The 55,267-nt window shown below is 75.2% G+C and carries 49 protein-coding genes and 1 pseudogene (2 of these 50 running past the window's edge); 27 read left to right on the plus strand and 23 right to left on the minus strand.

What is annotated here, in order from left to right; genetic code table 11:
- The 3 genes from ACFWW8_RS04005 to ACFWW8_RS04015 form a co-directional block, all read left to right on the plus strand.
- Positions 1-699, plus strand: partial view of an STM4012 family radical SAM protein gene (locus tag ACFWW8_RS04005; RefSeq protein WP_386523260.1) — the 3' portion only. It extends 645 nt beyond the left edge of the window; the window shows 699 of its 1,344 coding nt (coding positions 646-1,344); the start codon falls outside the window, past its left edge; it ends in the stop codon at positions 697-699.
- A gap of 62 nt (positions 700-761) precedes the next feature.
- The gene (locus ACFWW8_RS04010; RefSeq protein WP_386523263.1) at positions 762-1,688 is read left to right on the plus strand and encodes an STM4011 family radical SAM protein; all 927 of its coding nucleotides are present in this window, start codon (positions 762-764) and stop codon (positions 1,686-1,688) included.
- 495 nt (positions 1,689-2,183) lie between these two features.
- A complete protein-coding gene (locus ACFWW8_RS04015; RefSeq protein WP_386523266.1) occupies positions 2,184-2,717 on the plus strand; it encodes a rhodanese-like domain-containing protein in 534 nt (177 codons plus the stop codon).
- Positions 2,718-2,903: 186 nt separating this feature from the next.
- Here ACFWW8_RS04015 and ACFWW8_RS04020 read toward each other — a convergent pair whose 3' ends face one another.
- Together ACFWW8_RS04020 and ACFWW8_RS04025 are read right to left on the minus strand one after the other, a co-directional pair.
- Complete coding sequence (locus ACFWW8_RS04020) at positions 2,904-4,706, minus strand: glycoside hydrolase family 15 protein (RefSeq protein ID WP_386523269.1); 1,803 nt, start codon at positions 4,704-4,706, stop codon at positions 2,904-2,906.
- A gap of 127 nt (positions 4,707-4,833) precedes the next feature.
- Positions 4,834-5,397 (minus strand): DoxX family protein, encoded by a 564-nt coding sequence (locus ACFWW8_RS04025; RefSeq protein WP_386523272.1) that lies wholly within the window; start codon positions 5,395-5,397, stop codon positions 4,834-4,836.
- A gap of 130 nt (positions 5,398-5,527) precedes the next feature.
- Between ACFWW8_RS04025 and ACFWW8_RS04030 the strand changes: the two genes are divergently transcribed.
- Together ACFWW8_RS04030 and ACFWW8_RS04035 are read left to right on the plus strand one after the other, a co-directional pair.
- A complete protein-coding gene (locus ACFWW8_RS04030) occupies positions 5,528-5,992 on the plus strand; it encodes a MarR family winged helix-turn-helix transcriptional regulator (protein ID WP_267841948.1) in 465 nt (154 codons plus the stop codon).
- 54 nt (positions 5,993-6,046) lie between these two features.
- The gene (locus ACFWW8_RS04035) at positions 6,047-6,343 is read left to right on the plus strand and encodes a YkvA family protein (protein WP_386523275.1); all 297 of its coding nucleotides are present in this window, start codon (positions 6,047-6,049) and stop codon (positions 6,341-6,343) included.
- Between the two features lie 143 nt (positions 6,344-6,486).
- On the opposite strand, the gene ACFWW8_RS04040 is transcribed toward ACFWW8_RS04035, so the two are convergent.
- From ACFWW8_RS04040 to ACFWW8_RS04050, 3 genes are all read right to left on the minus strand, one after another.
- Positions 6,487-7,131 (minus strand): fasciclin domain-containing protein, encoded by a 645-nt coding sequence (locus tag ACFWW8_RS04040; RefSeq protein ID WP_386523278.1) that lies wholly within the window; start codon positions 7,129-7,131, stop codon positions 6,487-6,489.
- 679 nt (positions 7,132-7,810) lie between these two features.
- The gene (locus ACFWW8_RS04045; protein ID WP_386523281.1) at positions 7,811-8,446 is read right to left on the minus strand and encodes an alpha-ketoglutarate-dependent dioxygenase AlkB; all 636 of its coding nucleotides are present in this window, start codon (positions 8,444-8,446) and stop codon (positions 7,811-7,813) included.
- A 92-nt stretch (positions 8,447-8,538) separates the two neighbouring features.
- The gene (locus tag ACFWW8_RS04050; protein ID WP_386523284.1) at positions 8,539-8,922 is read right to left on the minus strand and encodes an RNA-binding S4 domain-containing protein; all 384 of its coding nucleotides are present in this window, start codon (positions 8,920-8,922) and stop codon (positions 8,539-8,541) included.
- A 134-nt stretch (positions 8,923-9,056) separates the two neighbouring features.
- On the opposite strand from ACFWW8_RS04050, the gene ACFWW8_RS04055 reads away from it, so the two are divergent.
- From ACFWW8_RS04055 to ACFWW8_RS04065, 3 genes are all read left to right on the plus strand, one after another.
- Positions 9,057-9,452, plus strand: coding sequence for a molybdopterin-binding protein (locus ACFWW8_RS04055; RefSeq protein ID WP_386523285.1), 396 nt, complete (start codon positions 9,057-9,059; stop codon positions 9,450-9,452).
- Between the two features lie 123 nt (positions 9,453-9,575).
- Positions 9,576-10,400 (plus strand): molybdate ABC transporter substrate-binding protein, encoded by an 825-nt coding sequence (gene modA / locus ACFWW8_RS04060; RefSeq protein WP_386523287.1) that lies wholly within the window; start codon positions 9,576-9,578, stop codon positions 10,398-10,400.
- A gap of 274 nt (positions 10,401-10,674) precedes the next feature.
- Positions 10,675-12,612 carry an ABC transporter permease gene (locus ACFWW8_RS04065; RefSeq protein WP_386523289.1) on the plus strand — a complete coding sequence of 646 codons (1,938 nt, stop codon included), beginning with the start codon at positions 10,675-10,677 and terminating at the stop codon, positions 12,610-12,612.
- 87 nt (positions 12,613-12,699) lie between these two features.
- Here the strand turns inward: ACFWW8_RS04065 and ACFWW8_RS04070 are convergent, their stop codons facing one another.
- The 3 genes from ACFWW8_RS04070 to ACFWW8_RS04080 form a co-directional block, all read right to left on the minus strand.
- On the minus strand, positions 12,700-15,513 hold the full coding sequence (locus ACFWW8_RS04070) for a phosphodiester glycosidase family protein (RefSeq protein ID WP_386523291.1): 2,814 nt from the start codon (positions 15,511-15,513) through the stop codon (positions 12,700-12,702).
- 278 nt (positions 15,514-15,791) lie between these two features.
- Entirely contained in the window at positions 15,792-16,028 is a 237-nt protein-coding gene (locus tag ACFWW8_RS04075; protein WP_386523294.1) for a hypothetical protein, read from the minus strand.
- A 115-nt stretch (positions 16,029-16,143) separates the two neighbouring features.
- Positions 16,144-18,240: a SpoIIE family protein phosphatase gene (locus ACFWW8_RS04080; protein WP_386523296.1), complete on the minus strand. Its 2,097-nt coding sequence runs from the start codon at positions 18,238-18,240 to the stop codon at positions 16,144-16,146.
- 345 nt (positions 18,241-18,585) lie between these two features.
- Here ACFWW8_RS04080 and ACFWW8_RS04085 point away from each other — a divergent pair, with 345 nt between their 5' ends.
- The gene (locus ACFWW8_RS04085) at positions 18,586-19,158 is read left to right on the plus strand and encodes a hypothetical protein (protein ID WP_386523298.1); all 573 of its coding nucleotides are present in this window, start codon (positions 18,586-18,588) and stop codon (positions 19,156-19,158) included.
- Between the two features lie 6 nt (positions 19,159-19,164).
- Here ACFWW8_RS04085 and ACFWW8_RS04090 read toward each other — a convergent pair whose 3' ends face one another.
- Positions 19,165-20,571, minus strand: coding sequence for a DUF6777 domain-containing protein (locus ACFWW8_RS04090; RefSeq protein ID WP_386523701.1), 1,407 nt, complete (start codon positions 20,569-20,571; stop codon positions 19,165-19,167).
- A gap of 202 nt (positions 20,572-20,773) precedes the next feature.
- Between ACFWW8_RS04090 and ACFWW8_RS04095 the strand changes: the two genes are divergently transcribed.
- On the plus strand, positions 20,774-22,045 hold the full coding sequence (locus tag ACFWW8_RS04095; protein ID WP_386523704.1) for a streptophobe family protein: 1,272 nt from the start codon (positions 20,774-20,776) through the stop codon (positions 22,043-22,045).
- 30 nt (positions 22,046-22,075) lie between these two features.
- Here the strand turns inward: ACFWW8_RS04095 and ACFWW8_RS04100 are convergent, their stop codons facing one another.
- The 3 genes from ACFWW8_RS04100 to ACFWW8_RS04110 are packed head-to-tail and all read right to left on the minus strand — an operon-like array spanning position 22,076 to position 26,303.
- Complete coding sequence (locus ACFWW8_RS04100) at positions 22,076-23,062, minus strand: serine/threonine-protein kinase (protein ID WP_386523707.1); 987 nt, start codon at positions 23,060-23,062, stop codon at positions 22,076-22,078.
- Positions 23,063-23,106: 44 nt separating this feature from the next.
- Entirely contained in the window at positions 23,107-23,775 is a 669-nt protein-coding gene (locus ACFWW8_RS04105) for a hypothetical protein (protein WP_386523301.1), read from the minus strand.
- Positions 23,776-23,780: 5 nt separating this feature from the next.
- Positions 23,781-26,303 carry an FHA domain-containing protein gene (locus tag ACFWW8_RS04110; protein WP_386523304.1) on the minus strand — a complete coding sequence of 841 codons (2,523 nt, stop codon included), beginning with the start codon at positions 26,301-26,303 and terminating at the stop codon, positions 23,781-23,783.
- 175 nt (positions 26,304-26,478) lie between these two features.
- Between ACFWW8_RS04110 and ACFWW8_RS04115 the strand changes: the two genes are divergently transcribed.
- The 4 genes from ACFWW8_RS04115 (at position 26,479) to ACFWW8_RS04130 (ending at position 30,560) form a co-directional block, all read left to right on the plus strand.
- Positions 26,479-27,501 (plus strand): cation diffusion facilitator family transporter, encoded by a 1,023-nt coding sequence (locus tag ACFWW8_RS04115; RefSeq protein WP_386523307.1) that lies wholly within the window; start codon positions 26,479-26,481, stop codon positions 27,499-27,501.
- Between the two features lie 107 nt (positions 27,502-27,608).
- On the plus strand, positions 27,609-28,088 hold the full coding sequence (locus tag ACFWW8_RS04120; protein WP_386523309.1) for an NUDIX domain-containing protein: 480 nt from the start codon (positions 27,609-27,611) through the stop codon (positions 28,086-28,088).
- 229 nt (positions 28,089-28,317) lie between these two features.
- On the plus strand, positions 28,318-29,961 hold the full coding sequence (locus ACFWW8_RS04125; protein ID WP_386523311.1) for a serine/threonine-protein kinase: 1,644 nt from the start codon (positions 28,318-28,320) through the stop codon (positions 29,959-29,961).
- Complete coding sequence (locus ACFWW8_RS04130) at positions 29,958-30,560, plus strand: hypothetical protein (protein ID WP_386523313.1); 603 nt, start codon at positions 29,958-29,960, stop codon at positions 30,558-30,560. The genes ACFWW8_RS04125 and ACFWW8_RS04130 overlap by 4 nt, the downstream gene beginning before the upstream one ends.
- A gap of 316 nt (positions 30,561-30,876) precedes the next feature.
- On the opposite strand, the gene ACFWW8_RS04135 is transcribed toward ACFWW8_RS04130, so the two are convergent.
- Complete coding sequence (locus tag ACFWW8_RS04135) at positions 30,877-32,166, minus strand: ATP-binding protein (RefSeq protein ID WP_386523316.1); 1,290 nt, start codon at positions 32,164-32,166, stop codon at positions 30,877-30,879.
- Positions 32,167-32,478: 312 nt separating this feature from the next.
- On the opposite strand from ACFWW8_RS04135, the gene ACFWW8_RS04140 reads away from it, so the two are divergent.
- A complete protein-coding gene (locus ACFWW8_RS04140) occupies positions 32,479-33,255 on the plus strand; it encodes a trypsin-like serine peptidase (protein ID WP_386523319.1) in 777 nt (258 codons plus the stop codon).
- A gap of 82 nt (positions 33,256-33,337) precedes the next feature.
- On the opposite strand, the gene ACFWW8_RS04145 is transcribed toward ACFWW8_RS04140, so the two are convergent.
- The 3 genes from ACFWW8_RS04145 to ACFWW8_RS04155 all read right to left on the minus strand — a co-directional run bounded on the left by ACFWW8_RS04145 (position 33,338) and on the right by ACFWW8_RS04155 (position 36,195).
- Positions 33,338-33,844 carry an NUDIX domain-containing protein gene (locus ACFWW8_RS04145; RefSeq protein ID WP_386523322.1) on the minus strand — a complete coding sequence of 169 codons (507 nt, stop codon included), beginning with the start codon at positions 33,842-33,844 and terminating at the stop codon, positions 33,338-33,340.
- 37 nt (positions 33,845-33,881) lie between these two features.
- On the minus strand, positions 33,882-35,504 hold the full coding sequence (lnt, locus tag ACFWW8_RS04150; protein ID WP_386523324.1) for an apolipoprotein N-acyltransferase: 1,623 nt from the start codon (positions 35,502-35,504) through the stop codon (positions 33,882-33,884).
- Between the two features lie 175 nt (positions 35,505-35,679).
- Complete coding sequence (locus ACFWW8_RS04155) at positions 35,680-36,195, minus strand: hypothetical protein (RefSeq protein ID WP_386523327.1); 516 nt, start codon at positions 36,193-36,195, stop codon at positions 35,680-35,682.
- Between the two features lie 170 nt (positions 36,196-36,365).
- On the opposite strand from ACFWW8_RS04155, the gene ACFWW8_RS04160 reads away from it, so the two are divergent.
- A complete protein-coding gene (locus ACFWW8_RS04160; protein ID WP_386523330.1) occupies positions 36,366-36,848 on the plus strand; it encodes a VOC family protein in 483 nt (160 codons plus the stop codon).
- Between the two features lie 91 nt (positions 36,849-36,939).
- The gene (locus ACFWW8_RS04165; RefSeq protein ID WP_386523332.1) at positions 36,940-37,881 is read left to right on the plus strand and encodes an ADP-ribosylglycohydrolase family protein; all 942 of its coding nucleotides are present in this window, start codon (positions 36,940-36,942) and stop codon (positions 37,879-37,881) included.
- Positions 37,882-37,934: 53 nt separating this feature from the next.
- Here the strand turns inward: ACFWW8_RS04165 and ACFWW8_RS04170 are convergent, their stop codons facing one another.
- On the minus strand, positions 37,935-38,777 hold the full coding sequence (locus ACFWW8_RS04170; protein ID WP_386523335.1) for a hypothetical protein: 843 nt from the start codon (positions 38,775-38,777) through the stop codon (positions 37,935-37,937).
- Between the two features lie 228 nt (positions 38,778-39,005).
- Positions 39,006-39,812, minus strand: a complete 807-nt coding sequence (locus tag ACFWW8_RS04175) for a glutamate racemase (RefSeq protein WP_386523338.1) — start codon at positions 39,810-39,812, stop codon at positions 39,006-39,008.
- A gap of 377 nt (positions 39,813-40,189) precedes the next feature.
- Between ACFWW8_RS04175 and ACFWW8_RS04180 the strand changes: the two genes are divergently transcribed.
- The 6 genes from ACFWW8_RS04180 (at position 40,190) to ACFWW8_RS04205 (ending at position 47,335) form a co-directional block, all read left to right on the plus strand.
- Complete coding sequence (locus tag ACFWW8_RS04180) at positions 40,190-41,362, plus strand: glycosyltransferase (protein WP_386523341.1); 1,173 nt, start codon at positions 40,190-40,192, stop codon at positions 41,360-41,362.
- Positions 41,363-41,608: 246 nt separating this feature from the next.
- Positions 41,609-42,121 carry a DUF6643 family protein gene (locus ACFWW8_RS04185; RefSeq protein ID WP_386523344.1) on the plus strand — a complete coding sequence of 171 codons (513 nt, stop codon included), beginning with the start codon at positions 41,609-41,611 and terminating at the stop codon, positions 42,119-42,121.
- 55 nt (positions 42,122-42,176) lie between these two features.
- Positions 42,177-43,025: an MOSC domain-containing protein gene (locus ACFWW8_RS04190; protein ID WP_386523347.1), complete on the plus strand. Its 849-nt coding sequence runs from the start codon at positions 42,177-42,179 to the stop codon at positions 43,023-43,025.
- A 279-nt stretch (positions 43,026-43,304) separates the two neighbouring features.
- Positions 43,305-43,904 (plus strand): hypothetical protein, encoded by a 600-nt coding sequence (locus ACFWW8_RS04195; protein WP_386523350.1) that lies wholly within the window; start codon positions 43,305-43,307, stop codon positions 43,902-43,904.
- Positions 43,905-44,151: 247 nt separating this feature from the next.
- Positions 44,152-46,635 (plus strand): right-handed parallel beta-helix repeat-containing protein, encoded by a 2,484-nt coding sequence (locus ACFWW8_RS04200; protein ID WP_386523353.1) that lies wholly within the window; start codon positions 44,152-44,154, stop codon positions 46,633-46,635.
- 202 nt (positions 46,636-46,837) lie between these two features.
- Positions 46,838-47,335, plus strand: a complete 498-nt coding sequence (locus ACFWW8_RS04205) for an SRPBCC family protein (protein ID WP_386523356.1) — start codon at positions 46,838-46,840, stop codon at positions 47,333-47,335.
- Between the two features lie 109 nt (positions 47,336-47,444).
- Here ACFWW8_RS04205 and ACFWW8_RS04210 read toward each other — a convergent pair whose 3' ends face one another.
- Positions 47,445-48,572: a PLP-dependent cysteine synthase family protein gene (locus ACFWW8_RS04210; protein ID WP_386523359.1), complete on the minus strand. Its 1,128-nt coding sequence runs from the start codon at positions 48,570-48,572 to the stop codon at positions 47,445-47,447.
- A gap of 207 nt (positions 48,573-48,779) precedes the next feature.
- Between ACFWW8_RS04210 and ACFWW8_RS04215 the strand changes: the two are divergent.
- Positions 48,780-49,376 (plus strand): annotated as a pseudogene (locus ACFWW8_RS04215) (ATP-binding protein); the annotation flags it as partial.
- A 246-nt stretch (positions 49,377-49,622) separates the two neighbouring features.
- On the opposite strand, the gene ACFWW8_RS04220 reads toward ACFWW8_RS04215, so the two are convergent.
- Together ACFWW8_RS04220 and ACFWW8_RS04225 are read right to left on the minus strand one after the other, a co-directional pair.
- Positions 49,623-50,891: an ROK family protein gene (locus ACFWW8_RS04220; protein ID WP_386523362.1), complete on the minus strand. Its 1,269-nt coding sequence runs from the start codon at positions 50,889-50,891 to the stop codon at positions 49,623-49,625.
- 44 nt (positions 50,892-50,935) lie between these two features.
- Positions 50,936-51,589 (minus strand): alpha-ketoglutarate-dependent dioxygenase AlkB family protein, encoded by a 654-nt coding sequence (locus tag ACFWW8_RS04225; RefSeq protein WP_386523365.1) that lies wholly within the window; start codon positions 51,587-51,589, stop codon positions 50,936-50,938.
- A 38-nt stretch (positions 51,590-51,627) separates the two neighbouring features.
- On the opposite strand from ACFWW8_RS04225, the gene ACFWW8_RS04230 reads away from it, so the two are divergent.
- The 3 genes from ACFWW8_RS04230 (at position 51,628) to ACFWW8_RS04240 (ending at position 53,465) form a co-directional block, all read left to right on the plus strand.
- Positions 51,628-52,371: a maleylpyruvate isomerase family mycothiol-dependent enzyme gene (locus ACFWW8_RS04230; RefSeq protein WP_386523367.1), complete on the plus strand. Its 744-nt coding sequence runs from the start codon at positions 51,628-51,630 to the stop codon at positions 52,369-52,371.
- Positions 52,372-52,443: 72 nt separating this feature from the next.
- Entirely contained in the window at positions 52,444-52,695 is a 252-nt protein-coding gene (locus ACFWW8_RS04235; RefSeq protein ID WP_386523369.1) for a DUF6332 family protein, read from the plus strand.
- Between the two features lie 206 nt (positions 52,696-52,901).
- Positions 52,902-53,465: a hypothetical protein gene (locus tag ACFWW8_RS04240; RefSeq protein ID WP_386523372.1), complete on the plus strand. Its 564-nt coding sequence runs from the start codon at positions 52,902-52,904 to the stop codon at positions 53,463-53,465.
- Between the two features lie 270 nt (positions 53,466-53,735).
- Here ACFWW8_RS04240 and ACFWW8_RS04245 read toward each other — a convergent pair whose 3' ends face one another.
- On the minus strand, positions 53,736-54,719 hold the full coding sequence (locus ACFWW8_RS04245) for a spherulation-specific family 4 protein (protein WP_386523375.1): 984 nt from the start codon (positions 54,717-54,719) through the stop codon (positions 53,736-53,738).
- Between the two features lie 171 nt (positions 54,720-54,890).
- On the minus strand, positions 54,891-55,267 hold the 3' portion of the coding sequence (locus ACFWW8_RS04250; RefSeq protein WP_386523378.1) for a TetR/AcrR family transcriptional regulator. The gene runs 322 nt beyond the window's last position; only the last 377 of its 699 coding nucleotides appear in the window; the start codon falls outside the window, past its right edge — the gene reads right to left on this strand; it ends in the stop codon at positions 54,891-54,893.

Raw genomic sequence — 55,267 nt, forward strand, 5'->3', positions numbered from 1 at the left:
ACCGAGGACAGTTGGCGGTACTCCCTGGACGCCGCGCTCGCCTGGCGTCCGGAGGAGCTGTACCTGTACCCGCTGTACGTACGCCCCCTGACGGCGCTGGGCCGCAGGCCCGACGGGGCCGCCGAGACGTGGGACGACCGGCGGCTGCGCCTGTACCGGGCCGGCCGGGACCACCTGCTGGCCGCCGGGTACGAGCAGGTGTCGATGCGGATGTTCCGGCTCCCGGGCGCGCCGGCGGCGGCCGCCGACGACTACGCGTGCCAGACCGACGGCATGGTGGGGCTGGGCTGCGGAGCCCGGTCCTACACCTCCGAACTGCACTACTCCTTCGACTACGCCGTGGACATGCGGGAGATCCGCACGATCGTCGACGACTACGTGGCGCGGCCGCGTACGGACTTCGCGCGGGCGGAGTACGGCCGGTGGATCGACGACGACGAGGCGCGCCGGCGGCACCTGATGCAGTCGCTGCTCCAGGCGGCGGGCCTGCCGGTGGCGGAGTACCGGGAGCGGTTCGGCGGCGACCCCCGGGAGGACTTCCCGGCCGAGCTGGCGGCGTTCGCGGCGCGCGGCTGGCTGACGGACGACCCGGGCCTGCTCCGGCTGACCCCCGAGGGCCTCGCGCACTCGGACGCGGTCGGCCCGGCGCTGTTCTCGGCGGAGGTACGGGCCGCCATGGCCGCGTACGCGCGCAAGTGACGGGCCCGCGGGAGCCGGAGGGGGCTGCCGGGGGGATCACGGAACGGCCGCGGGAGCTCACCGTGCTCTACCGGGGGCCGCTGGCCTCCTGCGACTACGACTGCCCGTACTGCCCGTTCGCCAAGCGCCGGGACAGCCGCGCGACGCTGGCCGCCGACCGGGCCGCGCTGGAGCGGTTCGCCGCCTGGGCGGCCGGGAACACCGGCGACCGGCTCTCGGTGCTGTTCACCCCGTGGGGCGAGGGCCTGGTCCGGTCCTGGTACCGGCGCACCCTGGTGGAGCTGTCGCACCTGCCGCACGTCCGGCGGGTCGCCATCCAGACGAACCTGAGCGGCCGCACCGGGTGGACCGGCGCCGCCGATCCGGACACCCTCGCGCTCTGGTGCACCTACCACCCGGGGCAGACCCCGTACGCGCGCTTCCTCGGGCGGTGCCGGGAGCTGTCGGACGCCGGCGTCCGCTTCAGCGTGGGCGTCGTCGGCCTCCCCGAGCACCTGGAGGAGGCCCGGCGGCTGCGGGCGGCGCTCCCGGCGGAGGTCTACCTGTGGGTGAACGCCGCGGAGGGGCACACCTACACGGATCCGGAGGCGGCCCGCTGGACGGCCCTGGACCCGCTGTTCCCGTACAGCCGCCACCCCCACCGCTCGGCGGGCCTGCCCTGCCGGACCGGCCAGTCGGTGATCTCGGTGGACGGCGACGGCACGGTCCGCCGCTGCCACTTCGTGAAGACGGAGCTGGGCAACCTGTACGACGGCTCCTACCGGGCGGCGCTGCGCCCTCGGGCCTGCCCGCTGGCGGTCTGCGAGTGCCACATCGGCTACGTCCACCTGGAGACGCTGCCGCTCTACGACGTCTTCGCGGGCGGCGTGCTCGAACGCATCCCGGCGTCCGGCACGGCGCAGGGCCCTTCCCCGGCCGCCGGTACCGCGCAGGGCCCCTCCCCGGCCGCCGAACCGCGGTTCGCGCCCCTCCCCCTCGTCCAGCGCTGACCCCCGCCGCCCCGCCCGCCCCGGGGGGGCGGTGGCGTCCGGACCCTGCAGACCGGTGGCGCGCGGCGGGGCCGCCGGAGCCGCTGCCCGGGCGCCGGGGACGGCCCGTCACGGTGCGGCCGCTGGCCTGATCGTGCCGCCGGGGCCTATGATCCGCGGCATGGCCGTCACCGTCACCCAGCGCCTCCTGTCGCGCTCCTGTTGTCGCAGCTGACGCCTGCCCCGCTCCGGATTCCGCACCGCACCCCCGCGTGACGGGCCGTCCCCGGGCAGGCTCCGGACGGATTCCCGCCGGGCTCCCGGCCCCCGGGCGATCCGATCCCCTCCCGGAGCCCCTCCCCCGGTCGCGCGTCCCGCGGCCCCCGCTCTCCCCGAAGCCGGACCCCGGCCCCGCCACCGCGCCCGGGCCCCCGCGGCCCGTCGCCCGGGTCCGCTTCCGTCCCGCTTTCCGCGTCCCCCCACGTCCTTCAACGCCCCGCAAGGAGTCCGTCCACCATGACCCTTCCCAGCACCCTCACCGTCGGCCAGGTCCTCTCCCGCCCGGAGGAGTTCACCGTGGTCGACGTCCGCACGCCGGGCGAGTACGCCTCCGGCCACCTCCCCGGCGCGGTGAACGTCCCGCTCGACCGGATCACCCCGTCCCTGCCCGAGCTGCGGCGCGCTGCCGAGGAGAAGGGCCTGCTGCTGGTCTGCGCCACCGGCGCCCGCTCGGAGAACGCCGCCCGTACCCTCGCCTCGCACGGCATCCCGTCCACCAGCCTGACCGGCGGCACCCGCTCCTGGTCGGCGGCCGGACACGGCCTGGACTACCCCGCCGAGGGCCGCCGGTCGGTCTGGGCCATGGAGCGTCAGGTACGGGTCACCGCGGGCTCGCTCGTCCTGCTCGGCCTGGCCCTCGGCCTGCTGGTGCACCCGGCGTTCCAGCTGCTCTCCGCCGGCATCGGCGCCGGGCTCGTCTTCTCCGCGCTCACCGACACCTGCGGGATGGCGCTGGTCCTCGGCCGCCTCCCGTTCAACCGGCGCCGCTGAGCCAGGACCGTACCGGATTCCGGAACGGAACCGTCCAGCAACCGGACCCCGGTTGTCCCCGCCCGCACGACGGAGACAGGGTGCGGCCACGGCCCCCGTACTCGTGGCGCCTCGCCCCGTGGATCTGCGACTGACCGAGGCGGTGCGGCTTCCGCAGGGCGGGGCGGAGGCGGCTTCGGAGGCGCGCTACGGCGTCGCCACGGCCGCCTCCCCCCGGGCGAGGGTGAGCGCGGTGTTCACCAGGCCGACGTGGCTGAACGCCTGTGGGAAGTTACCGAGTTGGCGTCCTGCGACAGGGTCGTACTCCTCGGCGAGCAGTCCCACGTCGTTGCACACGGACAGCAGCCGCTCGAAGAGGTCGCGTGCCTCCTTGTCGCGGCCGATCAGGTGCAGGGCGTCCGCCAGCCAGAACGAGCAGGCCAGGAAGGCACCTTCGTCGCCGGGCAGTCCGTCGACGGAGGGCCCCTCGGTGCTGTAGCGGCGGACGAGGCCGCTCCGCCCGAGTTCCGCCTGGACCGCGGCGACCGTGCCGACGACCCGCGGGTCGTCGGGCGGCAGGAAGCCGACGCGCGGGATGAGCAGGGTCGCGGCGTCGAGCTCGCTGGAGCCGTAGTACTGGGTGAAGGTGTTGCGCTCCGGGTCGTAGCCGTTCTCGCAGACGTCGCGGTGCACCTCGTCCCTTATGGTCCGCCAGCGCTCGATGTCGCCGGGCAGCGAGGGGTCGCGCTCCAGGGTGCGCACGGCCCGGTCGGCGGCGACCCAGGCCATCACCTTGGAGTGGACGAAGTGGCGGCGCGGGCCGCGTACTTCCCACAGTCCCTCGTCGGGCCGGCGCCAGTTGCGCTCCAGGAAGTCGAGCAGGGCGAGCTGGAGTTTCCAGGCGTGCGGCTCCGCGTCGAGGCCGGTGGCGCGGGCCAGGTACAGCGAGTCGATGACCTCGCCGTACACGTCGAGCTGGAGCTGGTCGACGGCCGCGTTGCCGACACGGACGGGGGCGGAGGAGGCGTAGCCCCGCAGCCACGGCAGGTCCGTCTCGGGGATCCGGCGCTCGCCCGCGATCCCGTACATGATCTGGAGGTCGGCGGGATCGCCGGCGACGGCGCGCAGCAGCCAGGCCCGCCAGGCGCGCGCCTCGTCGAGGAAGCCGGTGGCGAGCAGGGATCCGAGGGTGAGGGTGGAGTCGCGCAGCCAGCAGTACCGGTAGTCCCAGTTGCGGACGCCTCCGAGCTCTTCGGGGAGGGAGGTGGTGGCCGCGGCGGCGATGCCTCCGGTGGGGGCGTAGGTGAGGGCCTTGAGGGTGATCAGGGAGCGGATGACGGCTTCCCGATGGGGCCCCTCGTAGGTGCACTGGGAGGTCCACTCGCGCCAGTCGGCGAGGCTGTTCTCCAGCGCGGCGTACGGGTCGATCGGGCTGGGGCGGGGTTCGTGCGAGGGGTGCCAGGTGAGGACGAAGGCGACGCGTTCCCCGGCGGCGACGGTGAACTCGGAGCGCGTGCTGTTCTCCTCGCCCCAGGTGTGCACGTGGGGTTCGCTGCGGAACCACGCGGAGTCGGGTCCGGCGACGGCGACGCGTTCGCCGTCGACGCGCCGGACCCAGGGCACGACGTGGCCGTAGTCGAAGCGAAGGCGCAGCATGCTGCGTACGGTGACCTCGCCGGTGAGGCCCTCGACGATCCGGACGACGTCGGGTGCGGTGTCGCGCTGCGGCATGAAGTCGATGACCTTGAACGTGCCGTCCCCGGTCTCCCAGTACGACTCCAGGACCAGCGTGCCGTCCGCGTAGGAGCGGCGGGTGCACCGCTCGTCGGGCGCGGCGCCCGCCGGGGCGATGCGCCAGTGGCCGTTGTCCTCTTCTCCGAGGAGCTTGGCGAAGCAGGCCGCCGAGTCGAAGCGCGGCAGGCACAGCCAGTCGATGGACCCGTCGCGGCCGACGAGCCCACTGGTCATCAGGTCGCCGATGAGTGCGTAGTCTTCGATGGGTTGTGTCATTTGTGCGCTCTTCCCGCGAATGCCGGGCGCCAATCAGCGCAGGCCCCGGACACCCTCGTGCGCGTGGCAGCGGCACTTTCGGATCGTGGCGGGCAGGGCGGACCCGGCACGATCCGAAGGAGACGGTCTAGTCGCGCACGAGCAGGAGCACGGCGGCGAGGACCGCGCCGAGGGCGACGGCGAGGGCGCCGTGCGCCAGCCGGTGGGCGCGCAGGACGGGCAGGAAGCGGTCGACGGCGTACCGGCCGGGACCGGTGAGGGCGAGGGCCGCGGCGCCGGCCGTCAGCAGGAGCTCGTACTCGATGCCCTCCGGGGCGAAGAACGAGCCGGCTCCGTGGACGGCGATGGCGTTGATCATCGTGCCGAAGAGGGCGGCTCCGGCGAGCGGGGTGAGCAGACCGGCGGCCAGGCCGAGGCCGCCGAGGGTCTCGGTCAGGCCGGCGAGGACGGCCATGGCGTCGCCGGCGGGGTAGCCGCTGGCGGTGAAGAACTGTCCGGTGCCGCTGATGCCACCGCCGCCGAACCAGCCGAAGAGCTTCTGGGCGCCGTGGGCGGCCATGGTGAGGCCGAGGACCAGGCGCAGGATCAGCAGTCCGGTGTCGTGGGCGGGGGTGGAGGGCGCGACCGTGTGCGGGGGTACGGCCGGTGCGGCGGCCTGCGGCTTCGTCGGGGTGACGGAGGGGCTGGTCATGGGGGGAATCCTTCCGGTCGGGCGGTCCGGATGGCGGGGACGGCACTGCTCAGGTTTGTTCAAATTCGAACCGCCGAGCCCCGACCCTAGCCATTGATTCAAATTGGAACAACCCGTGTAGGCTGGCCGCATGGCTGAGACGAGATGGCTGAACGACCGCGAGATGCGGGCCTGGGACGGCTTCCTGGCCGCTTCGGCCCTGGTGAACCGCCGCCTCGACCAGCAGCTCAAGGACGATTCCGGGCTCTCCCATCCCCAGTACGAGATCCTCGTACGGCTCGCCGCCGCCCCGGGGCGCGAGCTGCGGATGACCGAACTCGCCAATGGCCTGATCAATTCGAAGAGCGGGCTGACCTACCAGGTCACCCAGATGGAGAAGGCCGGGCTGGTCCGCCGCCGCAGCTGCCCCTCCGACGTGCGCGGCGTCTTCGCCGTCCTCACCGACGCCGGCAGCGCCCGGTTGGAGGAGGCCGCGCCCGGACACGTGGCCACGGTCCGGGAGGTGCTCGTCGACGTCCTCACCCCCGAACAGCTCGACGTGCTCGCCGAGGGCCTCGGCGAGGTCGGCCGCCGCCTGCGCGGCCGGACCGGATGAGCCGCCCCGGCGGCACCCCGGTAGAGCGGGCCGGGAACGGGGTATAGGCGCGCCATGGACGGAAAGGTCTGGATCACCCTGGCCGTGGTCGTCGCCGTCGCTCTGGCGATCGCCGCGGCCGTACTGCTCGTACGCGTCTTCGCGGCGCGGCGGTTGCTGCTCGACGCCGGCATCCCGCTGCGCGACAAGGCCTTGTTCTGGGTCGCGGTCGTGTACACGGTCTCCCCCGTGGACCTGATCCCGGACCCGGTGTACCTGGACGACGTCGGCGTCCTCCTGCTGGCCCTGCGCTCCCTGCACGCGGCCGCCGGACGCCTGCCCGGCGGCCTGAAGGGCTCCGACCCGGCCTGACACGGGCCCGGAACGCCGGGACGGCACGGTACGGTCCCGGCCCGACGGACCCCGGGGACAGCAGGATGCGGCCCCGGAATCAATCCGGGACCGCACCGTGCTCGCCCACTCGGTTCCCCGCGCGCGCCGCGCGCGCGGCTCCGCTACTTCGGCATCAGGACGGTGTCGACGATGTAGACGTTGGCGTTGGCCGTCTTGACGTTGCCGCAGACCACGCTCGACGTGCCGTTGACCTTGTACGCCTCGCCCGAGCCCGCGGTCGTCAGCTTGGTCTTCTCCAGCGTGTCGAAGGAACCGTTCTCAAGCTGCTGCGGCGTCAGCTTCTCGCCCACCACGTGGTAGGTGAGGATCTTCGTCAGCATGGCCTTGTCGGCGAGGACCTTGTCCAGGTCCGCCTTCGGGATCTTCGCGAAGGCCTCGTTCGTCGGCGCGAACACCGTGATGTCCTTCGCGTTGTTCAGCGTGTCGACCAGACCGGCCTGCTTCACCGCGGTGACCAGCGTGGAAAGCGCCGGGTTGTTCGAAGCCGCCGTCGCCACCGGGTCCTTGGCCATCCCGTCGAACGAACCCGCACCGTCGGCGGGGACGCCCGCACAGGCCGGGCCGAAGGGCTTGTCCATCGCCGGCGACGCGTCCGGGGTGGCGGACTGCGAGGCGGAGCTGTCCGCGCTCGCCGTGGAGCCGGCGGCGGAGTCCTTGCCCGACTCCGAGCAGGCCGCCAGGGTGAAGGGAAGGACGGCCGCGGCGGCCACGGCAACGGCGGTACGGCGGAAATGAAGAGCGTTCATGGTGGCTGTTCTCCTTGGGAGTTGCTTGCTCGGCAGAAAGGACACGGATGCGTAGACGTACGGGCGCACGGAGGCACGGACGTACGGAGGTCAGAGGGGAGAAGGGAAAGAAGTCCGGTTCAGCCGACGCCGGGCCGGGCCGGGTTCCGGCCGCTCGCGCCGCCGGTTATGGTCCGGGCTCGCGTCCCGGCCCGCACTGCACTGCGGGTGGGGGTCGCGGTGGGCGGAGCACCCGCATTGGGTGAAGCGCCCGCGGGGGGTGAAGCGCCCGTCGACGGCCGTTCCGCGTCGCGGGAGGCCGTCGCCTCCCGGCCGCCGCGGGTGTGCGGCCGCCGGCCGAGGCCCCCCGCCGCGATCGGGGCCGGCGCAGAGGCCCCGTCCGCGGAGGGGAAGCCCCGGCGGCTCCAGCCGGGCCCGATACCGGCTGTCGCGCCCTGACCGCCCGGTACGGCGGTCAGGCGCCCGATCAGTGCGCACAGCGGCCCCGTACCGGTCGGGGCGTCCACGGGCGCGGGCGACGGTGCGCCCTGCTCGACGGTGCTGTGGTTGATGCTCACGTCTGGTCTTCGGCGCCGCGGGCCGGGCGGATTGGCCGTTCAGCCGGACGGATGAAAAAATTCTCGGCCATTGACGTCCCGCGGTCGGCCGGGGCGGGCGTACGCACCGGTGGAACCGCAGGTCAGCGGATTCCGCGAGGGCGGAACTGCACGCTGATCCGGGGCCCCACGGCTCGCGCCGATTTGGGCACCGCGTGCTCCATCGTCCGCTGACACGAGCCGCCCATCACGACGAGGTCCCCGTGCCCGAGGGGCAGGCGCAGCAGGGTGGCCCCGCCGTCGCGGGGGCGCAGTACGAGGTCGCGCGGATCCCCGACGGAGACGATGGCGACCATGGTGTCCTCGGTGGAGGAGCGGCCGGTCCGGTCGCCGTGCCAGGAGACGCTGTCGCGTCCGTCCCGGTAGAGGCACAGCCCGGCGGTGGCGAAGGGCTCACCGAGCTCGGCCGCGTAGTGGAGGGTCAGCGCGTCGCGGGCGTCGGCGAGTGCGGGGTCCGGCAGCGCCTCGCCCTCGGCGTAGAAGGCGAGCAGCCGGGGCACGTCCACCTCCCGCTCGTACATCTGCCGCCGCTCGGCCCGCCAGGGCACGTCGGCGGCCAGCCGCTCGAACAGCGTGTCGGCGCCGGTCAGCCAGCCTGGCAGGTGGTCGACCCAGGCCCCGGCACAGAGCTCGGTCCGCCGGATGCCGTCGAGCGGCCCGAGCAGGACCTCGTCCCCCTGATCGAAGAGCGAGCCCTGAAGTCCCTGGACGGCGTGCATGTCTCCACCCTACCCCTCGATCCGAACACGTGCTCGAACAACGGGGGGCGGTGATCCCCGGCGCCGCCTCCCTGCGAGGCGGCCCGGGACCGTCAGCGGCCGCGCAGGTTCTCGATGTCCCGGCGCTCGCGTTTCGTGGGGCGGCCCGCACCGCGGTCGCGGATGCCGACGACCGCCGCCTCGACGCGGGTGGGCGGCGGCGGACTGTTGTCGACGAAGCACTCCGCCGCGACCGGCGGACCCACCCGCTTGGCCACGGGACGCCGGACCACGACGATCCGCTCGCGCCCCGCGTGGAACAGCCTGACCTCGTCACCCGCACGCACCGGCTGCGCCGGCTTGGCGCGCTCCCCGTTGACCTTCACGTGGCCCGCCCTGCACGCGGTCGCCGCGGTCGCGCGGGTCTTCGTCAAGCGCACGGACCAGATCCACGCGTCTACGCGCACCGTGCCCGTCGCCGTCACCTCTTCAGCCATGCCACGACTCTAGCGAGACGGGCGGCGGAATCCGGAACGACTTTTGGCCGATACGACAAAGGCCATGGCACTTACCATGGAGATCACCCCAAGAGAATTGCACATGCGGCATAACCACCCCTATCTTGTCGCACATGCAGTCCTACACGATCGGCCAGGCGGCTCGTCTGCTGGGCGTCAGCCCCGATACGGCACGCCGCTGGACCGACGCCGGCCGGATCGCGGTCCACCGCGGCGAGGGCGGTCGGCGCCTGATCGGCGGCCGGGCCCTGGCCGCCTTCTCCCTGGAGGTCGGACAGGGCGCCCCCACCGAGGACGGCGAGCCGTACACCTCCGCGCGCAACGCCTTCCCCGGCATCGTCACGGCCGTCACGCTCGGCGACGTCGCCGCCCAGGTCGAGATCCAGGCGGGTCCCCACCGGCTGGTCTCCCCGCTCACCCGGGAAGCCGTCGAGGAGCTCGGACTGGAGGTCGGCATGCGGGCCACCGCCCGCGTGAAGTCCACCAGCGTGCACATCGACCGCGTCTGACTCCCCATCCCGGTACCTCCCGTCCCGTACGTCCCCGCCCGCTCCGCCGTCCCCGGCGCGGGGTCACCACCGCGCGGTACCGGCACCCGGCCGGCCGCCGACCCGACCGAGGAGCGCCAGCTCATGTCCCCGACCCTGACCCCGGCCGGTCGCCGCGCCGCCGCCGCGCTCACCGCCGCCCTGCTCCTCCCGCTGACCGCCTGCGGAGGCGGCGGCGGGAAGCCGGCCGCCGACTCCTCCGCGAGCGCCTCGGACTCCGGCTCGGCCTCCGCCGAGCCCAAGGCGGCGAACCTCACGGTGCTCGCCGCGTCCTCCCTCACCGACGTGTTCAAGGCCGCGGGCGCGGCCTACGAGAAGGCCCACCCGGGCACGAGGGTCACCTTCTCGTTCGCCGGTTCGCAGGAACTCGCGGCGCAGGTGAAGCAGGGCGCCCCGGCCGACGCGCTGGTCACCGCCGACACCAAGACCATGGACGGCCTCAAGGCGGAGACCGACCACCGCACGGTCATCGCGAAGAACCGCCTCGTCATCGCGACGGGCAAGGGCAACCCCTTCAAGATCGACGAGCTGAAGGACCTGGCGGACTCCAAGCTCAAGGTCGTCCTGGCCGCGCCCGAGGTCCCGGTCGGCCGCTACAGCAAGGAGATCCTGGACAATCAGGCCGTCACGGTGAAGCCGGTCTCCCAGGAGCCCAACGTCCGCGCCGTGCTGAGCAAGGTCGAGCTCGGCGAGGCCGACGCCGGGCTCGTCTACAAGACGGACTCCGCCAAGTCCGGCGACAAGGTCGTCGCCGTGGACATCCCGGACGACCAGAACGCGGTCGCCTCCTACCCGGCCGCCGCCCTGAAGCAGTCCAAGAACGCGGCGGCCGCCGCCGCGTTCGTGACCTGGCTCGGCAGCCCGGAAGCGCAGAAGATCCTCCAGGACGCGGGCTTCCAGAAGCCGTAGCGGACACCGCGCCGTACGCCGGGTCAGGCACCACCACGGCGCCGACCCGGTGACCCGGTGACGCCGGCACCGGGGAGGGACCGCCCGGTCCGGGGCACGGGCGGTCCCTCCGGACCGGGCGGCGCCCGTCCGGGCGGCGCACGTCCCGGCGGCGCACGTCCCGGCGGCGCGCGTCAGGCAGTTGTACGCCGGGCAGCTGTACGTCGGGCACCGCGGGCGCGGGCGGCCGCCGTACGCTTCTCACGCCGCCCTCACCCCCAGCCAGGAACCCCTCATGAGCAGACTCCGCACCCGCACCCGACCCCCCGTGGCCCTCGCGCTGCCCGCGCTGCTCGCCGTCGCGTTCCTGCTGCTGCCCCTCATCGGCATCCTGACCCGCACGCAGTGGGGCGACCTGGACACCCACCTCTCCAGCCCCGGTGTCGTCGAAGCCCTGAAGCTGTCGCTGCTGGTGTCGCTGTGGGCCCTCGGCCTCTCGCTCCTCCTCGGCGTACCGCTCGCCTGGCTGCTGGCCCGGGTCGACTTCAGGGGCAAGCCCCTCGTCCGCTCGCTCGTGCTGCTCCCGATGGTGCTGCCGCCGACCGTCGGCGGCGTGGCGCTGCTGCTGGGCTTCGGTCGCCGTGGACTGCTGGGACCCTGGCTGGAGGACGCCTTCGGGGTCACCCTGCCCTTCCACACCTCGGGGGCCGTCGTCGCGGCCACGTTCGTCGCGATGCCGTTCCTCGTGATCAGCCTGGAGGGCGCGCTCGGCGGCCTGAAGCAGAGCTACGAGGAGACCGCCGCGTCCCTCGGCGCCCCGCCGGTCCGGGTGTTCTTCACGGTCACCCTGCCCATGGTGGCCCCGGGCCTGATCGCGGGCGCCGCACTCACCTGGGCCCGGGCACTGGGCGAGTTCGGCGCCACCATCACCTTCGCGGGGAACCTGCCGGGCACCACCCAGACGCTGCCGCTCCAGGTGTACCTGCTGCTCCAGGACGAGCCCGAGGCGGCGACCTCCGTCTCCCTCCTGCTCCTCGCCATCGCCATGGCCGTACTGATCGCGCTGCGCGGCCGCTGGACGGGCACCCCGGTCGCCCGCACCGCCGCCGAGGTGCCGAAACCGGTCGAGGAGACCCCGTCCCCGCTCCCTCCGGGCGAGCCCGTGGAGCCTGCCGGGAACTTCCACCGTGACGGCGGCCGCTGGCCCCTGCACGCCACGGTCACCGGCTTCACCCACCTCACCCTCGACGCCGCGCCGGGCACCACCATCGCCGTCGTCGGCGAGAACGGCGCCGGAAAGACCACCTTGCTGCGGGCCCTGCTGGGCCTGACTCCGCGTGCCCACGCCGACCTCGTCCTCGGCGGCACGGACGTCACCGCCCTGCCCCCGCACCGGCGGCAGGTGGCCTGGGTACCGCAGGACGGCGCGCTGTTCCCGCACCTGAGCGCCCTGGCCAACACCGCGTACGGGCTGCGCGCCCGCCGCGTGCCGCGCGCCGACGCCCGCCGCGAGGCCCAGGCCTGGCTGGACCGGCTCGGCGTCGGGCACCTCGCCCAGCGCAGGCCCGCGCAGCTGTCCGGGGGCCAGGCCCAGCGCGTCGCCCTCGCCCGGGCGCTCGCGGCCCGCCCCCGGCTGCTGCTCCTGGACGAGCCGCTCGCCGCCCTCGACCAGACGACGCGGGCCCGTGTCCGGCACACCCTGCGCACCCATCTGGCGGGCTTCGGCGGGGTCTGCCTCATCGTCACGCACGACCCCGTGGAGGCGGTGTCCCTGGCCGACCGGGTCCTCGTACTCGCCGACGGGCGGACCCTGCAGGACGCCCCGCCCGCCGAGGTGACCCGCCACCCGCGCTCCCCGTGGGTGGCCCGGATGCTGGGGCGCAACGCCTGGCCCGGCACCGCATCGGCCGACGGCCTCGCGCTGGCCGCCGGGGGCCGCCTCGTCGTTGCCGAGGCACTGCGGGAGGGGGCACGGGCACTGGCCATCATCGCCCCGGAGGCCGTGTCGGTGCACCGGGACCGCCCCGGCGGCAGCCCCCGCAACGTCTGGCGGGGCACCGTGCGCGAGGTCACCGCCGTCGGCAGCCGACTGCGCGTCCTGGTCTCCTCCCCCGAGGCGCCCGACCTGGTCGCGGAGATCACCCCGGAGGCCGCCGCCGAGCTGGGCATCGCCGACGGCGTCGAGGTGTGGACGAGCGTGAAGGCCACCGAGGTCACCCTCGTACCGCTCTAGCAGAGGGCCGGGAGCCGGCCCGGGTCCTCCTCGACACGGCCTGGGCCACCGGGTGGCTCCGGTGCCGCCCGCGCCCGGCCCGCCGGTTCAGCGCGGCGGCCCCGGCGACGCCGCGGTCCGGGGCAGTGGGCCGGTCGGCCGTGCGGAGAGCCAGTCGCGGCCGGGGTCCGGGAAGGCGTCGGCGCCCACCAGGGTCCAGCCGGTACGGGCCGCCTCGAGGGCGAGCACGCCCTCGGAGCGTCCTGCGGCGAACCGCGGGGCGCCGACGGTGAGCACCACGGCGCCCTTCCCCGTGGCCCGCCGGAACTCCGCGAGGCGGCGGGCCAGCAGGGCCTCCTCCTTGCGGTCCACGGTGCGCACGGTGTACCGGCGCACGACGGCCAGCGCGCCCGTACCGGGATCCCGGGCGGCGGCCGCCAGTGCGTCCCGCAGGGTCCGTAGGCGTTCCAGCCCGCCCCCGTCGAGGGTGCGGCGGGCGGTGTCGAGCGGCACGAACCGTACGCCGCGGTGCAGGAACGGCCGCCGCTCGGCGCCCGTCACCACGAGGTCGGCGCCCGTCACCGCGCGGTCCGCGGCGGCCGCCCGGACGTGCCCGGCGCCGGGGGCGACGGCGAACCGCCAGGGCCGGGCGCGGACTTCGTCTCCGGTGGCCACCACCGGGTCCGGCCGGGCGGGCTCGTGGGCCGCGGGTCCGGTGGGCGGGGTACGGGCGGCGAGGGTGTCCAGGAGCAGCCGGCCGGGACGGGACCCGCCGGTGGCGGAGAGCCGGGTGACGGTGAGCGGCCGCTGCGGTGCGGCGGGCAGCGGGAGGGAGATCTCCCGCCAGCCGGTCCAGTCCACGACGGGTCCGCGTACCGTGACGGCGGCCCCGTCCGCGTCGGCCAGTTCCACGGCGGGCCGGGCGCCGGAGCCGTCCCCGCCGACCCGGAGCGTCAGCGTCCGGGCCAGCTCCGGCACGGGCAGCGGCCGGGGCGGGACCGCCGAGGCCTCCGGGGCCGGGGCCTCGGCCGGGACCGCCGGCACGTCCGGAGGTGGCGGGAAGGGCGGGACCAACGGCAGTCCGGGCGGCCGCAGTTCCAGGGCGAGTCCGGGCCCGGGGTCGCCCCCGGCCGGGGCCACGCCCGGCCCGGTCCAGGCGGCCGCGTCCTCCATCCCGGCCAGCTCCCGGCTGGACAGACCGACTCCGAGGGCCAGTTCGGCGGTGAACCCGGTGCCCCGGAGCGTGGCCAGCAGCCGCCCGGCGGCCCGCGGGACGAGGGCGGTGACGGTGAAGCCGCCCGCGGCGTCGCCGGTGACGCGCCACCGCGAACGGTCGAACCGCAGGGTCACGTCCCGGGGTTCGACGGTGGTGGCCGCGCCCTGCGCGTCGTACCCGGTCAGCACGAACCCGGCGCTCTCGCCCGCCTCCGCGAGGCCGATGCGGGCCGGTACCGGGCGCAGCCGGGCCGGCGGGCCGAGCACGTCGAGGCGCAGCGTGCCGCGGGCGGTACCGAGCCGGGCGGACGCCGTGACGCTCCCGGCGCGCGGGGCGCGGAGCACCCCGTCCGCCCCGATCGAGCCCGCCGTGGCGGACCACCGGGGCCGGCCCGCGGCCGGTCCGAGCGCGGCGTCGTGGCCGGTGGCCGTGAGGCTGCGGGTCAGACCGGGGAAGACACGGGCGGCTCCGCCGAGCGCGTCGACCCGGAAGCCGGTGGGCCGGCCGGGGCCCTCGGGGGCGGTGAGGACGATGCCGTTGGGCACCGGGCGCGGGCGCCCGTCGGAGGGGGCGTTCTCCAGGAGCGGCGTCGCGACTCCGCTGATCGCCGCGAGGAGGGTCGAGGAGCCACCGCCGTCGAGGTTGAGGGCGTCGTGGGCACCGGCCCGGTGCATCAGCCGGCCCAGCGCGGTCAGGGTGAGGCCGCCGCTGTCGCGCTGGCGGCCGTCCACCGTCACGAGGCGCAGGCGGCGCCCGTCGCGGGAGAGGCCGACCGCGGTGCGCGGCGCGGCCGCGTTGTTCGGGGCTCCGTCGTGGTCCTGCGGTACTCCCGCCACGACGAGCGGCTCCCGGCCGCCGACAGCCGCGACCGGCGCCGGGCCCGGATCGGGCGCGGGCCGGGCCGCGACGGCGACGGGGTCCCCGGGGCGCAGGGCGGCGAGCTCGGCCGCGGCCGCGCCGAGGCCGAGCAGCAGGGTGGTGCCGGGGGCGGGACGCCGCCGCGGCCCGGCGGGGTCCAGGGGCGCCCGGACGGTGGTGACCAGGCCGTCGCGTACGTCGACGGCGACGGCGCCGTCCCGGCCCGGGATCCCGGTGCCCGCCCACGCGGCGGTGTAGGCGGCGATGCCGTCGGCGGGCGGCCGGGCGGTGTTGTAGCCGGTGAGCGGGCGGGCGCGGCCGCCCGGCAGGGTGACTCCTCCGGCGAGGCCGATCCGCAGGACGCGGCCGCCGCCGTCGGCGCCGAAGGCGACGGCGCGGTCCGCGCCGGGTGTCGCCGCGTGGAGCAGCCGCCCGGCGGTGAGGCCGGGGCCGAGCGGGGCGCCCGTACGGCCGATGTCGAAGAAGTCCCCGTTGACGGCGGCGACCACGCGCCGCCCGGGACCGGGCCGGTGCCGGGCGGCGGCCTCCGCGACGGTGGCCGCGCCCGCGCCGCCGAGGTACTCGGCCCGCACCCCGGCGCTCCCCCCGAGGTCGACGACGAGCTCGTCGATCCGCAGCCAGCGGTCGGCCTCCAGCCGGTCGTACGACTCCAGCCGGATGCCCGGGGCGACCTGACGGCCGGTCCGGCCGGTCTCGATGCCGTCCCCGGCCTTGCCCGCGGCGTACGCGGGAACGGAGAGGACCGCGGCGAGGACCACGGCGAGCAGCGGCGGGAGCACGGGCCGCGGCGGGCGGCGCACGGGCGTCAGCGGGCGCGGGTTCGACACCCGGGAAGGATGGTCCCCCGGTGACGTCCCGCGCGCCGCGAACCGGGCGCGGACCCGCACGTTCAGCCGTTCGGGCGCCCGCCGGACCGCCGGGACGCCGGCGCGGGGCAGGCACGGCGCCGACACGGGTTCACGGCCGCTGACCCGGCCGGCGAAGCAGGCCCGGGGGCCGGTTCGTCCTGCCGTCGGATCAGCGCGGCGTTCGTGGCGCGCGCGTGCGAGGTGACGGACCGCTCGCAGCAGTTCGCGCGTCGACGCACCGGTGCGCCCGACGGGGTTCACCACGGCCGGCCGGCGCCGCCGTGGAAGGGGTGCGCGCTCACGGTGTCGGTGGCGCCGGGATCGGCCTCGGCGGAGGCGGGTTCGCGCGGTGCGTGACCGGTCCACCGGAGGAAAGCCTCCCTGCGCCCGGTGGTCATGCTCGTGCCGCGGCTGCGGCGCACCTGCCGGGCGGAGTACGTAAATCCGGCGCCGGCCGCGAGGGACATCAGCTGAGGGGACATCAGCGTCACCACGCGTGCCGGAGCGATCGTCGACGGCGCTCCGGCACCCGGCGCCGAGCTCTGCCTGCGCGGCCGACCGGACCGACCCGGGTGGGCGGTGCTCCGGTCCCCGACCGCGGTCGCGGCCTCAGGCGGCGGTTTCCGGGGCCCCCTCCGGCCCGGCGAGGTCGAACTCGCACCACACCCGCTTCCCGCCGCCCCGCGGCTCCACGCCCCAGGCGTCGGCGAGCCGGTCCACCAGGAGCAGGCCGCGCCCCGACTCCTCCCAGTCCCCGGCGTCGCGCGGCCGGGGCAGGGCGCTGCTGGAGTCCTCGACCTCGAACCGCACCCGCCCCTGCGCCGTCAGCCGCAGTCCCACCTGGGCGCCGCCGTCGGTGTGGACCAGGGCGTTCGTCATCAGCTCGTCCGCCGCCAGCTCGATCTCGTCGGCCCGCTCCCCGGCGCCCCAGGCCGCCACCGCCGCCCGGATCAGGTGCCGGACCGCCGTCGGGGCGTCTGCGTCGCCCGGGTCCAGGCGGTGGCGCAGCGGGCCGCCGCCGCGCGCGTCGGGCGTGCCGCGCCGGCGCAGGACGAGCAGGGCCATGTCGTCGCCGCCGCCCGCGTCGCCGACCAGGTCGCAGAGCAGGTCGGCGAGTTCCTCCACGTCGGCGGGGCCGCCGTGGACGGCCTCCATGAACTCCCGCATGCCCGTGTCCGCGTCGCTGCCCGGCCGCTCGATCAAGCCGTCCGTACAGAGCAGCAGGGTGTCGCCGGGGTGGAGTTCGAGGCTGGTGACGGGGTATCCGGAGCCGCTCGGCGCCCCCTCGTGGGGGGCGCCGTCCCGCGCGGGCAGGCCGAGGGGGAGGCCGCCGGCCACCTGAACGCGGTGGCAGCTTCCGTCACCGCGCCGCACGACCGGGTCGAGGTGCCCGGCGCGAACCATGCCGATCATCCCGGTGGTCAGGTCCACCTCGGCGTACGTACAGGTGGCGAACCGTTCTGTCTCCAGTTCCCGGAGGAAGGCCGAGGCCCGTTCCATCGCCGCGCCGGGCGTGTGCCCCTCGGTGATGTAGGCGCGCAGGACGATCCGGAGCTGTCCCATGACCGCGGCCGCGTCCGTGTCGTGCCCCTCCACGTCGCCGATCATCACGCCGACCCGGCCCTCGCCGAGCGGGATCACGTCGTACCAGTCGCCGCCGACGTCCCGTCCCATCCGGGCGGACCGGTACCGTACGGCGATCCGCGCGCCCGGCACGTCCGGGATGCGGCGGGGCAGCATGGCGCGCTGGAGCCCTTCGGCGAGGTCGTGCTCCTGCTCGAACAGGATGGCGCGCTGGAGGCTCTGGGCGATGCCGCTGCCGAGGGCCATCAGCAGGTTCCGCTCCTCGGCGGTGAAGTCGCCGTCCCGTGTGTAGAGCAGCCCGAGCGCGCCGATGGGACGCCCCTGGGCGATCAGCGGCAGGTAGACCCCGCTGCGCACGGCCAGCGGCTCGATGTACGGCCAGAGCAGCGGGTAGCGCCGCTGGAACTCCTCCCGCGAGGCGAGGAACACCGGCTGCATGGTCCGTACGGCCTCGCTCATCGGGAACTGCGCGTCCGTCCGGGTGTACTCGATCTCCGGGACGTACGAGCCGAGCTGCCCCTCCGCGACCAGGTGGATGCGGCCGCCGTCGACGACGCCGAGCATCACGCTGACCGCGCCGAGGTGTCCGAGGGCCTCCGGGTCCTTCAGGGTGTCCGTCACGTCGTTGACGGTGCGGGCGTGGGCCAGGATCGCCGTGGTCCGTTCGACGACCCCCGTCATCCGCCGCCGTCCCTCGTCCCGCTCGCCGGCGGCGCCCGGTTCGCCCGGGTCGTGGGCCGCGTCGCGGAGTATCCCGATGATCCGGTACGGGCGGCCGTCGCGCTCCCGCAGGACGTGGCCCTGGAGGTGGGTCCAGGCGGGGGAGCCGTCCCGGCGGCGGCTGCGGACGTACGCGCCGTAGTGGCTGCGGCCGTCCTTCAGCGCCTGCGCGACGCGGGCGTCGAGCCGGGCCGCCTCGACGGGCGGGATGCGCAGGCCCAGCCCCGCGGGCGTACCGGGGAATTCGTCCGGCCGCAGGTCGAGCACCTCGAGGGCGGTCGGGTCCAGATGCATCCGACCGCTGTCGAGGTCCCAGTCGAACGTGCCCATGCGGTTGAGCGCGAGGCTCGTGTCCGGCCGCGCGGGCCAGTCGACTTCGGGGTTCTCTCCCCTTCGGCCCATGGAGCAAGGGTCTCACTCCAGCCCGCCGGTGTCCCAGCGGGGAGCGGGGCGGGCGGCGGGCGGGGGCCACGGCCCTGCCGGCTCCGGCGGTGCGCCGCGGTCCGCACCCCGTCTCCCGTCTCCCGTCTCCCGGCCAGGAGTGCGCTCCCGCGCCTCCGCGGTCGACGCCTCCGCCGCGGCGGAGGACGATGGACGGGACGGGGAGTCCGGTCCGTCACGCCCCGCGTGGTGGCCGGAGGAGCGCCGGACGGGGAGCCGGAGGGCTCGTCCGGCCGCGTCGGGCCGTGCACACGCACCCGCTGCCCTCGTCGTTCGCCGCAGGCCCGCGAGGGAGGAGCACACCCCATGACCCGGCACCGCCGCCGCACCACGGCCGGCTCCCTGATCGCCTGCTCGCTCTTCGCCGGAAGCCTCGTCGCCGGACATTCCGTCACCCTGGCCCCGGCGGCCGCCGCGGCCCCCGCCGTCGGCACGTGCACGGTGAAGCCCGCCGCCGACGGACTGAGCGTCACCGTCCGGGGCTCCGGCTGGGATCCGGAGGCGGATCTGCGGATCGACGGCGGTGAGGGCACCGGTACCGTGCCGGTCGAGGACGACGGGACGTTCTCGCTCGTGCGCTTCCAGCAGAGCACCGCCTTCACGGTGTTGCCCGCGACCGGCGGCACCCGGGCATGCCAGGTCCTCACGGCGGACGACGCGCGGCCGGAGACGGGCGGGAACGCCCTCCGCAAGGCCCGCCAGGAGGGCTTCAGCGCGGGCGTCAAAGCCGGCACGCAGGCGGCCCGGCAGGGCTGCGGCAGCGCGCCCGAGCCGCCGCCGAAGCCCGGACCCACCGCTCGGAACGCGGCCGCGGCGGCCGCCTTCGAACAGGGCTTCCTGGCCGGCGCACAGAGCGCCTTCGACCTGTTCTGCCGCTGAGCGCCCCTACCGCGCGGGGGGTACGGGCCCGCGACCGGACTGCGTGCCCGTGCCCGGGGAGGACGGGGGCGGCACGGTGGGCGGACCCGACGTCTCCGTCCCGCTCGGAGTGCCGCTCCGGTCCGTCAGCCCCGGCTTCTGCTGCGCACCGCTCGGTGCGCCGCTGTCCGTGGGGGTTCCCGCGTCGGACGGTGTGCCCGAGTCCGACGGCGTACCCGAATCGGTCGGCGTGCCCGGGTCGGTGGGCGTTCCCGCGTCCCGCTGCCGGTCGGTGTCCGTCTCCGTGGACGTGCCCGGGTCCGTCGGGGTGCCGGTGTCCGTGTCGGAGGACGGACCGGTCGGGGTGTCCGCGTCGGACGGCGTACCCGAGTCCACGTCCGTGGGTGTGCCCGTGGACGTGTCCGGGTCGGACGGCGAGCGGGAGGGCGGGGCCGTCGTCACCGGAGGCGTCGGGACCACCGGCGGGTCGATGCGCCGGTCGGGGTCCGGCTTCGTACCCCGGTCGCGCTGGTACCAGCGCTCGTCCTCGTGGTCGTAGATCACGATCTTGTTGACGATCTTCACCGAGGGTGCGATCACCACCACGTTCTGCGGGTGGTACGCGCTCCACGGCTGCCCGTACCGCTTCGAGTCGGGCTTCAGGGGCACCGGCTCCCCCAGCGGGTTCCCGCAGGCGCACCGCACCCGGGGCACTCCGCGGTCGTCCACCAGCACGGCCGTTCCGGCCTGGAGCACGGCTTGGTAGGGGGTGGCGCGGCCGTCCTTGTAGCCGTGGTTGGTGACCCTGGTGTCCAGCCGCAGCCGGACCGGTGCGAGGGAGCGCAGGTAGCCGGGTACGGCCGCGGGCCGGATGCCCAGGGCCTCGGCGAACGCGCTGTTCTTGGCGGGCTCCGCCACGAGCACCCGCACCTGCTTCTCGACGTCGCAGCTGGCCACGTCCTGGGTACCGCCGTACAGGCCGGGCTGGGCGCCGCTGACGGTGCGGGTGGCGGTGGTGCCGGTGGTGGGCGCGGGGCCCGTGGGCGTCGGCTGGGTTTCCGGGGTGCCCGGCGCCGTGGCGGTGGACTCGGTGAACGGGTCCTGCCCCGCGGACCCCGCCGGCTGGAGGAAGACCTCGCCGCCGGTGGCGGTCGGCGTACCGCTGGGCCGGGTCAGCACCACGACCAGCGCCACGGCCGCCGCCACCGCCACGAGCGCCGCCGCCAGCCGGGGCGCGGAGCGCCACCAGGGCCTTCCGGGAGGCCGCCCGCCGGGGGGCTGCCCGGAGGCCCCGGAACCGCCCGGCGGAACCGGGCCGGACGGACCGCCCGGACCTTCCGGCGGCGGGCCCTGACGGCCGCCCGAGAGCGGCCCGGACGGAGGACCGGCGGGGCGGTCGGACGGAGGGCCTCCAGGACGGTCGGAGGGCGGTATGCCCGAAGGTTGCGTGGTCACGGATGCCCTCCGTACGCAGAAGTTCCGGTCCCGGCTGGACGCTCCGTCCGTAGACCCACCCATACGGGTGCATTCCTTGCAGTATCCGGGCACCCGTCACTCCGCCGCGCGACCGACTGGGCCGTTCAGGTGGTGGCCGCACGCGGGCGGTGCCTACCGTTGCAGGGTGAGCCGTACGCCGATGGCACCGCCGACCGGGAGTTCCTCCACGGGGGCGTGGCGCGACGCGCTCGTCGCCGTCGTCGCGGGATTCGTGGTGATGGCGGTGGTCGGCGCGGCCGGGCTGGCCTGCGCCGGCGCCGGCGACCTGCCGGAGGGCGCGTTCCCCCGCGTGGTCGCCGCCGTCGTCGTCCTGGCCGCCGGCGGGTCGGTCGAGGTGTCGGGCGGGGCGGGCTTCCTCGCCGGCGCGGACGCGAGCCTGGCCGTCATGCCGCTCTCGGTGAGCCTGGCCGGAGCCCTCACCGCCGGCTTCTGCTTCCTGCGGCCCCTGCACAACCGGGCCGTGGCCCGCCCCCGCGAACTGGCCGGGCGTGCGCTGCCGTTGGTGGTGCTGTGGCTCGTCGCGCTCACCGGCGCCTCGCTCCTGGCCCGCCAGACGTTCGGGATCTCCACCGGTGACTCCCCCGTCGGCGAGATCGGCGAACTCCTCGACGCCGCGCCGACGGTGGGATTCCGCGCGGCCGTTCCCGCCACGCTCCTGTTCGGACTGCTGTGGATCGCGGGCGTGTTGCTGGTCTGTCTGCTGGTCTCCCGCCGCGCGCCGCTGCCGGCCGGGCTGGTCCGCTTCCACGCGGCGGTGCGGCCCGCCGCGTTCGCGACGGTGGCGCTGCTGCTCGCGTACGTCGTCCTCGGCATCGCCGTCGGGCTGGTCGTGGCCGTGACCCGCGGCCACGCCGGGCAGACCCTGGCCGTGGTCCTGCTCGGCTTGCCGAACCTGGTCTGGATCGCGTTCACCCTGGGTTTCGGCGGGGCCTGGCAGGGCCGTGCGGAGGGGCCGTTCGGGCTGCCGGTGCCGCAGGTGCTGGACCAGGGGCTGCGCGGCACCGACCTGTCCACGGTGGATGTCGCCTCGCTCGCGCAGCGGGACGCCCGGGCCTGGTGGCTGGTGGTGGTCGCCGCCGTCCTGCTGCTGGGTGCGGGCGTGCTGACGGCCGTACGGTCCCCCGCGCACGTCCGCCCCTGGCAGCACGCCCTGCACCTCGGCGTGGCCCTGGCACTGGCGACGCTCGCGGTGTGCCTGCTGGCCGGGGTGCGGGCCCGGTTCGGGCTGTCCCTGCTCGGCATCGGCGACGTGGACGGCCTCGGCGGCCGGGTCGAACTCACCGCCCTGCTGGGCCGCACGGTGGGCCTCGCCCTCCTCTGGGGCGCGGTGGCGGGCTTCCTCGGCGCCCAGCTGGCCCGCCCCCTGCACCGGCGGGGCCGCGTCGACGAACCGGCCGGCGCGCGAGGGTAGGGGGCGGCCCCGGGGGGCCCTGCCGCCCGGTCAGGACCGCTCGTGGAACACGGGACCCGCCCAGTGCGGCGGGGGCGGGGGCGGGCCCGTGGGGGAACCCGTACGGGTCAGCGGCGGCCGGGGGGCTCCGGCACCCGCCCGGCGCAGGGCGCCCGTGAACTCCAGGCAGCTGCCCCACCGGTCGTCCGGTGACTTGGCCAGCGCCTTCGCCAGGACCGCGTCCACCTCCGCGGGAAGGCCGGGACGGCGGGAGGTCGGCGGGGGCGGCGGGTCGTACTGGTGGGCCCAGAGCAGGGCCATGTCGTCGTCCCGCTGGAACGGCGGCCCTCCCGCCAGCATCTCGTAGACCACGCACCCCAGGCTGTAGACGTCGCACCGGCCGTCCACCGGCCTGCCCGAGATCTGCTCCGGCGCGACGTAGTCCAGCGTCCCCACGAACTGCCCGACGCTGGTGAAGCCGGTCAGGGACAGCGACTTCTTCGTCAGCCCGAAGTCGGTGAGGTAGACGTGCTCGGGGTGCTCGCTGTCCGTACCCGCCGCGACCAGGACGTTCCCCGGTTTGACGTCGCGGTGGACCAGGTCGTGCGCGTGCGCCGCGTCCAGCGCGGAGGCCACCTGGCCGGCGATCCGGGCCGCGGTCTCCACCGGCAGCGGCCCGGTCCGGTCGAGCAGGGCCCGCAGGTCCTGCCCGGCGACGTACCGCATCGCGATGTACAGCAGGCCGTCCGTCTCCCCCGCCTCGAAGACCGGCACGATGTGCGGGTGGTCGATGGCCGCGGCCACCTTCGACTCGTGGGCGAAACGCTGCCGGAAGGTGTCGTTCCGGGCCAGTTCGGGGGCGAGCAGCTTCAGCGCCACCGTCCGGTCCAGCCGCAGGTCACGCGCCCGGTAGACGACGGCCATCCCGCCGCGCCCGATCTCGTCCTCCACCCGGTACCCGGCGATCACCTGCCCGCGCAGGTCCGACGGGCGCCCGGCGACCGGCCCCGCGACCGGATCGAGGACCGGCCCCGCGATCGGCCCCGCGACCGGATCCGCGTCCCGGTCCCGCTCCGGGCCCGTCACCGCCCGCCGCCTTCGCGGGCAGCCCCGGGCCGGCCGTCGGGGGCGTCCACGACCCGGGTGGGCTCGTGCCCCTGCGCCCCTCCCGGAGCCGCCCCGGCATCCGGCCCCAGCTCCGGCTCCGGCTCCGGCTCCGGCTCCGGCTCCGGCTGAATGCCCGGTCCGGCCACGACCGCGTACGTCGCCAGCCGGGTGCCGTCCCCGTACAGCCAGCGCCCCGCGGCCTCGTCGTACAGCCAGACCGACTCCCCGTCGATCACGATGCCGGCGCGCAGCCCGCGTACGGACGCCCGGAATCCCTCCCCGTCCGCCCGCCCCGACGCGAGCCCGTCGACGGCCCGCCGGTAGCGGTCCAGTGCGTCGGCGCCGCGCGCGAGCAGCGGCCGCGGGTCCTCGGCCCGGCCCGGCGGCCGGCCCCCGGTCGTCGGCGGCGGCTGCGGTACGGCGACCAGCAGCCGCCCGTCCACCCAGGCGGACCAGCCGTTGGCGCACAGGATCTCCCCCCACTCCGCTCGCCGGGAGAGCAGCCGTACGGGAAGGAAGGGGTCCAGGGACGCCGTGGGCCGGGAGGCGCCGGGGGCCTCCCAGGCGGGCAGTCCGTCCGGCGGCACGACGTGCGTCGGCCGGAATTCCGCGGCGCCCCCGGGGTCCGTCGTCGGATTCGCCATCGGGCCTACTTCCGCATGATCGCGGGTTCGTGGCGCCGCAGCAGCCGGACGACCAGGACGCCGAACAGCACGGACAGGGCGGCGAGCATCCCCATGTTGAGCAGCCACACCCCGGCGCTGTGCGCGAACAGCGGGTCGTCGGTGAGGGTGCCGGGGACGATGGCGCCGAGGTCGATGGTGCCCGCCATGGCCCCGAGCGCCCACCGGGAGGGGACCAGCCAAGCCAGTTGCTCGATGACGGGGACGCCGTCGAGCTGGAGCAGCGCGCCGCAGAAGACCACCTGCACGATGGCGAGGAGGACCAGCAGCGGCATGGTCACCTCCTCCTTCCTGACCAGCGCGGAGACCAGCAGGCCGAGCATCATCGCGGTGAACGACAGCAGCGCCACGGCGAGGGTGATCTCGACGAGGGGGGGCAGGAACACCCCCCGGCCGGCCGGCGCCCGCAGCTCCACGCCGAAGAGGCCGACCAGGGTGAGCACCACCGCCTGGGCCACGGTGACGGCGCCGAGCACCACCACCTTGGACATCAGGTAGGCGGAGCGCGACAGTCCGACGGCTCTCTCGCGCTGGTAGATGGTCCGCTCCTTGACCAGTTCGCGCACCGCGTTGGCGGCGCCCGTGAGCACGCCGCCGACGCAGAGGATGAGCAGGGCGTTGATCGCGGTCTCGGCGGTGAGCGCGCTGCCCGCGAGGGCGCGGGCCATGGCGCCCATCACGAACGGCAGCGCGATCATGATGGCGAGGAAGGTCCGGTCGGCGCCGAGCGCGGCGGCGTACCGCCGGACCAGCGTGGACAGCTGGGAGCCCCAGCTCTGCGCCTTGGGCGGGGCGGAGACGAAGCCGGCGGTTCCCGCCGGGCCGCCGGCGCCGTCCCGGCGCGGTGGCCGGGAGGCTACGGACGCGTACTTGCGGTAGGGGACCGAGGCCGCGTACTCGCCCGCCCAGTCGCGGCCCTGGTGGCTCTCGAAGGCTTCGAAGGCCTCGGGCCACTCGGTGTAGCCGAAGTAGTCGAGGGTCTCCCCCGGAGGCCCGAAGTAGGCGATGCGCCCGCCCGGGGCGAGGACCAGGAGGCGGTCGCACACGTCCAGGCTGAGGACGCTGTGGGTGACCACGATGACGGTGCGGCCGTCGTCGGCGAGGCCGCGCAGCATGTGCATCACGGAGCGGTCCATGCCGGGGTCGAGTCCGGAGGTGGGCTCGTCCAGGAAGAGCAGGGAGGGCTTCGTCAGCAGCTCCAGGGCGACGGAGACCCGTTTGCGCTGGCCGCCGGAGAGACTGTGGATGGGCTGGTCGGCGCGCTCGCGCAGGCCGAGTTCGCCGATGACCTCGTCGACCCGGGCCTGTCGTTCGGCCCTGGCAGTGTCCTGGGGGAAGCGCAGTTCGGCGGCGTAGCCGAGGGCGCGGCGGACGGTGAGCTGGGCGTGCAGGATGTCGTCCTGCGGGACCAGGCCGATCCGGCTGCGCAGTTCGGCGTAGTCGCGGTAGAGGTCGCGGCCGTCGTAGAGGACGGTGCCGCGGTCGGCGGGGCGCAGGCCGGTCAGGGCGCCGAGGAGGGTGGACTTGCCGGCGCCGCTGGGGCCGACGACGGCGAGCAGGCACTTCGCACCGACGGGGAAGGAGACGTCGCCGAGGAGGGTCTTGCGGCCGCGGTCGACGGCCACGGTGAGGTGCTGGACGTCGAGGGACACCTCGCCCGTGTCCACGTACTCCTGGAGCTGGTCTCCGACGAGGCAGAACACCGAGTGGCCGATGCCGACGATGTCGCCTTCGCCGAGGCGCGAGGCCCCGTCGACGGGGGCGCCGTTGAGGTAGGTGCCGTTGTGGCTGCCGAGGTCGGCGATCTCGTACGTACCGTCCGCGCGGGCGCGCAGTTCGGCGTGCCGGCGGGAGACGACGAGGTCGTCGACGACGAGGTCGTTGTCGGGGGCGCGGCCGATCCGCACGGTGGTGCGGGCGGGCAGCGGACGGACGGCCGTGGGCTGCCGGAACGTGCCGGTCAGGGCCGGGTTCGAGACCCGGGACGGCCGGGCGGCGGCCGGTGCGGGCGGCGGCAGGACGGGCCACGCCGCGGCGGGCGGCGCAACGGGCGGCCCGGCCGCGGGCCGTGCGGCGGGCCGTGCGGCGGGCGGCCCGGCCGTACGGGAGGCCACGGGCGGCTCGGCCCCGGAGGGCGCGGCGGGCGGTGTCGGCTCGGACGGGGGCGGTGTCGGGCCGAGCAACAGCGCGCGCGGGCCGTCGGCCGCGTGGCCGAAGCGCAGCTCGCTGCCGGGCCCGACGCTCCACTCGTGCACGCGGCGGCCGTCGGCCCAGGTGCCGTTGGTGCTGTCCTCGTCCTCCACGGTCCAGTGGTCGCCGTCGGGCCGCAGGACGGCGTGGTGCCAGGACACGCGGGCGTCGTCGAGACAGATCTCGCAGCGGGGGTCCCGGCCGACGTGGTAGACCCGGCCGGGGCTCATCGCGGTGGAGCCGCGGTCGGTTTCCAGGACGAGCTCGGGCGCGGTCGGCACTCCGGGGCGCTGGACCATGAGCACATGTTCCCACGATCCGCCCGACCCGGCACCCGCACATCGCCGCAGGTCAGGGCCTCGTTATGGGTAATGACAACGGTCCCCGTTGCAGCCTTTGCCCATCGCGCCGGTGTGCGCTTCACTTCACGCGACGGAACCGGACACACGGGTGACGCGACGAGACGGGGGACCCATGAGCGGGCACGACCAGGATCACGGCGACGCGCACGGAGGGCACGGCCACGGACCCGGCGGACACAGCCACGGGGTGTCCGCGGACGCCGACCGGCGCTGGCTGGGGATCGCGCTCGGTCTGATCGGCGCGTTCATGGCAATCGAGGTGGTCATCGGCGTCATGGCCCACTCGCTGGCCCTGATCTCCGACGCCGCCCACATGCTGACGGACGCGGTCTCCATCGTCCTGGCCCTGATCGCGATGCGGCTGGCGGCCCGCCCGGCGCGCGGCGGCTTCACGTACGGTCTCAAGCGCGCGGAGATACTCTCCGCGCAGGCCAACGGGCTGACGCTGCTCCTGCTGGCGGTCTGGCTGGCGTACGAGGCGGTGCGGCGGCTGGCCGACCCGCCGCCGGTCGAGGGCGGGCTGGTCCTGGTGACGGCCCTGGCGGGCATCGTCGTCAACGTGGTCGCGGCCTGGTGCATATCCAGGGCGAACCGGTCCTCGCTCGCCGTCGAGGGCGCCTACCAGCACATCCTGAACGACCTGTTCGCCTTCATCGGAACGGCCGTGGCCGGTCTGATCGTGCTGACCACCGGCTTCCGGCAGGCCGACGCGATCGCCACCCTCGTGGTCGTGGTGCTGATGGTCAAGGCGGGCTACGGGCTGGTCCGCGAGTCCGGCCGGATCCTGCTGGAGGCCGCGCCGGCCCACGTCGACCCGGATGCGGTCGGCGACCGGCTGGCGGGACACCCGCCGGTCGCCGAGGTGCACGACCTGCACATCTGGACGATCACCTCCGGGCAGGCGGCGCTCTCGGCGCACGTACTGGTGGAGCCGGCGGGTGACTGCCACGCCGTGCGCCGCGATCTGGAGGGGCTGCTGGACAAGGAGTACGGGATCACGCACACCACCCTCCAGGTGGACCACACGCAGGAGTCCCTCCTCACGGTCGGCCGCGCCGGTGAGGACCCGTCCGGTGATCCGCACTGCGCGGACGCGCACGGCCCGGTGCACCGCCAGGGGCCGCACGAGCACTGACGTCCGGCCGCCGGGGGCCGCACGAGCGCTGACGTCCGGCCGCCGGTCCGCGGGAATCCCCCGTCGGGGGCCACTGGGACGGCCCGGTTCGGGGCATGGATGGACCCATGACGCACAAGCGCAGTGCCGGGCTGTTCCTGTTTCGCCGCACGGGTGGAGAGGACGCGCCCGGTGTCGAGGTCCTGCTCGGGCACATGGGCGGTCCGCTCTGGGCCGGGCGGGACGACGGGGGCTGGGCCATCCCGAAGGGCGAGTACGGGCCGGACGAGACGCCGCGGGACGCGGCCCGCCGGGAGTTCACCGAGGAGATCGGGCTGCCGCCGCCGGAGGGCCCGTACCTGCCGCTCGGCGAGGTGCGGCTGACGAGCGGCAAGCTGGTGACGATCTGGGCGGTGGAGGCGGACCTCGACCCCGCGCTGATGGTGCCCGGGACGTTCTCGATGCAATGGCCGCCCCACTCCGGGGAGGTGCGGGAGTTCCCCGAACTGGACCGGGTGGCCTGGTTCACCCCGGAGGTGGCCGAGAGGAAACTGATGCCCTCTCAGATTGCGTTTCTGGAGAGGCTGTTGGTGCTCGTGAAAAGTTGACCCGACCTCTGCTCGCCGGCAAACCCCGCCTGCAGTCAACGATCCGGCGTTCGCCCGGGCGGCGGCCGACCGGCTGCACGCGATGATCGGCGCGGTACCGGCCGCAGCCCACACCCCCCCGTACGGACGGGAACCGGCCGTGGCGGAATGCGTGTCCCAGGGGGTGGACGCCCGACGACCGGGCGGCCCGGGGGCAGGACGCCGTCACGGCGCGGAGGGGACGGGAACGATGAACGGTACGTGGACGGTCCCCGGCTACACCGAGGTCCGGGAACTGGGCTCGGGGGGCAGCGGCCGGGTGGTGCTCGCCGTCCACGACGGCACGGACACCGCGGTCGCGGTGAAGTACCTCGGCGACCGGCTCCGCGAGGACCCGGCCTTCGTCGGGGAGTTCCGGGCCGAGGCGCGGCTCATCGGCGGGCTGCGGACCCCGTACGTGGTGGGGCTGTACGAGTACGTGGAGGCGCCCGGCGGCGCGGCCATCGTGATGGAGCTGGTCGACGGCATCTCGCTGCGCGCGCTGCTCAAGCAGTCCGGGCGGACCGACGCCGAGGCCGCGCTGGTGGTGCTGAAGGGCTCCCTCCTCGGTCTGGCGGACGCGCACCGGGCGGGGGTCGTCCACCGGGACTACAAGCCGGAGAACGTACTGGTCGCGGCGGACGGCTCGTCGAAGCTGGTGGACTTCGGCATCGCGGCGGGCCGCGGCACCACGCCCGGCGTCGCCGGAACGCCCGCCTACATGGCCCCGGAACAGTGGCAGGGCCGCCCGGCCTCGCCCGCCGCCGACGTGTACGCGGCGACGGCGACCTTCTTCGAGTGCGTGACCGGGCGCAAGCCCTACGACGGGGAGAACTTCGCGGAGCTCGCGGTCCAGCACATCGAGGCCCCGGTCCCGGAGACCGAGGCCCCCGAGCCCGTGCGCCCGCTGATCCGGCGGGGCCTGGCCAAGCAGCCGGAGGAACGGCCGGAGAACGCCGAGGCGTTCGTGGCGGAACTGGAGGGCGTGGCGCTCGCCGCGTACGGGCCCGGGTGGGAGGAGCGCGGACAGCGCAAGCTCGCCGCCCTGGCCGCGCTGCTGCCGCTGCTGTTCCCCTCGGCGGGGGCCGCCGCCCACGGCACCACGGCGGTGGCCTCGACCACGCTGGGCGGCGCCTCCGGCTGGGCTCCCGGCCGCGGCGGCTGGCTCGCGACGGGCGTGGCGCTGGTCCTGGGCACGGTGCTGCTGTTCACGGCGGACGCGATCGGCAGCACCCCGGGCGGGGCGTCGGCGCTGAGCGCGTTCGCCACCACCAGCGCCGCCCCGCCGGGGCCGGGCTCGCCGACCGGGGCGGCCGGCCCGTCCGCGTCCCCGGCCCCCTCCGCGTCGGCGAGCCCCTCGCCGGCCCCGTCGCCGTCCTCCTCCCCGTCGCCGTCCGCGTCCCCGTCACCCGGAGCCACCGCGACGGCGCCGCCGACCCCCACGACGGGCGTCACGACCGAGCCGACGCCCACCCGCACGCCCACACCCACACCGACACCCACGCCGACACCCACACCCACACCCACGCTGAAGGTCACGAAGCTCGACGTGTCCCTGCGGCCCGGCATCTACCAGGGGCAGGCGACCGTCTCGCTCGCCACCCAGGGCACCGGCCCCGTCACCGTCGTCCTGCACTGGTACCTCGGCGACGCGGCCGGCGAGTTCTCCGTGCCCGACGGCACGGACACGGTCGTGGTCCCGTCCGGCTCCGTGGCCCCGGTGGTGCGGTCCCACGCCTTCACCCGCGGACGCGGCTGCCACGGCGGGGTCCGCGTCACGACCGAGCCCGCCGCGGCGAGCGGCTCCGCGTCGGACTCCCAGCCCCTGCCGCGCTGTCAGGGGCCCGCCCGATGAGCGGTCCCCACGCGCCCCGGGACGACGAGTACAGCGCCACCGTCCTCGGCAGCCACTGGATCTCCGGCCCGCCGGAGCCGGCCGGGGTCGCCCCCGACCGGGTCGAGGGCTCGGTGCTCCGGTTCGGGCCCGGGGTGACCGCTGCCCTGCCCGCGCCGTTCCCCGTCGGCGCGCCGACGGCCGCCGCGCCCCGCGGGCGCCGGGCCGCCGGGCTCCGCAGGTACGCGCTGGCCTTGCTGGTCCTGCTCGGCGTGCTCGCGTACCTGGGCTGGCAGCGGTACGGGCCCGCCCTGGAGGTGCGGGACCTGGCCGTGACCACCGCGGCCGGGGATCCGTCGTGCGACTCCGCGGTCGACGTGGTGGCCCTCGTACGGACCAACGGGCGCGAGGGCACGCTCGCCTACCGCTGGATCCGCAGCGACGGCACCCGCTCCGAACGGCTGACCGAGCGGGTGCCGCGCGGACAGCGGGAGGCGCGGCTGCACCTGCTGTGGACGTTCCGTGGAACGGGCAGCTACCCCGCGAAGGCGGAGCTGGAGCTGCTGTCGCCCGGGAGGCGCACGGCCGCGGTGGAGTTCACGTACCGCTGCCGGCCGTAGCCGATCGGCCGTTCGGCCCCGTGGCGGGTCGCGTCGGCCGTCCTTCCGGCCGGGGCGGCCGGGGCCGTCCGGCCGAAGCGCGGGTCCCAGCCGCGCTGGTTGACTCGAAGGTGTTGACGAGGGCGCGCAGGGCGCCCTGCGGCACCGCTGCGGCGTGTCACGCTCCAGCCGGCGACACACCCCAACCGGAGCGTGGCCGTCCCGCACGGAGGCCAAGTCCGCGCGGGAGGCCCGCAGCCGCTTTGGGGAGTGGCTGCGGGCCACTTGCCGTCCCCCGCCGCAACCGGGGGGCGGAGCCCTGAACCGCGCGCCGGGGTCAGAACCGGGCGTGCGCCGTGATGTCCGCCTCGAACTCCCCCGTCATCGCCGGGGTCACCGTGGGCCGGCACTGCCGGACGGCCTCCAGGTAGTCGCCGGTGGTCGCGCCGAGCTGCGCGGCGGCCGCGCCGCGCGCGCCCACCGCCTCCAGGTCCCGTTCGAAGGACACCTGCGCCGCGATCCGCGCCGCGTGCTCGATGTCGGCCGGGGTGAACAGCTCGGTCGCCGCCACCAGGGCCGCCACGTCGACGTCGGCGCGCCCCGCCGTGTACCGGGACCAGATCGCGGCCCGGGCGCCGGCGTCGGGGGTGCCGATCGGGATCAGGTAGTCGAAGCGCCCGGGCCGCAGGAAGGCCGGGTCCAGGGAGCGGACCGAGTTGGTGGCGCAGACCAGTAGCCGCTCGTCCCCCTCGCGGAACCGGGGTATCAGTTTCAGCAGCTCGTTCGTCACCCCGTGGATGCCGCCGGGCTGCGCGGGCTCGGTGCGCCGGGGCGCGATCTCCTCCACCTCGTCGATGAAGACGAGCACCCGTTCCAGCTCGGCGATCCGCGCGAAGGCGTCGCGCAGGGCGGCCGCCAGGTTGCCCTCGTCGGCGAGGCGGGACGGCAGCAGTTCGACGAACGGCCAGCCCAGCCGGGAGGCGATGGCCCGCGCGAAGGTGGTCTTGCCGGTACCGGGCGGCCCGAAGAGGGCGATGGCGCGCGGCGCCCGCACCCCGTGCGAGGCGGCGCGCTCCGGCTCGGCGAGCGGCAGGACCACGCGCCGCTCGATGAGGTCCTTCTCCTTCTCCATCCCGGCGACCCCGGTCCACAGGTCGTTGGGGAGGAAGCGGCCGCCGAGGTCGTCCAGGAGGCCGGCCGCGGGCCCGTGCAGCGGCTCGGTCTTCTCGAAGTACGCCACTGCGGGCTGCCGGGTGTATCCGGCGTTGAGCAGACCCTCGCCGAGCAGGTCCTCCTCGGGCAGGACGTACGCGATCCTCCCGACGCGGGCGGCGACGAGCCGCCGCTCCAGCTCGACGAGCAGGGCGCTGGCCAGGCCGCGGCCGCGCCAGCCGGCGGCGATCGCGATGCGCATCACCCAGGCCCGCTCACCGGTGACGCAGGCGAGGGCCGCGCCGATCGGGACGCCCTGGTGGACGGCGACCACGCACGGCTGCCTGCCGGTGAGGGCGCCGATGCACTCGGCGAGCGAGAACACGGACTCCTGGCCGAGTTCGGCCGTGGTGTCGATCAGGTGGACCACTGCGGCGAGATCGCTCTCGCGGTAGTCGTGGATGAGCCAGTTCACCGGGTACCGCCCCTCGTTCGTGCTCCTGCGGTGAGGCTAGGGGCGGGCGGGCCCGCCGCTCACGCACCGCGGTGCACAACAGCCGGTCCGCAAACCGTCCGTGTCGTCCATAGACTGGTGCTTTCCGCCGAAACGGAACCCCGGAGCACCCGCCGCGTTCATCGCATCCGACGACTCCCCCAGCGCCCGCCGGCACTCTGAGCTGCTATGACCCGGTTTCACATCCGGCCCACGGGATTCACAGCAGATTCATATGGAACTACGGGCTCCGGACAAGGGTTCGCCGGGCAGGGTCGGAACATGATCCCGCGCATGCGTTCCCATCCCCGTGCGGCCGGACGGGCCCGCGCCCGTGCCCGGCAGGCGTCCCGGATCGCGCTCGTGCTGGCCGCGCTGACCGCGCTGCTCGGCGTGGCCCTGCCGGACGCGGCCCCCGACCGGCCGCTCGGCGTCACGGCGCGGGCCGTCCCCGACGCCACGGCGAACCGGGTGGGCGCCCTGTTCGCGGGCGGTCTCGGCGGAGGGCACTTCTGCACCGCCGCGGTGGTCCGCAGTGACGACGGCGACGTGATCGCGACCGCCGCGCACTGCCTGGGCGACCCGGACAGCACCTTCTTCGCACCGGGCTACCGGGACGGCAGCGCTCCGTACGGCCTCTGGCGGATCACCGGCGTGCACGTCGCTCCGGGCTGGACGGACAGGCAGGACCCGGACGCCGACATCGCCTTCGCCACGGTGGCTCCGGTGGACGCAGGGCGGTCCGAGCCGGTGGAGGACCTGGTGGGCGGTTTCCCGGTGGCGGGCGACCAGCCCGGGCGGGCCACGGTGGAGGTCGTCGGCTACCCGCGCGCCCTGGACGCGCCGCTGCGCTGCACCAACACCACCGACCTGATCTCGCCGACCCAGCGCCGGATCGACTGCCCGGACCTCAGCGGCGGCACCAGCGGCAGCCCGTGGCTGGTCGGCGGGGCGCTGGCCGGGGTGCTGGGCGGGTACGAGGGCGGCGGCACGGTTCCGGAGGTCTCCTACAGCGCGGTGCTGGGCGAAGGGGCCGCGGCGCTGTACCGCGCGGCGGCGGCCACGGGCTGAAGCCACCGCCGGGCGACGCGTTCCGTGCGCGGCCCGGGCCCGTACGGCCAGGCCGGCATTCCGTACGCAGTCCGCACGGCGCTCAGGCGCCGCCGACGGGCCGCCCCTCCGGCGCGGGCACGAACGGCTCGAACCAGGTCGGCTCGTCCCGCAGTGCCTGGTGGATCCGGTCGAGGGAGAACCGGTCCAGCGGCGGCAGCGCGTCCACCTCGAACCAGGCGACCTCCAGCGACTCGCTGTCGTTGGCGCGGGCCTGCCCGCCGGTCGCCCGGCAGCGGAAGGTGATGTCCTGGAACTGGCAGACGTCGCCGTTGGGGTAGGTGACCGGCGCGAGCATCTGCACGAGGACCACCCGCTCCGGCACGCACGTCACCGCCGTCTCCTCGAACACCTCGCGCACGGCGGTCTCGGCCGGCTGCTCCCCCGGCTCGCAGATCCCGCCGACCACGGACCACCGCCCGGTGTCGCTGCGCCGGCCGAGCAGCACCCGGCCCCGGTCGTCGAGGACGACCGCCGTCACCCCGGGCAGCAGGAGCAGCTGGTGGCCGGCGGTGGCGCGGATCGCGCGGATGAAATCGGGTGTGGTCATCCCACGACCCTACGAGCCGGGGCCGGAGTCTCCGGCGTCAGGCAGCGCGGCGGGCGCGGAACCGGCGTGTCGCCGTCCAGCCGAGGCCGGCCGCGGCGAGGAGGAGGAGCGCGTACTCCGGCAGCGGTCCGACGACGGTGGCCGGGGTGCGGGTGGAACGCAGCGGGATCTCGGCGACGAGCGCGTCAGCGGTGAACATCTTCGTCTGCGAGACGACGCCGCCGTCGGGGCGGATCACCGCGCTGACGCCGCTGGTGACGGGGACCAGCACGGTCCGGCTGTGCTCGACGGCGCGGACCCGGTCCATGGCCAGCTGCTGGTAGGTCATCTGGCTGCGGCCGAACGTGGCGTTGTTGCTGGGTACGGTGATGACCTGCGCTCCGGCCCGGACCGTGGAGCGGACGGCGTCGTCGAACGCGGCCTCGAAGCACGTCACCATGCCGACCCCGCTGCCCGCCATGGCGAAGACGCCGGGCTCCTTGCCGGGGCCGAAGTCGCGGCGGACCCGGTCCACGTCGGAGCTGAAGAGCCGGACGAAGGACCGCATCGGAATGCGCTCGCCGAAGGGCTGGATCTTGCGCTTGTCGTAGGTCTCGGTCGGGCCCTTGACCGGGTCCCACAGGATCATCGTGTTGCGCAGCGGGCCGGTCTCCGGGGCCACGACGGCGCCGATGGCCACGGGCACGCCGATCGCCTTGACCGCCCTGTCGATGACGGCGCGGGCGTCGGGCTCGGCGTAGGGGTCGAGGTCGGAGGAGTTCTCCGGCCAGACGACGAAGTCGGGCTTCGGCGCGCGGCCGGCCTTGACGTCCTCGGCGAGCTGGACGGTGCGCGCCGCGTGGTTGTCGAGGACCTGGCGGCGCTGGGAGTTGAAGTCGAGGCCGAGCCGCGGCACGTTGCCCTGGATGAGGGCGGCGACGACGGTGCCGTCCTCGGCCGCGTCGGAGACGAGCGGCCGGGAGGCGAGGCTCGCGCCGACCGGCAGGGCGACGGCGAGCGCGGCCAGCGCGGCGGTGGCCCGGCGGGGGTGGCTGCGGGCGGCGCGCAGGACCTCGTAGAGGCCGAATCCGCACAGGGCCACGCCGAAGGAGAGCAGCGGGGTGCCGCCGAGCGCGACGAGCGGGGTGAAGACGCCGTCGGCCTGTCCGAAGGCGAGCTTCCCCCAGGGGAAACCGCCGAAGGGGGCGCGGGCCCGCAGTGCCTCCCCGGCGACCCAGACGGCGGCTGCGAAGAACGGCCATGCGGGGAGCCGGCTGACGAGGGCGATGCCGAGGCAGGTGAGGCCGATGAACGCGGCTTCGAGGGCCGTGAGCGCCAGCCAGGGTACGGGGCCGACCTCCTCACCGGTCCAGCTGAGCAGCGGCAGCAGGTACCCGAGGCCGGCGAAGAACCCGAGGCCGAAGCCGGCGCGCGCGCGGCGGCCGTGAAGGGAGCCGGCCAGCAGGGCGAGGGCGAAGGGGGCCAGCCACCACAGGGGGCGCGGCGGGAAGCTCAGGTACAGCAGTGCACCGGCGAGCGCCGCGAGCCCGGCACGCGCCCAGAACTCCTTCCGGCTCCCCTTTCCGGGGAGAGCGGCGGCTTCGGTTCCGGTGCCCGCTGCGGTCCGGCCGGCGGGCTGCGCGGGCTCGCTTCCGGCCGCGCGGGTGACACTGGTGCTCATCTGGCGGAGTGTACGGCCCCGGGGGCCGACCTCCCGTAAAGGCCCGCGTGCGGGCGCTGTGGAGGAGCCGGTCGGCCGGGCGGCGGAACCGGTCGGCCACGCGGGGGCGGCCTCCTGCCGACGGGGGCGGACCCGGCCGCGGCGGCGGACCGGGCGTCGGCCGGCGGCGCGCGGTTCAGCGGGCGAGGGCCCGGAGGTGGGTGCGGATGACCCGGACCGCGTTCTCGGCGTCGTCCACGGTGACCGTGAACAGCTTTCCGTCGCCGAGCCGCAGCTCCAGCCCTTCGCCGCGTCGGACGATGACCGCGGTGCCCTTCTCGGGCCGCCACCGGTAGCCCCAGCCGCCCCACTGCTGCGGGGTGATGCGGGGGACGAACTCGGCGGAGGCGACCTCGGCGAGCCGGATCCTGCGGCGCGGCAGTCCGATGTGGCCGCAGCGCACTTCGAGGGCTTCGGAGTCGACGGTGACGGCGACGTGCACGAAGGCGAGGGTGCCGTAGAGGATGAGCAGGCCGACGGCCAGGCAGCCGATCACGGACATGAGCAGCGGCACGATGCCGGCCGTCCAGGAGTTGTCCACGGCCAGCTCGATGCCGAGGGCGAGGCAGCCGGCGCCGGTCACGGCGAGCAGCCACTGCACGCGGTTGGAGGCCCGGCCCGTCCAGAGCGGACCCGGTGGGTGACCCGTCATGTGTAGCAGCGTACTCACGTTCCGCAGGGGCGCCACTGCCTCGCGCCCGGCCGCTCCCCCGGGGCCCGTACCGCCGGGCACCGGGCTCCGCCGGGCACCACCTGCCCCGCGCGCACCCTGCGCCTGCTCACCCTTGACCTCAACCAAACTTGAGGTTCTACGGTCCTGCCATGACCTCTCACGACGCAGTGCAGATCGTCCCCGCGCGCTATCGCAACGCGGTGGTGCCGCACGTCATGGTGGCCGACGCGCCCGCCGCCCTCTCCTTCTACGCGCGGGCCTTCGGCGCGGTGGAGGACGTCCGGCTGGAGCGGCCCGGGGGCGGCGTGCTGCACGCCGAGATCCGGATCGGCGACGCCGTCCTGATGCTCGGCGACGGGGGCGATCCCGCCGGTGACCCCTTCGCCTCCCCCACGGCGCTGGGCGGGACCTCGGTCGCGCTGCACGTGTACGTACCGGACGTGGACGCGCTCGCCCGGACCGCCGTGGCGGCCGGGGCGGAGCTGCTGCGGGAACCCCGGGACCAGTTCCACGGGGACCGGACGGCGATCCTCCGGGACCCCTCGGGGCACGTGTGGGTGTTCCTGACGCACCGGGAGGACCTGACCGCGGAGGAGCTGGCCCGCCGCCTCGCCGGGGCCCCGGGAGCGTAGGGGTCAGCGGGGCCGGCGGGGCCGGCGGGGCCGGAGGATCTGGAAGGGTTGGTACCGGGCCCGCGGGCCGCCGTACGAAGCGGGAGGCTCCGTGAGCGAGCAGGACGACCGGATCGACCGGGTGGTGGGAGCCGTACTGGGTTCGGCGGCGGGCGACGCCCTCGGCGCACCCTACGAGTTCGGCCCCGAGGGGCAGTTGACCGCGCGCGGCGAGGAAATGCGCGGGGGCGGCGGCTGGGATCCGGGGGAGGCGACCGACGACACGCAGATGGCGGTCCTGGTCGGCGAATCGCTGCTGGACCGCGGCGGCCTCGAACTCCCGGACGTCTTCGGCCGGTTCCGGCGCTGGGCGGCCGGAGGACCGAAGGACATCGGCCTCCAGGCCGAGGACGTGCTGACCAACGGCGAGCCGTGGGACCTCGCCGCGGCCCGGCACTTCCAGCTCAACGCCCGCGCGGCGGGCAACGGTTCACTGATGCGGGCGTCGACCTCGGCGGTGTACTTCGCCCCGGCCGGGCGGCAGGCCACCATGGAGGCCGCCCGGCGGATCGCGGCGCTGACACACGGCGACCGTGCGGCGTGGGAGGGCACGGCCGTCCTGCACGAGCTCGTACGGGTCGCCCTCGACGGAGCCGACCCGCTGGCCGCCCTCCCCGCGACGCTCGGCCTGGTGTGCCCGAGCACGCGCGAGCGGTACGAGCGGGTGCTCGCCGCCGACTGGCACCCGGGCCTCGCCACCGAGTTCAACGGCGCGGTGTGGCCCTGTCTGGGCTCGGCGGTGTGGGCACTGCGGACCACCGGCGGCTTCGCGGAGGCGGTGCGGGCCGCCGTGGACCTGGGCGGCGACACCGACACGGTGGCCGCGGTGACGGGCACCCTGGCCGGGGCCCGGTACGGGGCGGCGGCGATCCCGCGGCACTGGACGGACCCGCTCCACGTCCCCCTGCCGGGCTTCGGGGACCGGGTCCTGCGCGCCGAAGACCTCGGCGAACTGGCCCGGCGGCTGGCGGCGGCCGGGGCGGGAACCGCGTAGCAGCCGCACCGCGGGCCCCGCTTCAGGTCCTGCCGCGGGCTCTGCCGCGGGCTTTACGGGCGCTCGAAGACCTGAAGCACCCCGCCGACCGAGAAGCACAGGGCTCCGCACAGCGTGCCCCAGTTGGCGATGTCGGAGTTGACCAGGCTCCCGGTGGCCGGCCGGGTGAACGCGGCCAGTGCCGACACCATGAAGAGCACCGATCCCACCTGGTTGACGGCGACGATCCACCAGCCCGGGCTCCGGGAGCGGAAGCAGGGCCTGGACCGGTGGCATACCTCGGCGAAGGCGAGGTGTCCCGACACCAGGAACAGGAGGCATCCGACCACGTCGGGGGTCCAGACGAGCCGGTTGAGCTGTTGGGCGCTGAGTCCCTGGAGGAAGGAGTCCAACAGGTTGACGCCGAACACGAGCGTCCCGACGAACAGGACGAACGTGCTCAGCCAGTCCAGACGCATCGGCTCGTACCCCCACCACCGCCAGCCGGCCGTCACCAGCCGGCCGCCGCCCGGGGAGTGACGGGGCGCGTTCAGTACCTGGAGGAGCGAGGTGTAGCCGCCCAGGTTGAAGAACAGGCCGCCGGTGAAGAAGACGGAGGCGCTCACGAGCGGGTCGCCCGACCCGAACTGGGCCAGGGCGGCGCCGAGCGCGAAGAGCCCCCCGCCGACGACGAACGCGGCCGAGGCGACGGCGTTCAGCCTGCGGAGGCGGCCGAGGGCCTCGGCGTCGGCGCTCTCGGACCGGGTGGCCGTGCCCCCGGGGCCTTGGACCGAGAGCACCCCCCGCTTGCGCGCGGGCCGGGACTCCCACACCACCGTTCCCCCTTCGGGGCGGCGCCAGGAGCGCCGGGTGGTGAACGGTCCTGGACCTTCGGCACGCTGCTCGGGCTGTCCCACGTCCCGAGCCTAAGCGCCGTCCCGTCATCCCTGGTGGATCAGCGCGCGGCGTCAGATGCGGTGCGTCGCACGACGGGTGCCGGCCCGGGCGGGCCGTGGAACGCGCCTGCCGCGCCGTCGCGCACCCGTCGCTCACGTGGGGGGCACCCGTCCGACCGCCGCGGAGCGACGGGCCCGAGCGGAACGGCAACGGAAGGACGTCAGGGGAAAGACGTCAGGGGAAGGACGTCAGCGGACGGCGGCCGTGCCGCGTGCTCCCCGGCCCGCGAGGAGCCGTCCCTCCGCGTAACCGAGGGCGGCGGCCGGCAGGGACCCGGGGCGGCCGCTGCGCAGCACGGTCAGGCCGCCGGTCGCGGGCAGAGCGGGCTCGGGAGCGGCGCCGATGCGGCGCAGCGCCTGGACGGCCACCGGCTCGGCGGACCCGTGGAAGACGAGGTCGGCGCCTCCGGTGCGGGCGGCGAGGGCGGCCCGGATGGCGGTCTCGACCAGCTCGTAGTGGGTGCAGCCGAGCACGACGTCGGCGACGTCGGCCGGAGTGAGTTCGGCGGCGGCGGCGACGGCGGCCGTCACGGCGGAGCCGTCGGCCGCTTCCACGGCGTCGGCGAGGCCGGGACAGGGCACCTCGGTCACCCGCGCCCCGGCGGCGAACGCGCGGATCAGCTCGCGCTGGTACGGGCTCCCGGTGGTGGCGGGGGTCGCCCAGATCGCCACGCGGCCCCGGCCGGCGGCCGCGGCGGGCTTGATCGCGGGGACGGTGCCGATGACGGGGATCGCGGGCTCCAGCGCGGCCCGCAGGGCGGGGAGGGCGTGCACGGAGGCGGTGTTGCAGGCCACGATGAGCGCGGCGGGCCGGTGGGCGGCGGCGGCCCGCGCGACGTCGAGGGCCCGCCCGGTGAGGTCCTCGGGGGTCCGCGGGCCCCAGGGCATCCCGTCGGGGTCGGAGGACAGCACGAGATCCGCGTCCGGCCGCAGCCGCCGTACCGCCGCGGCCGCCGCGAGGAGGCCGATTCCGGAGTCCATGAGCGCGATCTTCACCCCGTCACCTTAGTCGAAGCCCCCGCTGGACCGGCCTGCGGCCACGGCGGCGGCGCCACCCGCCGGAGCCCCGCACGGGGCGCGGCCTGACCCCCGACGGGGAAGCGCCCCGGCCCGCCGACGGGGGCAGGCCGACGGGGGCGGGCCACGGGGGCGGGCAACGGAGCGCGGCACCCGCGGGCGGGACCCCCGCCGCGGGGGCCCGCACGGAGGCCGGCACCGGCGGGGCCGCTCCTTCGGTCGGCCGGCCGCACCCGCCCCGGGCCCGCTCGCGGACGGCCGCCGGGCCCCGCGTCGCCGGCCGCCTCGGGAGACGCGCCGGGCCGGGGCGCCGCCGGGTGCGGGACACGGCCGTCGGGGAGCGGCACACTGCCGGGATGGGCCTCCTCACCGCCGCCTGTGCGGCCTACGCCTCCCTCGCCGCCTGGCTCTGGCTCACCCTGGCCCAGGGCATGTTCTGGCGCACCGACGTCCGCCTCCCCCCGCGCTCCGCCCCCGCCCGCTGGCCGTCCGTCGCGATCGTGGTCCCGGCGCGGGACGAGGCCGGGGTGCTGCCCCGGAGCCTGCCCTCGCTCCTCGCGCAGGACTATCCCGGCGACGCCGAGGTCATCCTGGTCGACGACGGCAGTACGGACGGCACCGCCGACCTCGCCCGCCGCCTGGCCGCCGAACAGCCCGGGCTGCCCCTCACGGTGACCTCCCCCGGCGACCCGGCGCCGGGGTGGACGGGCAAGCTCTGGGCGCTGCGCCACGGCATGGCCGTCGCCCGTACCGCTCCCGCACCCGAGTACCTGCTCCTCACCGACGCCGACATCGCGCACGAGCCCGACAGCCTCCGCGAGCTGGTCGCCGCAGCGACCTCCGCCGACCTGGACCTCGTGTCCCAGATGGCGCGGCTGCGGGTCGCGACCCCGTGGGAGCGGCTCGTCGTGCCGGCGTTCGTGTACTTCTTCGCCCAGCTGTACCCCTTCCGCCGGATCAACCGTCCCGGCGCCCGTACCGCGGCCGCGGCCGGCGGCTGCGTCCTGCTGCGCACCGGGGCCGCCGTCCGGGCGGGCGTGCCCGACTCGATCCGGCAGGCCGTGATCGACGACGTCTCCCTCGCCCGTGCCGTCCAGCGCTCCGGCGGCCGCATCTGGCTGGGGCTGGCGGAGCGGGTGGACAGCGTGCGCCCGTACCCGGCGCTCGCGGACCTGTGGCGGATGGTCTCGCGCAGCGCGTACGCCCAACTCCGCCACCGGCCCGTGCTGCTGGCCGGGACGGTGGCGGGACTGGTGCTCGTGTACCTCGTGCCGCCGGCCGCCCTCCTCGGGGGCCTCGCGGCGGAACGCCCCGCCGTCGCCTGGGCGGGCGGTCTGGCCTGGCTGCTGATGGCCGGAACGTACCTGCCGATGCTGCGCTACTACCGCCAGCCGGCCCTGCTCGCGCCCCTGCTTCCGTTCACGGCGCTGTTGTACCTGCTGATGACCGTCGATTCCGCCGTCCAGCACTACCGGGGCCGCGGCGCCGCCTGGAAGGGCCGTACCTATGCCCGTCCCAGCGACGCCTGAAACGGCGAACTACCGTCCGGACCAACATCGTCCGAGGTCATGGCATTGTGACGCTGCGTCAGCACGAAATGGGTGCAGCGCACAACCAGCAGGTACGAGTAGGGGCGAGGTGGGACGGAAGTGGTGAATCGTGCACGGGAAGGCCAAGTGGCAGCCGCGGTCCTGACCTGCGAATATGCAGGTCAGAGCGGTGTTCGCCCAACCTCGCTATGGACCACGTGAAGTCGTGGGCTTAACTTAGGTCCCATGACCTCCCCCCGCTCCACTTATGGCGGCGGTTACTACTCCGCGCCCTCCTTCCAGGACACCCCCATCTACGACTCCCTCGTCGCCGAGCGCGGCACTCCGCAGATCGCCCCGATCCGCGTCCCGGCCGCCTACGAGTCCCCGAGCGCCGGCTACTCCACCGGCTACTCGAACGGTGGATACCTGCCGGCCCTCGCGTCGGCCCTGCCCGCCCTGCCGCCCGCACCGCAGCAGAACGCGCCCGCGTACGGCTACCCGTACCAGCAACAGGCGGCACCGCAGCCGATGCCGCTCCAGCAGGCGCCCGTCCCGTACATCCCCCAGCAGCAGCCGATGGCCGCCCGCGGCGGGTACGTGGCCCAGCCGCAGCAGCAGCAGCAGCCCCGCCCGGTCGCCGCGTCCACCGGCTACGAGGCCATGCGCCCGGCCGCGCCGCGCCCGATGCAGGCTCCGGCGCCCGCGGCCACGTACGAGGACCCGTACGGCCGCCCGTACCAGGGACGGGGCTACTGACGGGACCGTCGAAACCCGCTGGGGCGGAGGAGGCGGGGGCTGGCAGGATGCCCCCATGGCGAACATGCGCGTCCAGTCGCTCCACGTCCACCCCGTCAAGTCGGTAGCGGGGACCGCTCCCGACGCGGTGGCCGTGGAGCCCTGGGGCCTGTCCGGGGACCGGCGCTGGGCAGTGGTCGACACCGGGGGCGCCGTCATCACACAACGCCAGCAGCCCCGGCTGGCCCTGGCCGCGGCCCGTCCGCTCGACGGGGGCCGCATCGGGCTGTCGGCACCGGGCATGCCGGAGCTGGTCGTGGAGGTGCCCGCGCCGGGTTCGCCGGAGCCGGTGCTGCTGTTCGGGAAGAAGGTCGAGACCGTGGTCGCGGCGCAGGACGCCGCGGCCTGGTTCAGCGCGTACCTCGGGGTGGGGGCGCGCCTGGTCCACCTGGACGATCCGGCCGTGCGCCGGCCCGTGGACCCGGACTACGCGCTGCCGGGCGAGACGGTGAGCCTGGCCGACGCCTACCCGCTGCTGATCACCACCCTCGGCTCGCTGGACGCGCTCAACTCGCTGATCGCGCGGGGGGACCACCCGGCGGAGGGACCCCTGCCGATGAACCGGTTCCGCCCGAACGTGGTGGTGTCCGGAGCCGGTGCGTGGTCGGAGGACGGCTGGCGGCGCATCGCGATCGGCGACGCCGAGTTCCGCGGGGTCCGTGAGTGCGGGCGGTGCGTCGTCACGACCACCGACCAGGCGACGGCGCGGCGCGGCAGGGAACCGCTGAAGACGCTGGCCGTGCACCGCCGGATCGGCAGGTCCCTTGCGTTCGGGAGACACCTGGTGCCCGTTCGGCTGGGCACGGTGCGGGTCGGCGACGAGGTGCGCGTGCTGGAGTGGGCCGAGGGACGGGCCCGGGAGTGAGGACCGGGGCAGCCGGAGCGGTCCGGAGCGCCGCGGAGGCGGCGCCCGCGGGGCCCGCCGCCGGAATGACACCTTCGGGGGGCTCCGGGCCGGGGTTGGAACCAACGTGCCGCGCCGTGCCGTTGGATCGGTCAGGACAGGTGGGCACCCGTGGGGACTCCGACACCGGATCGGGTGACACATGTCTCGCGCGTCCCGGAATGCGCGTCCCGGGGGCATGCGGGAGGCTTGGACGCGCAGGCAGGCGGAAGCAGGGGGATCCGGACCGTGCGGACAGCGATGGGTGTGTGGCGTTGGCGGCGCAATCCGCTGCGCCGGCCGACCGACCTCGTCGAGGCGTGGGTGGCCTTCGGGGCGGTGGTGTGTTTCCTGCTCGTGGCCCCTGCCCTCGGCTGGGCCGTGGGCGTGCGGGTGGACGGGACCCTTCAACGGGCCGCGAACGAGCAGCGGCAGGAGCGCCACCTGGTCCCGGCGGTGGTGGTCCGGCCCGCTCCCGAGCCCGCGGAGGAAGCCTCGGCCGACCCGTCGGCGCAGCGGACCGCCCCGCGGCGGACGCAGGTCGTGGCCGCGTGGACCGGGCCCGACGGCAGCAGCCACGAGGGCACGGTGCCCGCCGCGGAGGAACCGCCGCGGACCGGCGACCGGTTCCGGATGTGGACCGACGGGCACGGCCGTGCGGTGGGGCGACCGCTCGACCCCTCCGCCGCCGCGTTCCACGCGGGGACGGCGGGCCTGGCCGCCGCCGTCTGCGCGGCCGCGCTGGTGGAGACCGTCCGGCGGATGATCGTACGCAGGCTCATGCATCGGCGGTACATACGTCTGGACCGGGCGTGGGCGGCGGCTTGGCCCGACTGGGGCCGGGCGGGCGCGGGAAGTTGACCTGGCATCCCACCGGCCCCGCGCGCGCTACGGTGGAGCGGCCGGACCGGGCGCCCTCGGCCGCTCCACCCCGGTGGGCCGCTCCCAGCGCCCCGACCGGCCCCGGCGAGTACGGAATGTTCTACGGGTACGACAGGTTCGACGGTTCCAGTGACCGCGGTGTCAGTGACCGCGGTGGCTTTCGACGGTTTCAGTGGCTTCGGCCGCGTCGACAGCGCGAGTACGAGGGCGGGGGCACGACAGCACCATGGCTCAGGGCACGGTCCAGGTGACGCACGGCGGGGCTTCGCGGTGGCGGCGCCGATCCGGTGAGTATCCGACGCTGGCCGCCGCACTGGCCGTCGCGGGCGACGGTGACGTGCTGTCCATTCCCCCCGGCACCTACCGGGAGAACCTGGTGGTGCTCCACGCGGTGACCCTGCGCGGTCCCGAGGGCGGTCTGGGTTCGGTGCGGATCGCGCCTCCCGACGGGGTCGCGCTGACCGTGCGCGCGTCCGCCGTGATCCAGGACCTGCACCTGGAGGGCCAGGACCGGGCCGCTCCCGCCCTGCTCGTCGAGGACGGCTCTCCCGAGCTGACCGACCTGCGGGTGAGCACCCGCTCGGCGGCCGGCATCGAGGTGCGCGGCAGCGGAGCGCGTCCGCTGGTGCGGCGCTGCACCGTGGAGAACCCGACCGGGGTCGGCATCGCCGTCCTGGACGGCGGCGGCGGGGTGTTCGAGGAATGCGAGGTCGTGGCCGCCGGGCAGAACGGCGTCTCGGTCCGCGGCGGCGGCCGCCCCCGGCTTGAGCGCTGCCGGATCCACCACGCCACCGGCGCGGGGATCGCGGTCACCGGTGAGGGCTCGGGCCTGGAGGCGCTGGGCTGCGAGGTGTACGAGATCAAGGGCACCGGCGTGCAGATCGCCGCCCGCGCCACGGCCCGGCTCACGGACTGCTCGGTGCACCGCACGTCGACCGACGGAATCACCCTCGACACGGACGCGGTGCTCACGCTCGCCGGCTGCGACATCCACGACATCCCGGAGAACGCGGTGGACCTGCGCTCCCGGTCGGTCCTCACCCTCAGCCGCACCACGGTGCGCAGGTTCGGCCGCAACGGCCTGTCGGTGTGGGACCCGGGGACCCGCGTCGACGCCGAGTCCTGCGAGATCCACGACAGCACGGGCGACTACCCGGCGGTGTGGGTCAGCGACGGGGCCTCGGTCTCCCTCGACTCCTGCCGGGTGCACGACGTGCCGGACGCGCTGTTCGTGCTGGACCGGGGTTCGCGCGTGGACGTCGTCGACAGCGACCTGTCGCAGGTGCGCAACACGGCCGTCTCGGTGAGCGACGGCGCCACCGCGCAGCTCGACGACTGCCGGATCCGGGAGGCCGCGACCGGGGCGTGGTTCCGCGACCACGGCAGCGGCGGCACCCTCGCGAACTGCACGATCGACGCGGTGCAGACGGGGGTGATCGTGACCAAGGGGGCCGATCCGGCCCTGGAGCGGTGCACGGTCACCTCCCCCGCCGAAGCGGGGTTCTACGTGTCGGCGGGCGGCCGCGGGACCTTCACCGCCTGCCGGGTGACGGGCAGCTCCGGCTTCGGCTTCCATGTGATCGACGGCTGCCGGACGACCCTGAAGGGCTGCCACACCGAGCGCTGCGCGCGCGGGGGCTACGAGTTCGCCGAGGACGGCCCGGAGGCCGAGGACTGCACGAGCGACGAGCCCGGTGCCCGCCTGGCGGCCCAGTCGAGCCCGGGTGCCGGCTCAGCCGGGGCGCGGACGGGCATCCGTACGGTCACGGCCGGCGGCGGTGCCGCGCCGGCGCGGTCCCCGTCGGAGGCGGAAGTCCCCGTACCGCGGCCCGGGGACGCGGGGGACGGTGCGCAGGACCCGCCGCCGGCCGCCCGCGGTTCGGGCGAGGTGCTGGGGCAGCTCGACGGGCTGGTCGGGCTGGAGAGCGTCAAACGCGAGGTCCGGGCGCTCACGGACATGATCGAGGTGGGCCGGCGGCGGCAGCTGGCCGGGCTCAAGGCCGCCTCGGTCCGCCGGCACCTGGTCTTCACCGGCTCCCCCGGAACCGGCAAGACGACGGTCGCCCGGCTGTACGGGGAGATCCTCGCCTCGCTCGGGGTGCTGGAGCGGGGCCACCTCGTCGAGGTGTCCCGGGTGGACCTGGTCGGCGAGCACATCGGGTCCACGGCGATCCGCACGCAGGAGGCCTTCGACCGGGCGCGCGGCGGGGTGCTGTTCATCGACGAGGCGTACGCGCTGGCGCCGGAGGACTCGGGCCGCGACTTCGGGCGCGAGGCGATCGACACCCTGGTGAAGCTGATGGAGGACCACCGGGACGCAGTGGTGGTGATCGTCGCCGGGTACACGGCGGAGATGGACCGCTTCCTCACCGTGAACCCGGGGGTGGCCTCGCGGTTCTCCCGGACCATCACGTTCGGCGACTACGGACCGCAGGAACTGCTGCGGATCGTGGAACAGCAGGCCGAGGAGCACGAGTACCGGCTCGGCGAGGGCACGTCCGGGGCGCTGCTGACGTACTTCACGGAGCTGCCGAAGGGCCCCGCGTTCGGCAACGGGCGGACCGCGCGCCAGACCTTCGAGTCGATGGTCGAGCGGCACGCGGGCCGGGTGGCGCAGCTCACCGAACCGAGCACGGACGACCTCACCCTGCTCTTCCCGGCGGACCTGCCCGCGCTCCCGGCCCTGCCCGCCCTGCCCGCTTCCCACTGAGGCGCGGGGCGGCGCCGGGCCGCGGAGGCGGGAGCCCGCTGCGCCCCGCGGCACCGCACCCCACGGGGGCGGACATCTGACGGGCCGCCAGCCAAGGGTTGTCCCGTAATCCCTGCCGCGCGCCCGCCAGGGAGCGGGACAGCCCTTAGGGTGTCGGGCACGCCGTCCGCACACGCGTTCCCGACCCTGGGGGTAAACCGACATGGCTCACCGACTCCGTCCGGTGGGGACGGACTTCACCGAGGACGCCCCGATGCGGCTGAGGTTCACGGCCGAGGCCTCCGCGGCGCCCGCCCTGGTGTACCAGGCGCTCGCGGAGGACGTCACGGGCTGGCCCGCCTGGTTCCGCGCCGTCACGCTGGCCCGGCCCACGCACGGCGGCGCCGGACGGGAGGTGCGGCTGGTGGGCGGGGTCCGGTTCCAGGAGACGATCATGGCCGCCGATCCCGAGCAGCGGTACGCCTACCGGGTCGACGAGACCAGCGTCCCCGGGATGCGCGCCCTGCTGGAGGAGTGGCGGCTCACCCCTGCGGGCTCCGGCACCCGGATCCTCTGGACCTTCGCCGCGGACGGCACGCGCGCGTTCCGGTTCGCCCTCGCCGCCTCCCGGCCCGGGCTGGGCCGCTCGTTCCGTTCGGCCGTGCGTGCCCTGGACGGGCGCCTCGCCGCCGCTCACGCGGCGGGCCCGCAGGAGCGGTAGCGGGGGGCGGGGACCGGCGGCGGGTCGCAGCCGCAGCCGGTGCGGGCTCCCGACTCCTCCCGGGCCAGGGGCGTGTCGCCCCCCGGTCCGCCGGGTCCCCTGCCACCGGTCAGGCGGTTGGCTCGCGCCACACACCCGTCGTGAGCAGGGTGTCGAGGGTCTTCGCGTACGGGGTGATGTCGAGGCCCTGCGCCGCCAGCCAGTCGTCGGAGTAGTACTTGTCGAGGTAGCGGTCCCCCGGGTCGCAGAGCAGAGTGAGCACGCTGCCCGTGCGCCCCTCCGCCACCATCTCCGAGATGATCTTCAGCGCGCTCCAGAGGCCGGTGCCGGTGGAACCGCCCGCCTTGCGCCCTATGGCCGTCTCCAGGGCGCGGCAGGCCGCGACGCTCGCCGCGTCCGGCACCTTCATCATCCGGTCGATGGCGCCCGGCACGAAGCTCGGCTCCATCCGCGGCCGTCCGATGCCCTCGATGCGCGAGCCGCAGTCGCTGCTCGCGTGGGGGTCGTGGTTCGTCCACCCGTCGAAGAAGCAGGAGTTCTCCGGGTCGGGGACGCAGATGCGGGTGTCGTGCTGCATGTAGTGCACGTAGCGGGCGATGGTCGCGGAGGTGCCGCCGGTGCCGGCGGTGGCCACGATCCAGGCGGGCTCGGGGAAACGTTCCAGCCGAAGCTGCTGGAACATCGATTCGGCGATGTTGTTGTTGCCGCGCCAGTCGGTGGCCCGCTCCGCGTACGTGAACTGGTCCATGTAGTGCCCGCCGGTGCGGGCGGCCAGCTCGGCGGACGCCTCGTACATCTTCATCGAGTCGTCCACGAAGTGGCATTCGCCGCCGTGGAACTCGATGAGGCGGCACTTCTCCGGGCTGGTGGTGCGCGGCATGACGGCGATGAAGGGAACGCCGATCAGCTTGGCGAAGTAGGCCTCGGAAACCGCCGTGGAGCCGGACGAGGCCTCGATGACCGGGCGGCCGGGACGGACCCAGCCGTTGCAGAGGGCGTAGAGGAAGAGCGAGCGGGCGAGGCGGTGCTTGAGGGAGCCCGTGGGGTGCGTCGACTCGTCCTTGAGGTACAGGTCGATGCCCCACTCCTCGGGAAGCGGGAAGCGCAGCAGGTGGGTGTCGGCCGAGCGGTTGGCATCCGCCTGGACCTTGCGGACGGCCTCCTTCAGCCAGGCCCGGTAGTCCGCGTCGCTGCGGTCGACGTCGACGGTCGTGGCGGTGGTGCCGGTGGTGCTCATGCGCCGTGCTCCTTCATGCGTGTGCGCGGGTCTTTCACCCCCTGCTTTCGCAATGTACCCCCCTCACCTGCACAAACAGTCGCTTTGGGTTTCCATGCGCATCTCTTTCGGTCGCGTTCGGTTGCACTGCGGCGCACCGTGGGTGACCCTGGTGGAGCATTACCGAGGGTGCAGCACCCGTAACACTCATGTCGGGGAGTCGCAGCCGTGATCAGTCATTCCCGCAGGCACTGCGTCGTCGAACTGCAGGCCTTGCCGTGCCGGATCGGCCAGATCCGCAGAATCGTTTCTGCTCAGCTGCGCCACTGGCAGCTCGATCCGCTCATCGACCGGGCCGCGCTCGGCGTGACGGAACTGCTCAGCAACGTCCACCGCCACGCGCAGCCCGACAAGACCTGCACGGTCGAGATCGAGCTCCGCCTGGGGCGCCTCACCGTCTCGGTCATCGACGGCGATCCGCGACTCCCCGTGCTCCGGGAGGCGCGAGCGGAGGCGCTGGAGACCTGCGGACGCGGACTCGCGCTCGTGGCGGCGGTCAGCGAGGCCTGGGGCGCGCGGAACCGGTCCGACGGCTCCGGCAAGGTGGTCTGGTTCTCGCTGCGGGCGGCCCCTGCGCGGGCGGCGACGCCGACGCGCGCGGTGCGCATCGCGGCCAAGCCGGTACGAGAACCCGCCCGGACGGCGGTCGTCGCCGTGGAGCCCGGAACGCTTCCGGCGCCCCTGCCGGTGGCGGCGTCGGCTTCGCTCGCGGCGGCTCCGGCGTCGGCTTCGGCCGCGGCGGCTCCGGCTCCGATGTCGGTCGCGGCGGCTTCAGCTTCGGCTTCGGTCGCGGCGCCGTCCCCGGTTTCCCCGTCGGCCCCGGTCTCATCCGCCGTTTCCACGTCGGCCCCGGCCGGCCTCAGACCCGGCTGACTCCCGCCGCCGGATCCGTCCCGCCCCGCCCCGGCGTGCCCCGGGCGGAGCGACGGGCGCCCAGGGGGTGTCGTCACACTCGCTCCCGCCGTGCCCCCTCCAGGCGTACGGAACGAGCGTGACGACACTCCTGGGCGCTTAGGCCGCAGCGCCCAAGGCGCCCAGCGGGTCGTCCAGGACCGGCTGCCACGCCAGTTCCGCCGCGCCCACCAGGCTGTTGTGGTCCAGGGTGCACGGCAGGATCGGCACGCCCCCGCTGCGCCCCCACAGGCTGCGGTCCGCGACGACCGCGCGCAGCCGCTCCGGGTCGGCGTGCAGCAGCTCGCGGTGGAGCCCGCCCAGAATGATCCGGTCCGGGTTCAGGATGTTCACGAGGCCCGCGAGGCCCAGGCCCAGCCGGTCGATGAGCTCCTCGGCGGCCGCGCGCACCGCCGGCTCCGCGTACTCCTCCCGCAGCAGGTCGCGGGCCTGAGCCAGCAGGGACACCTCGGGGCCCGGAGTGCGGCCCGCCGCCGTGAGGAAGGCCAGCGGGTCCGCCTCCACGTCCAGGCAGCCCCGGCCGCCGCAGTGGCAGGCGCGCCCCTCCGGGTTCACGGTGAGGTGGCCGACCTCCAGGGCCAGGCCCGAACTCCCGCTGTGCAGGCGGCCGTCCAGGACCAGCGCTCCGCCGACCCCGCGGTGCCCGGTGGCCACGCACAACAGGTGCTGCGCGCTGCGCCCCGCGCCGTGCCGGTGCTCGGCCAGCGCCGCGAGGTTGACGTCGTTGCCGGTCAGGGCCGGGCCGTCGATCCCGGCCGCCTTCACGCACTGGGCGAAGATGGCCCGTACGGGAGACCCGGCGGGCCAGGCCAGGTGCAGCGGGTTCAGTGCCGTGCCCTCCGGCTCGGCCACCGCCGAGGGGACCGCGAGACCGGCGCCCACGCACCGGCGGCCGCTCTCCGCGAGCAGTGCGGCTCCCGCCGCCACCACCGCGCCGAGCACCTGCGCCGGATCCGCGGAGACGATCACCTTGCCGGGAGCGGTGGCCACGATCCGCCCGCCGAGGCCCACCAGGGCGGCCCGGAAGCCGTCCGAGTGCACCTGCGCGGCGAGTGCGACCGGGCCGTCCTCGGCCACCGACAGCCGGTGCGAGGGGCGCCCCTGGGTGCCGCCCGCGCCGCCGGGCCGGGAGTCGACGCGGATCAGCCCGAGCGCCTCCAGCTCCGCGGCGACCGCTCCGGCGGTGGCCCGGGTGACGCCGAGCTCGGCGGTGAGGACCGCCCGGGTCGGGGCGCGCCCGGTGTGGACGAGCTCCAGCGCGGGGCCGAGCGCGCCGCGGCCCCGCTCCAGCCTGGTCCGCGTGGCTGTGCCGGACGCGATTGGCGTGGTCGCGTCCCCCACCCGCGGCGGGGCCCCGTTGCCGTTCATGACAGCGATCCTCGCATGATCGGAGGGCCCCGGACGCCCGGTGATCACGCGAGCCCGCCGACCCGGAGGGTGATGTTGAGCCGCCCGGTGAGCCCGAGGCCTTGCGGGCCCGTACCCGGCAGGACCTTCGGCACCCCGTGGTAGGCCAGTCGGCTCGAACCGCCGAAGACGAACAGGTCGCCGCTGCACAGCTCGACGTCGCGGTACGGCCGTCCGCGCGAGGCGGTGTTCCCGAAACGGAAGACGCAGGTGTCGCCGAGGCTGAGGGAGACCACCGGCGCCGGGGACCGCTCCTCGGCGTCCCGGTGCATGCCCATCCGGGAGTCCCCGTCGTAGAAGTTGATCAGGGCGACGTCGTACGCCACCTCCTCCGCGGGGGGTGCGCCGTACGCCGCGGCCACGGCCTCCCGGCCGAGTGCGGCGAGCCGCTCCGGCATCGGCTTCACCGGGGCCCCGTCGCCGTCGACGGCGGTGTCGGCGTACCCGTACGGGTACCAGTGCAGGCCGAGGCACACCTGCCGGGCGGTCATCGTCCCGCCTCCGGGCGTGCGTACGGTGCGCAGCCCGGCGGGCGGCCGGGCCCAGCCGCGGCACGCCTCCAGCAGCTCCCGCTGGTGCGCGGCGCCGAGCCAGTCGGGGACGTGCACGGCGCCGGGGGCGATGACGGTCCGCTCGCGCGGGAAGAGTTCGCCGTCCATACCCCCATTGTCGCGAACGGGCTGGAAGACTCGCCCGCATGGAGATCAACGCTTACCTGAAGGCCCTGGAGCGGGAGGGCCGGCTCGTGGCCGACCTGGCGGAACGGGCGGGCACGGACGCCCCGGTACCCACCTGCCCCGGGTGGCGGGTCGGCGATCTGCTCCGGCACACCGGCTCCGTCCACCGCTGGGCGACCGGCTACGTCGGGGAGGCGCGGCTGGAGCCGGTGCCGCTCACGGAGCCGCCGGAACCGGCCGGGACGGAGCTGATCGGCTGGTACCGCGAAGGACACGCGACGCTGGTGCGGACGCTCACCGGGGCCCCGGCCGACGTGCAGTGCTGGACGTTCCTGCCGACGGCCGCCCCCTCGCCGCTGGCCTTCTGGGCGCGGCGGCAGGCCCACGAGACCGCCGTGCACCGGATGGACGCGGAGGCGGTGCTCGGACTGCCGTTCTCGGCGGTGGAGCCGGAGTTCGCGGAGGACGGGGTGGACGAGCTGCTGACCGGCTTCCACGCGCGGCCGCGCAGCAGGGTGCGGACCGCGGAACCGCGGGTGCTGCGGGTGCGCGCCACCGACACGGCCGCGGTGTGGACCGTACGGCTGTCGCCGGAGCCGGCCCGTACGGTGCGCGACGCGGTGGACGGGGCGGCCGACTGCGAGGTGTCCGGGACGGCGGCCTGGCTCTACGCGGCCCTGTGGAACCGGCTTCCGCTCTCGGGCCCGGGGGTGACCGGGGACGCGGCGCTGGCGCGGCTGTGGACGGAGGCGTCCGGCATCTGAACGGGCGGTACGGGGCATCGGGGCGGGGACGGCACCCTGGTGGCAGCGGGGTCGGGCTGTGACACTGCCCGCATGGATCGACGTACGCAGAGGGACCGGGACGCGATCACGATCGAGATCGGCTACGCCCTGGTCAGCGCCTGTTTCGCCGCCGCCCTCACTTTCGGCGCGGTGTACGGGGCCGCCCCCGCGTTCTCCCTGTCCCCCGCGGCGCACCGCGGACTGGAGCTCGCGGGCACGATCCTGGCGGCGGCGGTCTTCGCGCTCCGCGTCACGCACGTCCTGTGGCGCTTCGCCCGGCGCCCGGAGAACGACGGCCGCTAGGCGTCTCTTTCGGACCCGGCACGATCCGAAAGAGACGGCCCAGGGTGGCGGACGCGGCCACAGCCGGGGGTGCTCGGCGTTCGACCGGGTGGCTCCGCGCAGGCGCCCGGGCCGGTGGCGGGGGTCAGACGCCGGTGTACCTCTCCTGCGGCCGCATGCGGGCGTTCGGTAAGGTCGGCCTCCCACATGATCATGGGGGTAAGTCGATGTTCCTTTCCACTGCGCGCGGTGCTGCCGTGCTCGTCGCCGCGCTGGCGGCCCTGTCCGTCTCCTGCAGCGCGGACCCGGCCGAGCAGTCGCGCGCCGACGCGCCGGTCTCGGCCTCGGCCTCGGCCTCGGCCTCGGCCTCGGTCTCGGCCTCGCCGTCGGTCGCGGAGTCGCCTTCGGTGTCCGCGTCGGCGTCCGCGTCCGGTCGGCCGGAGGCGTCCGCGACCGGCGGGGCCGCGGACCGCATCACCGCTCCGGCCGAGAAGGTCCGCGACGCCTTCGCCGGCCTCCAGGCCACGCTGAACGACTCGTGCACGCCCGGGAACTGCGCCTACTTCCTCGGCCGGGTCCACGAGGAACTCCACCGGATGGACCGCGCGATGAAGGCCGACCCGAAGGGGGCCGGGCACTTCCCCGAGCCGATCGCCCTGATCGCGAAGCTCGATGCGGAGCTCGGCGACGACCGCACCTTCGAGAACCTGAAGAAGCACGAGACGCTTCTGGTCGGCACCCGCGACAAGATCAACACCTGGATGCAGGGCCACCCCGACGACTACCGCTGACGGACCCGGGGCTCGGGCGCCTCGCGGGCGCCTCCCGGGCGGCGACTCGGGGGGCGCCGGTACGCCCTCCGCCCTCAACCGGCACCCCGGCGGCCGCCGGCACGGCTGGTTCACCGTCCGCGTCCGCGCCGACTCGCTGCGGCGGCTCGGGCTGCGTCCCGAGCGGCCCTCCAGCGAACCCACCGGACCGCCCCCGCCCGGCTGGTGGCCCTTCGCCGCCGAGCGCGGCGCGCGAGGCCCTTCGGGGCTCCTTCACGGAGCGGGCCGGGCTCAGCCGAGGGCGGCCGCGTACGCGGTCTGTGACCGGTACTTCCAGTCCGGTCCCGCGTTCCACGGGTTGGGCATTCCGGCGCCGGTCGCGTACGCGTAGCCCGCGCCGCGGTCGAAGGCCGTGCGCAGCGCGGACTCCATGGCCGCCGAGTCCGGGACCCCGTGGACCAGGTGCCAGAACGCCGTTCCGCTCGGGTCGAGTTCGGTGCCGGCGCGGTAGCCGCTGAGGTGGTTGTAGACGTTGCCGCCGAGCCAGCCGCCGGCGATGTACGCCGCGTACGTGTCCTCGTACGTGACGAAGACGTCCGCGGTACGGCGCTCCGGCTCCAGGTAGCAGTCGGCGATGGCCGTGCCGGGGTTGTTGACCACGAGGTCCGGGACGGCCGGGTCAACGGCGTGCAGAGTGTCCTGAACGTAGCGGCGGAGCTCCGCGTAGTGGTCGCGGATCGCGTTGTCCGGGCCGCACTCGCGGCTGACGACGTCGAAGAAGATGCCGTCGACGTGGAGCCGGCCGTCGGGGGTCTTCAGGTAGTTGTCGACGGACGCTTTGACGGCGGCGATGTCACGGTTGCCGTGGTCGGTGTGGACGTAGCCGAGCACCTTCGTCCGCTCGCCGGTCGTGGTGGTGCCGCCGCGCAGGGCGTCGGCGCGGGCCCGCCAGGGGGCGTCGAACGGGGAGTCGCCGTTGCCCGGGTTGAGGACCACCACGGAGACGGCCGGGCCGGTGGCGGTGAGGTCCGCCAGCATGGGATCGTTGGCCCAGACGTACGCCGGGACCGCGATCTCCAGGCCCCGCACGCCGGGCACCCGGGGCGTCGGCGGGGCCGCGGGGGTCGGGGCGGGCCGCACGTCGGGGTCCCCCGCGTCCACCACCGTCTCGGGCTCGGCGCCTCCGGTCCGCGCGCACCCGGTGACGGCGGGAGCTGCCACGGTGAACACGAGGGCGGCCAGCACGGCGGAGAGTGCCTTCACGGCGCGGGGCATGGCTGTTCCTCCGGCGGCGACGGCGAGGGGGCGACCCGAGGAACACTAGACGGGCGGTCCTTGGCGCACGGCCGAACCGCCCGCATTCATATGAGGAACAGAAGAGCGATCTGTCGCCTCATCATGTGAATCTCCACGAGGTCGGCCCGGGGTGCCGACCTCACCCCGCCGTCAGACCGCGGTCAGCCCTACCGCGTGCGCCAGCTGGTCCGCGGCGTGCGCGAAGAAGGTCTCCCGATCCTCGACCACCCGGTTGAACTGGCCGAACAGCTCGAAGGAAACGAGCCCGACCAGCTGCGCCCAGGCGGCCACCAGCGCGGCCGTGACCTCCGGGGGCAGGCCCTCGGCGAAGTCCGCGGTCATCCGGTCCGCTTCGGGGCGCAGGGTGGCCGGCAGGGGCGGCAGGGCGAGGCCCCGGCCGCCATGGGCGGCGCGAAGGACCCCTATGAAGGCGTTCGCGACCCGGGAGGCAGGGCCGACGGTGTCCACGGGCGCGCTGTAGCCGGGGACCGGGGAACCGTAGATGAGCGCGTACTCGTGCGGGTGCG

Origin of the sequence: Streptomyces sp. NPDC058701 (assembly GCF_042715295.1) — a bacterium.
Lineage (GTDB): Bacteria > Actinomycetota > Actinomycetes > Streptomycetales > Streptomycetaceae > Streptomyces.

Excerpts from the sequence above, each read along its gene's own strand:
- ACFWW8_RS04245 (WP_386523375.1), bottom strand. The coding sequence starts at position 54,719 with ATGCCCCGCGCCGTGAAGGCACTCTCCGCCGTGCTGGCCGCCCTCGTG.
- ACFWW8_RS04155 (WP_386523327.1), bottom strand. The coding sequence starts at position 36,195 with ATGACGGGTCACCCACCGGGTCCGCTCTGGACGGGCCGGGCCTCCAAC.
- ACFWW8_RS04185 (WP_386523344.1), top strand. The coding sequence starts at position 41,609 with ATGACCTCCCCCCGCTCCACTTATGGCGGCGGTTACTACTCCGCGCCC.
- ACFWW8_RS04110 (WP_386523304.1), bottom strand. The coding sequence starts at position 26,303 with ATGGTCCAGCGCCCCGGAGTGCCGACCGCGCCCGAGCTCGTCCTGGAA.
- ACFWW8_RS04095 (WP_386523704.1), top strand. The coding sequence starts at position 20,774 with ATGGCACCGCCGACCGGGAGTTCCTCCACGGGGGCGTGGCGCGACGCG.
- ACFWW8_RS04015 (WP_386523266.1), top strand. The coding sequence starts at position 2,184 with ATGACCCTTCCCAGCACCCTCACCGTCGGCCAGGTCCTCTCCCGCCCG.
- ACFWW8_RS04190 (WP_386523347.1), top strand. The coding sequence starts at position 42,177 with ATGGCGAACATGCGCGTCCAGTCGCTCCACGTCCACCCCGTCAAGTCG.
- ACFWW8_RS04220 (WP_386523362.1), bottom strand. The coding sequence starts at position 50,891 with ATGAACGGCAACGGGGCCCCGCCGCGGGTGGGGGACGCGACCACGCCA.
- ACFWW8_RS04105 (WP_386523301.1), bottom strand. The coding sequence starts at position 23,775 with ATGGCGAATCCGACGACGGACCCCGGGGGCGCCGCGGAATTCCGGCCG.
- ACFWW8_RS04035 (WP_386523275.1), top strand. The coding sequence starts at position 6,047 with ATGGACGGAAAGGTCTGGATCACCCTGGCCGTGGTCGTCGCCGTCGCT.
- ACFWW8_RS04225 (WP_386523365.1), bottom strand. The coding sequence starts at position 51,589 with ATGGACGGCGAACTCTTCCCGCGCGAGCGGACCGTCATCGCCCCCGGC.
- ACFWW8_RS04025 (WP_386523272.1), bottom strand. The coding sequence starts at position 5,397 with ATGACCAGCCCCTCCGTCACCCCGACGAAGCCGCAGGCCGCCGCACCG.
- ACFWW8_RS04205 (WP_386523356.1), top strand. The coding sequence starts at position 46,838 with ATGGCTCACCGACTCCGTCCGGTGGGGACGGACTTCACCGAGGACGCC.
- ACFWW8_RS04210 (WP_386523359.1), bottom strand. The coding sequence starts at position 48,572 with ATGAGCACCACCGGCACCACCGCCACGACCGTCGACGTCGACCGCAGC.
- ACFWW8_RS04030 (WP_267841948.1), top strand. The coding sequence starts at position 5,528 with ATGGCTGAGACGAGATGGCTGAACGACCGCGAGATGCGGGCCTGGGAC.
- ACFWW8_RS04055 (WP_386523285.1), top strand. The coding sequence starts at position 9,057 with ATGCAGTCCTACACGATCGGCCAGGCGGCTCGTCTGCTGGGCGTCAGC.
- ACFWW8_RS04050 (WP_386523284.1), bottom strand. The coding sequence starts at position 8,922 with ATGGCTGAAGAGGTGACGGCGACGGGCACGGTGCGCGTAGACGCGTGG.
- ACFWW8_RS04085 (WP_386523298.1), top strand. The coding sequence starts at position 18,586 with ATGACCCGGCACCGCCGCCGCACCACGGCCGGCTCCCTGATCGCCTGC.
- ACFWW8_RS04200 (WP_386523353.1), top strand. The coding sequence starts at position 44,152 with ATGGCTCAGGGCACGGTCCAGGTGACGCACGGCGGGGCTTCGCGGTGG.
- ACFWW8_RS04160 (WP_386523330.1), top strand. The coding sequence starts at position 36,366 with ATGACCTCTCACGACGCAGTGCAGATCGTCCCCGCGCGCTATCGCAAC.
- ACFWW8_RS04080 (WP_386523296.1), bottom strand. The coding sequence starts at position 18,240 with ATGGGCCGAAGGGGAGAGAACCCCGAAGTCGACTGGCCCGCGCGGCCG.
- ACFWW8_RS04140 (WP_386523319.1), top strand. The coding sequence starts at position 32,479 with ATGCGTTCCCATCCCCGTGCGGCCGGACGGGCCCGCGCCCGTGCCCGG.
- modA (WP_386523287.1), top strand. The coding sequence starts at position 9,576 with ATGTCCCCGACCCTGACCCCGGCCGGTCGCCGCGCCGCCGCCGCGCTC.
- ACFWW8_RS04145 (WP_386523322.1), bottom strand. The coding sequence starts at position 33,844 with ATGACCACACCCGATTTCATCCGCGCGATCCGCGCCACCGCCGGCCAC.
- lnt (WP_386523324.1), bottom strand. The coding sequence starts at position 35,504 with ATGAGCACCAGTGTCACCCGCGCGGCCGGAAGCGAGCCCGCGCAGCCC.
- ACFWW8_RS04130 (WP_386523313.1), top strand. The coding sequence starts at position 29,958 with ATGAGCGGTCCCCACGCGCCCCGGGACGACGAGTACAGCGCCACCGTC.
- ACFWW8_RS04240 (WP_386523372.1), top strand. The coding sequence starts at position 52,902 with ATGTTCCTTTCCACTGCGCGCGGTGCTGCCGTGCTCGTCGCCGCGCTG.
- ACFWW8_RS04040 (WP_386523278.1), bottom strand. The coding sequence starts at position 7,131 with ATGAACGCTCTTCATTTCCGCCGTACCGCCGTTGCCGTGGCCGCCGCG.
- ACFWW8_RS04020 (WP_386523269.1), bottom strand. The coding sequence starts at position 4,706 with ATGACACAACCCATCGAAGACTACGCACTCATCGGCGACCTGATGACC.
- ACFWW8_RS04065 (WP_386523289.1), top strand. The coding sequence starts at position 10,675 with ATGAGCAGACTCCGCACCCGCACCCGACCCCCCGTGGCCCTCGCGCTG.
- ACFWW8_RS04045 (WP_386523281.1), bottom strand. The coding sequence starts at position 8,446 with ATGCACGCCGTCCAGGGACTTCAGGGCTCGCTCTTCGATCAGGGGGAC.
- ACFWW8_RS04125 (WP_386523311.1), top strand. The coding sequence starts at position 28,318 with ATGAACGGTACGTGGACGGTCCCCGGCTACACCGAGGTCCGGGAACTG.
- ACFWW8_RS04230 (WP_386523367.1), top strand. The coding sequence starts at position 51,628 with ATGGAGATCAACGCTTACCTGAAGGCCCTGGAGCGGGAGGGCCGGCTC.
- ACFWW8_RS04195 (WP_386523350.1), top strand. The coding sequence starts at position 43,305 with ATGGGTGTGTGGCGTTGGCGGCGCAATCCGCTGCGCCGGCCGACCGAC.
- ACFWW8_RS04180 (WP_386523341.1), top strand. The coding sequence starts at position 40,190 with ATGGGCCTCCTCACCGCCGCCTGTGCGGCCTACGCCTCCCTCGCCGCC.
- ACFWW8_RS04120 (WP_386523309.1), top strand. The coding sequence starts at position 27,609 with ATGACGCACAAGCGCAGTGCCGGGCTGTTCCTGTTTCGCCGCACGGGT.
- ACFWW8_RS04115 (WP_386523307.1), top strand. The coding sequence starts at position 26,479 with ATGAGCGGGCACGACCAGGATCACGGCGACGCGCACGGAGGGCACGGC.
- ACFWW8_RS04235 (WP_386523369.1), top strand. The coding sequence starts at position 52,444 with ATGGATCGACGTACGCAGAGGGACCGGGACGCGATCACGATCGAGATC.